The organism is Nonomuraea solani (assembly GCF_900108335.1).
Classification (GTDB): domain Bacteria; phylum Actinomycetota; class Actinomycetes; order Streptosporangiales; family Streptosporangiaceae; genus Nonomuraea; species Nonomuraea solani.
Genome location: NZ_FNVT01000021.1, coordinates 171,590 through 228,732 on the forward strand (window position 1 = coordinate 171,590; position 57,143 = coordinate 228,732).

The 57,143-nt window shown below is 69.6% G+C and carries 49 protein-coding genes, 2 rRNA genes and 1 riboswitch (1 of these 52 cut by a window edge); of the genes, 24 read left to right on the forward strand and 27 right to left on the reverse strand.

What is annotated here, in order from left to right:
• Together C4V41_RS48195 and C4V41_RS48200 are read right to left on the reverse strand one after the other, a co-directional pair.
• Positions 1-2,604: the 5' portion of a sacsin N-terminal ATP-binding-like domain-containing protein gene (locus tag C4V41_RS48195; protein WP_103962778.1), read on the reverse strand. The gene continues 474 nt to the left of window position 1, outside the view; the window shows 2,604 of its 3,078 coding nt (coding positions 1-2,604); the start codon lies at positions 2,602-2,604; its stop codon lies beyond the left edge, outside the window.
• 629 nt (positions 2,605-3,233) lie between these two features.
• Positions 3,234-4,034, reverse strand: a complete 801-nt coding sequence (locus C4V41_RS48200) for a DUF3027 domain-containing protein (protein ID WP_103962779.1) — start codon at positions 4,032-4,034, stop codon at positions 3,234-3,236.
• 126 nt (positions 4,035-4,160) lie between these two features.
• On the opposite strand from C4V41_RS48200, the gene C4V41_RS48205 reads away from it, so the two are divergent.
• Positions 4,161-5,972: an MFS transporter gene (locus C4V41_RS48205; RefSeq protein ID WP_200824750.1), complete on the forward strand. Its 1,812-nt coding sequence runs from the start codon at positions 4,161-4,163 to the stop codon at positions 5,970-5,972.
• 30 nt (positions 5,973-6,002) lie between these two features.
• On the opposite strand, the gene C4V41_RS48210 is transcribed toward C4V41_RS48205, so the two are convergent.
• Positions 6,003-6,398, reverse strand: coding sequence for a cold-shock protein (locus C4V41_RS48210; RefSeq protein ID WP_103962780.1), 396 nt, complete (start codon positions 6,396-6,398; stop codon positions 6,003-6,005).
• A gap of 93 nt (positions 6,399-6,491) precedes the next feature.
• The gene (locus tag C4V41_RS48215; protein WP_103962832.1) at positions 6,492-7,112 is read right to left on the reverse strand and encodes an HAD family hydrolase; all 621 of its coding nucleotides are present in this window, start codon (positions 7,110-7,112) and stop codon (positions 6,492-6,494) included.
• Between the two features lie 102 nt (positions 7,113-7,214).
• Between C4V41_RS48215 and C4V41_RS48220 the strand changes: the two genes are divergently transcribed.
• Both C4V41_RS48220 and C4V41_RS48225 read left to right on the forward strand, forming a co-directional pair.
• Complete coding sequence (locus C4V41_RS48220) at positions 7,215-7,610, forward strand: hypothetical protein (RefSeq protein ID WP_103962781.1); 396 nt, start codon at positions 7,215-7,217, stop codon at positions 7,608-7,610.
• 34 nt (positions 7,611-7,644) lie between these two features.
• Positions 7,645-8,262: a TetR/AcrR family transcriptional regulator gene (locus tag C4V41_RS48225; RefSeq protein WP_103962782.1), complete on the forward strand. Its 618-nt coding sequence runs from the start codon at positions 7,645-7,647 to the stop codon at positions 8,260-8,262.
• Here C4V41_RS48225 and C4V41_RS48230 read toward each other — a convergent pair.
• Positions 8,255-9,100 (reverse strand): hypothetical protein, encoded by an 846-nt coding sequence (locus C4V41_RS48230; protein WP_103962783.1) that lies wholly within the window; start codon positions 9,098-9,100, stop codon positions 8,255-8,257. The two genes, C4V41_RS48225 and C4V41_RS48230, sit on opposite strands and share 8 nt — an antisense overlap.
• Before the next feature lie 45 nt (positions 9,101-9,145).
• On the opposite strand from C4V41_RS48230, the gene C4V41_RS48235 reads away from it, so the two are divergent.
• On the forward strand, positions 9,146-11,479 hold the full coding sequence (locus C4V41_RS48235; protein WP_103962784.1) for a helicase-associated domain-containing protein: 2,334 nt from the start codon (positions 9,146-9,148) through the stop codon (positions 11,477-11,479).
• Positions 11,480-11,482: 3 nt separating this feature from the next.
• Here the strand turns inward: C4V41_RS48235 and C4V41_RS48240 are convergent, their stop codons facing one another.
• A complete protein-coding gene (locus C4V41_RS48240; RefSeq protein WP_103962785.1) occupies positions 11,483-12,835 on the reverse strand; it encodes a hypothetical protein in 1,353 nt (450 codons plus the stop codon).
• Positions 12,836-13,184: 349 nt separating this feature from the next.
• Between C4V41_RS48240 and C4V41_RS48245 the strand changes: the two genes are divergently transcribed.
• From C4V41_RS48245 to C4V41_RS48255, 3 genes are all read left to right on the forward strand, one after another.
• Entirely contained in the window at positions 13,185-14,663 is a 1,479-nt protein-coding gene (locus C4V41_RS48245; protein WP_235030851.1) for a class I adenylate-forming enzyme family protein, read from the forward strand.
• Positions 14,664-14,749: 86 nt separating this feature from the next.
• Positions 14,750-15,106, forward strand: a complete 357-nt coding sequence (locus tag C4V41_RS48250) for a hypothetical protein (protein ID WP_103962786.1) — start codon at positions 14,750-14,752, stop codon at positions 15,104-15,106.
• A 114-nt stretch (positions 15,107-15,220) separates the two neighbouring features.
• Positions 15,221-16,867: a DNA repair helicase XPB gene (locus tag C4V41_RS48255; protein ID WP_103962787.1), complete on the forward strand. Its 1,647-nt coding sequence runs from the start codon at positions 15,221-15,223 to the stop codon at positions 16,865-16,867.
• A 226-nt stretch (positions 16,868-17,093) separates the two neighbouring features.
• Here the strand turns inward: C4V41_RS48255 and C4V41_RS48260 are convergent, their stop codons facing one another.
• A complete protein-coding gene (locus C4V41_RS48260; RefSeq protein ID WP_146104057.1) occupies positions 17,094-17,420 on the reverse strand; it encodes a hypothetical protein in 327 nt (108 codons plus the stop codon).
• A 128-nt stretch (positions 17,421-17,548) separates the two neighbouring features.
• On the opposite strand from C4V41_RS48260, the gene C4V41_RS48265 reads away from it, so the two are divergent.
• Entirely contained in the window at positions 17,549-19,561 is a 2,013-nt protein-coding gene (locus C4V41_RS48265; protein WP_103962789.1) for a HelD family protein, read from the forward strand.
• Positions 19,562-19,624: 63 nt separating this feature from the next.
• Positions 19,625-20,155, forward strand: coding sequence for a YbhB/YbcL family Raf kinase inhibitor-like protein (locus C4V41_RS48270; RefSeq protein ID WP_103962790.1), 531 nt, complete (start codon positions 19,625-19,627; stop codon positions 20,153-20,155).
• A gap of 82 nt (positions 20,156-20,237) precedes the next feature.
• On the opposite strand, the gene C4V41_RS48275 is transcribed toward C4V41_RS48270, so the two are convergent.
• The 6 genes from C4V41_RS48275 to C4V41_RS48300 form a co-directional block, all read right to left on the reverse strand.
• Entirely contained in the window at positions 20,238-20,465 is a 228-nt protein-coding gene (locus C4V41_RS48275; RefSeq protein WP_103962791.1) for a hypothetical protein, read from the reverse strand.
• Positions 20,466-20,609: 144 nt separating this feature from the next.
• A complete protein-coding gene (gene groL, locus C4V41_RS48280) occupies positions 20,610-22,235 on the reverse strand; it encodes a chaperonin GroEL (RefSeq protein ID WP_103962792.1) in 1,626 nt (541 codons plus the stop codon).
• Positions 22,236-22,563: 328 nt separating this feature from the next.
• Positions 22,564-22,764, reverse strand: coding sequence for a cold-shock protein (locus C4V41_RS48285; RefSeq protein WP_068927743.1), 201 nt, complete (start codon positions 22,762-22,764; stop codon positions 22,564-22,566).
• Positions 22,765-23,011: 247 nt separating this feature from the next.
• Positions 23,012-23,287 carry a MoaD/ThiS family protein gene (locus C4V41_RS48290; protein ID WP_043633550.1) on the reverse strand — a complete coding sequence of 92 codons (276 nt, stop codon included), beginning with the start codon at positions 23,285-23,287 and terminating at the stop codon, positions 23,012-23,014.
• Between the two features lie 24 nt (positions 23,288-23,311).
• Positions 23,312-24,544: a threonine synthase gene (gene thrC / locus C4V41_RS48295; RefSeq protein WP_103962793.1), complete on the reverse strand. Its 1,233-nt coding sequence runs from the start codon at positions 24,542-24,544 to the stop codon at positions 23,312-23,314.
• Between the two features lie 13 nt (positions 24,545-24,557).
• Positions 24,558-24,697, reverse strand: a riboswitch (SAM riboswitch).
• A 79-nt stretch (positions 24,698-24,776) separates the two neighbouring features.
• Positions 24,777-25,331 carry an RNA polymerase sigma factor gene (locus C4V41_RS48300; RefSeq protein ID WP_103962794.1) on the reverse strand — a complete coding sequence of 185 codons (555 nt, stop codon included), beginning with the start codon at positions 25,329-25,331 and terminating at the stop codon, positions 24,777-24,779.
• A gap of 31 nt (positions 25,332-25,362) precedes the next feature.
• Between C4V41_RS48300 and C4V41_RS48305 the strand changes: the two genes are divergently transcribed.
• Positions 25,363-26,787, forward strand: a complete 1,425-nt coding sequence (locus C4V41_RS48305; RefSeq protein ID WP_103962795.1) for an alpha,alpha-trehalose-phosphate synthase (UDP-forming) — start codon at positions 25,363-25,365, stop codon at positions 26,785-26,787.
• Positions 26,788-26,796: 9 nt separating this feature from the next.
• Here the strand turns inward: C4V41_RS48305 and C4V41_RS48310 are convergent, their stop codons facing one another.
• The 3 genes from C4V41_RS48310 to C4V41_RS48320 are packed head-to-tail and all read right to left on the reverse strand — an operon-like array spanning position 26,797 to position 28,511.
• Positions 26,797-27,366, reverse strand: a complete 570-nt coding sequence (locus tag C4V41_RS48310; RefSeq protein ID WP_103962796.1) for a hypothetical protein — start codon at positions 27,364-27,366, stop codon at positions 26,797-26,799.
• 35 nt (positions 27,367-27,401) lie between these two features.
• Entirely contained in the window at positions 27,402-28,172 is a 771-nt protein-coding gene (otsB, locus tag C4V41_RS48315; RefSeq protein ID WP_103962797.1) for a trehalose-phosphatase, read from the reverse strand.
• 39 nt (positions 28,173-28,211) lie between these two features.
• Positions 28,212-28,511, reverse strand: a complete 300-nt coding sequence (locus C4V41_RS48320) for a DUF3263 domain-containing protein (protein WP_103962834.1) — start codon at positions 28,509-28,511, stop codon at positions 28,212-28,214.
• 117 nt (positions 28,512-28,628) lie between these two features.
• On the opposite strand from C4V41_RS48320, the gene C4V41_RS48325 reads away from it, so the two are divergent.
• From C4V41_RS48325 to C4V41_RS48345, 5 genes are all read left to right on the forward strand, one after another.
• Entirely contained in the window at positions 28,629-29,435 is an 807-nt protein-coding gene (locus C4V41_RS48325) for an SAM hydrolase/SAM-dependent halogenase family protein (RefSeq protein ID WP_235030852.1), read from the forward strand.
• Positions 29,436-29,583: 148 nt separating this feature from the next.
• Positions 29,584-30,129, forward strand: a complete 546-nt coding sequence (locus C4V41_RS48330; protein WP_146104058.1) for a hypothetical protein — start codon at positions 29,584-29,586, stop codon at positions 30,127-30,129.
• Entirely contained in the window at positions 30,126-31,313 is a 1,188-nt protein-coding gene (locus C4V41_RS48335; protein WP_103962800.1) for a S8 family serine peptidase, read from the forward strand. Before C4V41_RS48330 ends, C4V41_RS48335 begins: the two co-directional genes overlap by 4 nt.
• A gap of 26 nt (positions 31,314-31,339) precedes the next feature.
• The gene (locus C4V41_RS48340; RefSeq protein WP_103962801.1) at positions 31,340-31,744 is read left to right on the forward strand and encodes a Zn-ribbon domain-containing OB-fold protein; all 405 of its coding nucleotides are present in this window, start codon (positions 31,340-31,342) and stop codon (positions 31,742-31,744) included.
• Positions 31,741-32,925: a lipid-transfer protein gene (locus tag C4V41_RS48345; protein WP_103962835.1), complete on the forward strand. Its 1,185-nt coding sequence runs from the start codon at positions 31,741-31,743 to the stop codon at positions 32,923-32,925. The genes C4V41_RS48340 and C4V41_RS48345 overlap by 4 nt, the downstream gene beginning before the upstream one ends.
• 41 nt (positions 32,926-32,966) lie before the next feature.
• On the opposite strand, the gene C4V41_RS48350 is transcribed toward C4V41_RS48345, so the two are convergent.
• From C4V41_RS48350 to C4V41_RS48370, 5 genes are all read right to left on the reverse strand, one after another.
• On the reverse strand, positions 32,967-33,983 hold the full coding sequence (locus C4V41_RS48350) for an ABC transporter ATP-binding protein (RefSeq protein ID WP_103962802.1): 1,017 nt from the start codon (positions 33,981-33,983) through the stop codon (positions 32,967-32,969).
• On the reverse strand, positions 33,967-35,004 hold the full coding sequence (locus C4V41_RS48355) for an ABC transporter ATP-binding protein (protein ID WP_103962803.1): 1,038 nt from the start codon (positions 35,002-35,004) through the stop codon (positions 33,967-33,969). Before C4V41_RS48355 ends, C4V41_RS48350 begins: the two co-directional genes overlap by 17 nt.
• Positions 35,005-35,017: 13 nt before the next feature.
• Positions 35,018-35,992 carry an ABC transporter permease gene (locus tag C4V41_RS48360; protein ID WP_103962804.1) on the reverse strand — a complete coding sequence of 325 codons (975 nt, stop codon included), beginning with the start codon at positions 35,990-35,992 and terminating at the stop codon, positions 35,018-35,020.
• Positions 35,985-36,929, reverse strand: a complete 945-nt coding sequence (locus tag C4V41_RS48365) for an ABC transporter permease (RefSeq protein WP_103962805.1) — start codon at positions 36,927-36,929, stop codon at positions 35,985-35,987. Before C4V41_RS48365 ends, C4V41_RS48360 begins: the two co-directional genes overlap by 8 nt.
• A gap of 129 nt (positions 36,930-37,058) precedes the next feature.
• On the reverse strand, positions 37,059-38,696 hold the full coding sequence (locus C4V41_RS48370) for a peptide ABC transporter substrate-binding protein (protein WP_103962806.1): 1,638 nt from the start codon (positions 38,694-38,696) through the stop codon (positions 37,059-37,061).
• A gap of 471 nt (positions 38,697-39,167) precedes the next feature.
• Here C4V41_RS48370 and C4V41_RS48375 point away from each other — a divergent pair, with 471 nt between their 5' ends.
• The 3 genes from C4V41_RS48375 (at position 39,168) to C4V41_RS63530 (ending at position 41,371) form a co-directional block, all read left to right on the forward strand.
• Complete coding sequence (locus C4V41_RS48375; protein ID WP_103962807.1) at positions 39,168-40,103, forward strand: ABC transporter permease; 936 nt, start codon at positions 39,168-39,170, stop codon at positions 40,101-40,103.
• Positions 40,096-40,962 (forward strand): ABC transporter ATP-binding protein, encoded by an 867-nt coding sequence (locus C4V41_RS48380; RefSeq protein WP_235030853.1) that lies wholly within the window; start codon positions 40,096-40,098, stop codon positions 40,960-40,962. Before C4V41_RS48375 ends, C4V41_RS48380 begins: the two co-directional genes overlap by 8 nt.
• Positions 40,963-41,194: 232 nt before the next feature.
• On the forward strand, positions 41,195-41,371 hold the full coding sequence (locus C4V41_RS63530) for a hypothetical protein (protein ID WP_200824752.1): 177 nt from the start codon (positions 41,195-41,197) through the stop codon (positions 41,369-41,371).
• Between the two features lie 627 nt (positions 41,372-41,998).
• Here the strand turns inward: C4V41_RS63530 and C4V41_RS48385 are convergent.
• A complete protein-coding gene (locus tag C4V41_RS48385) occupies positions 41,999-42,976 on the reverse strand; it encodes a hypothetical protein (protein WP_146104059.1) in 978 nt (325 codons plus the stop codon).
• Positions 42,977-43,368: 392 nt separating this feature from the next.
• Positions 43,369-44,685, reverse strand: coding sequence for a KamA family radical SAM protein (locus tag C4V41_RS48390; RefSeq protein WP_103962809.1), 1,317 nt, complete (start codon positions 44,683-44,685; stop codon positions 43,369-43,371).
• A gap of 177 nt (positions 44,686-44,862) precedes the next feature.
• On the opposite strand from C4V41_RS48390, the gene C4V41_RS48395 reads away from it, so the two are divergent.
• From C4V41_RS48395 to C4V41_RS48415, 5 genes are all read left to right on the forward strand, one after another.
• Entirely contained in the window at positions 44,863-45,420 is a 558-nt protein-coding gene (locus C4V41_RS48395) for a DUF1707 domain-containing protein (protein WP_235030854.1), read from the forward strand.
• A gap of 150 nt (positions 45,421-45,570) precedes the next feature.
• Entirely contained in the window at positions 45,571-46,590 is a 1,020-nt protein-coding gene (gene plsX, locus C4V41_RS48400; RefSeq protein WP_268808851.1) for a phosphate acyltransferase PlsX, read from the forward strand.
• A gap of 41 nt (positions 46,591-46,631) precedes the next feature.
• Complete coding sequence (locus C4V41_RS48405) at positions 46,632-49,007, forward strand: HAD-IC family P-type ATPase (protein ID WP_103962811.1); 2,376 nt, start codon at positions 46,632-46,634, stop codon at positions 49,005-49,007.
• Entirely contained in the window at positions 49,004-50,731 is a 1,728-nt protein-coding gene (argS, locus tag C4V41_RS48410; protein ID WP_103962812.1) for an arginine--tRNA ligase, read from the forward strand. The genes C4V41_RS48405 and argS overlap by 4 nt, the downstream gene beginning before the upstream one ends.
• Positions 50,732-50,850: 119 nt before the next feature.
• Positions 50,851-52,182, forward strand: coding sequence for a hypothetical protein (locus C4V41_RS48415; protein ID WP_235030855.1), 1,332 nt, complete (start codon positions 50,851-50,853; stop codon positions 52,180-52,182).
• A 557-nt stretch (positions 52,183-52,739) separates the two neighbouring features.
• Here the strand turns inward: C4V41_RS48415 and C4V41_RS48420 are convergent.
• Positions 52,740-53,123 (reverse strand): cell division protein SepF, encoded by a 384-nt coding sequence (locus C4V41_RS48420; RefSeq protein WP_103962814.1) that lies wholly within the window; start codon positions 53,121-53,123, stop codon positions 52,740-52,742.
• A 168-nt stretch (positions 53,124-53,291) separates the two neighbouring features.
• Here C4V41_RS48420 and C4V41_RS48425 point away from each other — a divergent pair, with 168 nt between their 5' ends.
• Positions 53,292-54,056 (forward strand): PhzF family phenazine biosynthesis protein, encoded by a 765-nt coding sequence (locus tag C4V41_RS48425; RefSeq protein WP_103962815.1) that lies wholly within the window; start codon positions 53,292-53,294, stop codon positions 54,054-54,056.
• A 712-nt stretch (positions 54,057-54,768) separates the two neighbouring features.
• On the opposite strand, the gene C4V41_RS48430 is transcribed toward C4V41_RS48425, so the two are convergent.
• The 3 genes from C4V41_RS48430 to C4V41_RS48450 all read right to left on the reverse strand — a co-directional run.
• Positions 54,769-55,383: an MBL fold metallo-hydrolase gene (locus tag C4V41_RS48430; protein WP_103962816.1), complete on the reverse strand. Its 615-nt coding sequence runs from the start codon at positions 55,381-55,383 to the stop codon at positions 54,769-54,771.
• A gap of 1,445 nt (positions 55,384-56,828) precedes the next feature.
• A 5S ribosomal RNA gene (gene rrf, locus C4V41_RS48445) occupies positions 56,829-56,945 on the reverse strand.
• A gap of 71 nt (positions 56,946-57,016) precedes the next feature.
• Positions 57,017-57,143, reverse strand: a 23S ribosomal RNA gene (locus C4V41_RS48450); the annotation flags it as partial.

Below are 57,143 nucleotides of genomic sequence, written 5' to 3' on the forward strand. Positions count from 1 at the left end.
CGCCACCCGCGACGGGTCCACGGCCGCCAGGGCGATCCACAGGGCGCGCAACTGGGCCCGGTCCACCTCGATCGACTCGTCGGCCATCAGGTCGAGGAGCTCCTCGGGCCCGCCATGGGAGGCCAGCAGGTCGGCCAGCGTCGTGCGGACGCCGAGCATGGACAGGGCCGCCTCGTCGAGCCCGGCGGGGGCGTCGGCGTAGAGGCCCTGCAGCAGCGGGTCGGCCCCGAGGAGCCGCAGCTCCAGCGGCTTGCGCCCGCCCAGCACCGCGTGATTGGCCAGCCACCACGCCGTGTAGGACGGCACCTCCACGCCGTCGACCCGCAGCGGATGCAGGGCGGCCCGCAGCGGCGGCGTGGTGAGCAGCGCCAGCGCGGCCGGCCAGTCGGCCACCAGCTCCAGGTCGCGCACGGCCAGAAACTCGGGCACCAGCGGCGGCACGTCGAGGTCGGGCAGCAGGTCGAGGATGTGGTCGAGCCAGTCGGTCTCGCCGTCGAGGTCGTGGTCGCAGTCGTCGGGGTCGAGTAGCACGTCGGACTCGTGCACCACGCCGAATCCGTCGAGCACCCCCGCCGCCGCCAGCACGCGGGAGCCGTACGTCTCCTCCAGCTCGGACGCGGCCACCCCCAGATGGGTGCCGGACTCCAGCAGCTTCGCCAGCGCCCCGCCGGCCAGCATCAGCTCGCCGGCCGGATAGAGCTCGCCATCGGTGCCGCGCAGCGCCAGCTCGGCCAGCCACGGCGCCTCACCGGGCGCCAGCCCCGACGCCCCCACCAGGGACAGCACGGCCCGCGACACCGGCTCGGGATCGGCGCTGTCGAGCGACTCCGCGACCGCGGCCTTGGTCAGCGGGTCTTCCAGGATCGTCCTGGGCGTGGCCTCGGCGGCGCCCAGGCGCAGCAGCGCCGGGTGGGCCGCCTCGGGGTGCACGATGCGCAGCCCGAGCGGCGTCAGGTCGAGGTCGGCGCCCCCGTCGGTCAGGATGAGCGTGCCGCGCGGCCCGCGCACCACCCGGCCGTCGGTCAGCGGCACCGGCAGGGCGCCCAGCGACTCGGGGTCGTCGGCGGGCAGCACCGTGTAGAGCGAACGCCACCACGACGGCTCCCGCGTGTCCGTGGCCTCACCCGACAGCAGATCGACGATGTCGGCCAGCTCCACCCGGCGCACGCCGAGCGAGACCATGGCGGGGTGGCGAGCCGGCCAGCCCGCCGGCAGCAGCCCCGGCACGAAGCCCGCGACCGCCTCAAGCAACTCAGCCGAACCACCCGCCACCACGGCCGCATCCCGCCCAGCGACCACCCAGCCGGCCGCTCCGGACCCTTCGCCCTCGGGCCCGCCACCGGCCGAATCCCGGCCCGCGGCCGCCGAATGCTCACCCCGCCCCCACTCGGCATCGGGCTCATAGACCTTCGCATCGGCGAACGACGGCGTCTGTACGACCGGAGCGGGCGCCGACAGCGCCGGCAGCAGGGGCGTGCTCGGCAGGCGCTCCAGGATGGCCCGGCGCACACGGGCGTCGAGCTCGCCCTTCCCCATCAGCGAGGGCACGAGATCGAGCAGCTTGGAGGTGCGCGGCAGCTCGCGCAGCAGCCGGACATAGGCGTCGGCCGCCCGCTCCACCAGGAAGTCGGCCAGCGGACCCTTGGCGACGTGCCGCCGGTCGGTGGCCATCGGGAGCGACGCGATCAGCAGCGCGGGCAGGTCGATGGGCTCGTCGCTGGGCGTGGGCGCGTGCACCACGGGCGGCACGGTGGCCGGCAGCGGCCCGGGCTCGCCGGTGCCGGTGACGGGCACCGCCCAGCGCAGCGACCAGTAGGGCCGCGCGCGCTCCTCGGTGGGGCGGTCGGCGAAGAGCCTGCCCACCTCCTCGGGGGTGAACTCGCCGGACTCCGACACCACGTGCCAGCCGTCGGCCGGCACCTTGCGGATCTCGCCGTCGAGCTCGATCTCGATGACCTCGAGCGCGGGCAGGCCGATCAGCAGCGCGGGGCTGGTCTCGGCCAGCATCCGCCGCACGGCCTCGGCGCACGCCTGGTCGCGCAGCGGAAGGCGGACGAGCGTGTCGAAACCTTCGGGGATGTCGATGAGCGGCGGCTCGTCGAACGGCAGCCGCAGCAGCGGCACGTGCCCTGAGCGGTCGGCCAGCTCGCTCGCCAGCGCCGGGATCTCGGCGACAAGGGCCGCGGTCTCCGTACGGGACCAGCGCACGGCCCCGGCTCCCCGCGAGCCGATCGAGGGCGCGTCGCACACCGACACCACCGCCGCGAACCCGACACCGAACCGGCCCGCAGCGCCGGCCTCGGCCCGCTTGCCGGAGGCGCGCAGGGTGGACAGGCTCTCCACGCCGGTGGCGTCGAGCGGGGCGCCGGTGTTGGCGGCCGTCAGCACGTCGCCGCGCAACGTCAGCCGCAACACCCCGGGCACGCCCGCCCGCAACGCCGCGTCGGCGGCGTTCTGGGCCAGCTCGACGATCAGGCGATCGCGGTAACCGCCGAGCGCGAAGTCCTCTTCCGCGTTGGCGTCTTCGCGGAACCGGGCGGGCGAGGCCGTCCACGCCGAGAGAACGGCTGCTCGCATCCGGTCAGTGCCGTAGGTGTCGCTCATCGATCACGATCCTGGTTGAGGGTAGGGGGCCACCGTAGGTTAGCGGCCCTCGCCGACAGGAAACCCGCTATCGCCCGCTACCCAGCCGACCGCGCCCACGAACCGTACCGACCGCATCCGCGAACCACGCCCACCGACCGCATCGGCGAACCAACCGCCCGACCAGGCCCGCTCACCCTGCCGAACGAAACCAACCAAACCGACCAACCGGCCATTTCACATCCCACGCCCTGCGGCGGCACGCCCAAAAACCCGCCAAGCCACACCGCCGGCGAACAGCATGACCGACCCTGCCACCAAACGCACCGCCAAGCCCTGCCCGCCTCCGGCAACCGCCCCAGCGAAACGCATCCGCCCACCGGCCGTGCCCACGAACCCGCACCCGGTAACCGAGCCGTGCCCACGAGCCACGCCTGCCAACCGCCTCACCCACCAGTGAGACGCACCCGGAGGCCACCCCAGCGAGCCGACCCAGCGAGCCGACCCAGCGGACCGACCCAGCGAGGCGCACCCGCCGGCCGGCCCAACGAGCCTTGCCTGCCGACCGTGACAGTGAGACGCACCTGCCGTCAGCGCCCAGAGGCCGCGCCCATCGGCCGTACCAGGTGACCGTGGGCGGGGCGGTGGGGTCAGGAGTGGCCGAGTTCCTCCGAGGCGGATTCGTCGACCGAGCCCGACTCCTCCTCCATGAGGTCATACCCCAGGTCGTCGAGGATCGGGCTGGCCTGCTCCACCGGTGGCGGCAGCACCGCGGCCTCGGAGTGGGCCCCGCAGCCGTGGTCGGCGGTGACGACCTTGCCGTCGTCGGGCGCGTATTCGTTCGTGCAGACTCCGAACGACAGCCGCAACTCACCAGCGAGCAGCCAGTAGAAGCCGCAGGTGGAACATTGCGCGGGAGCGGCGTGTGCGATCGGCGTATGCGGCCCGTGCTCGCCCGCGTGCCAGCGTCTGGCAGCCCGGTCCTTGCCAATGGCCGAGAGCACACGTGCCCGGCCCAGGCCGTACTCGAAAATCGCCTGGTGGTCGGCGTCGTCGTCGATCTCGGTAAAACCCGGCGCGAGCCTGTCGTCGTCGTCCGCGGTCGGCAGTAGGTCGCCCACGCCGAGGTCACCCGGCCGCAGCCGCTCGCTCCACGGCAACCATTCGGGCGCCAGCAGCGCTCCGGAGCCGGGTAGCAGAACGGCCTCGCTGACCGTGACCTTCTTGGCGCGCGAGGCGCGGGTCACCGTGACGGCCCAGCGCCAGCCGCGATAGGCCCGGTCGAGGCAGGCGAAGTAGTGGGTGACGATCCGGTCGCCTTCGCTCTCGTAGCCGAGGTGCTCGCCGGGCTCGCCCGGCCGCGCGAGCTCCTCGGCCGCGGCGCGGGCCAGATCGACCGCGGCGACACAGGCCTGATCGGGAGCGGAGACGCGGGCCCTGGTGCGGCTCATCGGACCGCCTCCGCCGAAAGGTGCTGTTCGCTCACACTTCATTCTCACCCATCACGAGACCTCCGGGGGCCCACAACGGGGGATCCCGCACTGAGTTCTCGTACGAATCGGGTAAGACTGGTAAGCGTGGCGGGAGGCTGGGAGCGAGCGCGCGACATCTCGCGGCGGATGGCGCATGGCGCCGCCGGTGCGGGGCGTGCGACCGTGCGCGCGAGCAAGGCCACCGCGAGCGGCACGGCGCGGGCGAGCAAAGCGACCGCCAGCGGCGCCCGAAAAGTCGGCAAAGCCACGCGGCGGCTGACGAACGCCAACGGCGCCGATCGCACCGGGCTCGGCCGCCTGATCGAGCTGTCGGCCGGCAACAGCGCCACTGACGCGGCCGTCACGGTGGCGCTGGCCAGCACGGTGTTCTTCGGCGTGCCCGTGGGCGAGGCCCGCGGTTCGGTGGCCCTTTACCTGGTCATCACCATGCTGCCGTTCGCGCTGCTGGCGCCGTTCGTGGGGCCGATCCTCGACAAGTTCAGGTCGGGGCGCCGCTACGTGATGGCCGGGACGCTGTTCGGGCGAGGGCTGCTCTGCTTCGCGATGGCCGCCGCGGTGGGGCCCGGCGACCTGCCGACGCTGTTCATCGGGGCGCTGGGCGTGCTGGTGCTGTCGAAGGCGTACAACGTGTCGCGGGCGGCGATCATGCCGAGCGTGCTGCCCGCCGACATCTCGCTGGTGTCGGCGAACGCGCGGGTGGCGTTGTTCACGCTGGTCGCGGCCGGGGTGGCGGTGCCGGTCGGGGCGGGGCTGACCGCGTGGCTGGGCAGCGCGATGGTGTTGCGCGTCGCGATGGTGGCGTTCCTGCTGCTCGGCGTCGCCGCGGTACGCCTGCCGCGGCACATCGACTCGCCCGACCTGGAAGAGGAGGGCGCCCCGACCCGCTGGCGCACCCTGCTCAAGGTGGGGCCCGCGGTCGCCGAGGCCGTCTGGGCCAACGTGGCGCTGCGGATCTTCTCCGGGTTCCTGCTGTTCTTCCTGCTGTTCCTGGTGCAGGACAAGGCGGTGCCGTGGCTGGCGGCAGACCAGCCGTGGGCGCGTGACCCGTTCTTCGACATCCCGAAGACCATCGCGCTGCTCGCGGCGGCGGCCGGGCTGGGCGGCCTGCTGGGCGCCGCGGTCGCGAACTGGACGCGCAACCACGCGCCGCAGCTCATCGTGCTCGTCACGCTGGCCGTGGCCGCCGTGACCACCATCGTCACCGCGATCTTCTTCGGCCTGTGGGCGGCGCTGGCGGTCGGCCTGGTCACGGCCTTCGCTCAGGAGCTGGGCAAGCTGGCGCTCGACGCGATCGTGCAGCGGGAGATCGGCGAGGAGGTGCGCTCGTCGACGTTCGGGGTGGTCGAGGCGGTGCTGCAGCTCGCGTGGGTGTTCGGTGGCCTGTTCGGGCTGGTGCTCTCACTGTCGCAGAGCGGCGTGGCCGGGCTGGTGACGCTGGCGGTCGTCCTGACCGGCACGCTCGGCTGGCTGCTGATCGCCAGGCGCAAGCGCGTCCGCGCCACCAAGGCGAAGCTACGCCGGCAACGCGCCGAAGCGGCCGCCCACGCCGAAACGGCCAACCGCATGGAAGCCGCCGACCCTATGGAAGCCCCCGCCTACGCCGACGCCGCCGACCACAACGGAGCGGCTGAACGCAACGGAGCGGCTGAACGCAACGGAGCGGCTGACTTCAAGGGAACGGCTGATCGCAACGGAACGCCCGACCGCACCGAGGCCGCCGACCACACCGCGGCACCCGACCACACCGAGACCGTCGACTTCGCCGACCCTGCCGATCAGCGGGCCGACCAGCGGGCCGACCAGCGGGCCGATCGGCGAACCGACCACCAGGGCGAGAAGCAGCGGCGGGGCGACACCCTCGACTCGACGAAGCCCCTGACCAACCCGCACGGCTGACCGCCCCCGAAACGGCCGCCCCCGGTGGTGTTACGCGTCGAGGTCGTCCGCGACGGCCCTGAGGACCTGGGCGATCTTCTTGGCGTGCGCCGCGTCCGGATGCTTGCCACGCTGGTAAGAAGTCGAGACGTCATCGAGCAGCTTGATCAGGTCCTCGACGATGACCACCATCTCGTCCGGCTTCTTCCGCTTGGCCTTGGGCTTGACCTTGGCCAGCGTCGGCGGCTGATCCAGGATCCTGACGGACAGCGCCTGCTGGCCCCGCCGCCCCTCGGCCACGCCGAACTCGACCTTCTGGCCGGGCTTGAGCGGGGCCGCACCAGTGGGAAGCGCGGAGGAATGCACGAAGACCTCACCGCCGTCGTCGCGGGTGAGGAAGCCGAAACCCTTGTCGGCGTCGTACCACTTGACCTTGCCACTCGGCACAGGAGGACCTCGTTCAAACAGTCGAAAAGAAGGATGGATGGATGTAGGTTATGCCCCGCGCCGCGCCAGGGCGACCGGGTAAATGCGGGGCAATTATCCGGGTTCGTCATGCTCGCGCCATCCGGCGAACCACGCGGCGAATTCGGTCAGGTCGCCCAGTGCCACATCTGCTCCGTGATCACGCAGCTCTCCCACCGTGTAAGGGCCGGTCGCAACCGTCACACTGACGGCCCCACCGGCGCGGGCCGCCTCGATGTCCGCGACATGGTCACCAACATAAGCCGCCGCGCCGAAGCGCGCGAGTGCCGATCCCTTGGCGGCGCCGAAAAGCGATCCGACCACTTCGTCCACGGCGAGCCCGAGGGATTCGACGGTGCCACGGGCGTCCCGGACGTTCTTGCCGGTCACCACGATGACGCGGCCGCCGCCCCGGCGTACGACGTCGATCGCGTCGTGCGCGCCCCGCATGGCGGTGTGCACCGGAACTCCCATAGCCGGATATATCTCCCTATAGAGATCGGCAGCCGCCGCGACCTCTTCCGCGGGCAGCCAGTTCGCCAGTTCCATCTCCAGCGGCGGCCCCAGCCTGCGCACGATCGCCGCGCTGTCGAAAGGCACGCCCAATCGAACGGCCAGCTCGTCGTAAACGGCCGCGATCCCGGCTCTGGTGTCGGCCAAAGTCATGTCAAGGTCGAATCCCACTGAAGTCGTCACAGTCTGCAGGATGCCAAACAAGGCTCTACCCGCCGCAACGGGCCCTTGTTCTGGGACCGCTGGAATGGGAAGAAAGGAATTACTTATTGGAGAGGAGCGGCCGTGACCGACACCCCCCAGCCGCCGCACGCCGGAGACCGGCTCGTCGCCTCCTCCGCGCCGCCCCGCCCGCACAGGCCCGCCAGGCCGGGCGGACGCGTCGCGACCCCCTGGCAGCGCGTCGTGGGCTCCCTGGCCTACCTGGTGAAGCTGGCCTCCAGGGTGGCCGCGCTCATCGTGGTGCTCTACGCGGTCTTCACGGTGTTCAGGGCCAACCCGTTCAACGTCTGGTACCAGTTCGTCGAGTCGCTCGCCGCACCGCTCTCGCTGGGCCTGGCCAACCTGTTCCAGCTCGCCGACCCGCGCTGGACGGCCCTGGTCAACCATGGGCTCGCCGCCGTCGTCTGGCTGATCGCGGGCTCCGCTCTGGCGAGCCTGATCCGACGCGCCGCTCCGTAACTACTACTCTCCTTACGGAGGTATCAGGATAGATATGACCAGATCGACGCGTGAGCGGATCATCGATGAGGCCCTGCGGCTGTTCGCCGAGCGGGGCTACTCCGCCACGTCCGTGGCCGAGATCGAGGCCGCGTCAGGGCTCTCTCCCGGCGCGGGAGGGCTCTACAGGCACTTCAAGTCCAAGTACGAGGTGCTCGCCGCGGCGATCAACGAGCACGCCGCCCGTACCAGGAGCCAGGTGGCCGACAGCCTGGCCGAGCTGAGCGGCATGGAAGCCTCGGTGGCCCTGGAGGAACGCCTGTCGCACGTCTGCCGGGCCGGGCTGGCCAAGGTGCGCGAGGAGTCCGAGCTGACCCGGGTCTTCTTCCGCGACCTGAGCCAGTTCCCCGAACTCGTCTGCGTCGTACGGGACGGTCTGCTGCAGCCCATGTTCGACGCGATCGTCGTCTGGTTCCAGGCGCAGCCCGAATACCGCGACGCCAAGCTCGACTGGGCCGGCATCGCGACCGTGCTCGGCGGCTCGGTGGTGCACTATCGGCTGTTCCAGGAGACGGTGGGCGAGTTGCCGGGACACGCGGAGAAGGACCAGTTCGTCGCCGCCTGGGTACGCCTCGCGGTCGGCCTGCTTCCCAGCCCCGCCCCGGTCAGTTGAAGTCGAGCAACCGGTAGGCCAGCCACACCACGCCCAGCCCCGTACCGATCATGAACATCGTGCCGCTGACGTCGAAGAACTGCGTGATGAACGCCTGCAGCCCGGCCTCGGTCCCCACCCGCAGGCCGCCGATGAGCACCCCGCCCACCGAGTAGGCCAGCAGCGGCGCGCCGATCCCGATGATCTTGTCGCGCACGGTCCAGGTGTCGCTGAACAGCACCAGCGCGGCCCCTGCCGCCCACACCACCACCGGAACCTGGAAGATCGCCAGCGGCGGCAGATCGAACGGCACCAGCAGCGCCGCCACCACCAGAATCACCATCGCGGCCGTGTCGCGCGGATGTTCCTTGATGAGCGTCCTGGCGTCCCGGCCGCCGGTGGCCATCGGGTTGGCGCTGAACATGGCCGCCCTGCGCAGCCCCGCGAACGGCAGCCCCCGGCCCTCCTGCCGGCGGCTGACCCGCTCCTGGGCGATTCGCCGGTACGCCCGCACGCCGGGCGGCGCGCCGTGGTCGTCGACGATGGCGGGGAAGCTGAGCGTGGAGCCGGTGCCGCGCGGAGCCACCTCCGGCGGCGCGCCGGCCGCCTCGCGCCTGGTCGCCACCCCTGCCTCGGCCAGCCGGCGCACCTCGCGCTCGACCAGGGCGGCCGGATCGCCGAACCGGGCCAGCACCTTCGCCACCTCGCGGGCGTTCTGGCTGCCGTGCCGCTCGGCCTCGATCCTGGCCCGCAGCCGCTTGGCGAAGTCGAGCCGCTGGTCGGCCCTGAGCACGCCGTGGGCGGCGTCGGCCGCCTTGCTGACGTAGTTCAGGACGAGCTGGTCCGCGCGCTCTATCACGCCTAGCAATGCTGCCCCAATCAGGGGGGACATACCATGGCAACGATGGAGTTCACGGAGTGGATCAGGGGGCGCACCGACGGCCAGCTTCGGGCGCTCGTCTCCGCGCGGCCCGAGTTGATCACTCCGGTGCCCGCGCATCTGGAGGGCCTCGCCGCACGGGCGGGCAGCCCCTCGGCGATCGGCAGGGTGCTCGACCGGCTCGACCGGTTCACGCTGGCCGTCGTGGAGACGCTGGCGGCCCAGGACGGCCCTTTGTCGAAGGACGCGCTGCGCGACCTCATCGGCGCCGCCCTCGACGACTCATCGGCCCCTGAGCCCGCGCTGAAGGCCGCGCTCGGCAGACTGTACGAACTCGCGCTGGTCTACGGCCCCGACGAGGCGCTCGAACTGGGCCCTGGCGTGCGCAAACTGCTCGACGACCCGGCCGGGCTCGGCCCGCGGGCCCTGGACGCGTTCCGGCACCACGCTCCCGAGCAGTTGGAGGAGATGGCCGACGACATCGCCCCGGGCACCGAGGGCTCCGGCAAGGAGCGCCTGGCGGCCGCCCTGTCCGCGCCGGCCGCGCTCATCGAGTCCGTCTCCCCGGAGGCCAAGAACGCCCTCGACCAGCTCGTCTGGGGCCCGCCGACCGGCCGCGTGCCCAATGCCAGGCGCGAGGTGCGCGTCGGCTCCGCTCGCTCGCCCATCGAGGAGCTGCTGGCGCGCGGCCTGCTGGCGGCCACCGGCGAGGAGAGCGTGACGCTGCCCCGCGAGGTCGGCCTCCACCTGCGCGGCGGCCGGGTACACCGGGGCCTGCTGGCCGTGCCCCCGCCACTCGAAGGCGCCGCCCGCGACCGCAAGCTGGCCGACCGTACGGCGGCCGGGCAGGCGTTCTCGTTCGTCAGGTCCGTCGAGGAGCTGTGCGAGCGGTGGAGCATCGAGCCGCCCGGCGTCCTGCGTACCGGCGGGCTGGGCGTTCGTGACCTGAAGCGCACGGCGGGCGAGCTGGACCTGCCCGAGTGGGTGGCGGCGCTGGTCATCGAGGTGGCGCACGCGGCCGGGCTGATCGCGGCCGGTGGCGGCGTGGACGGCGAGTGGCTGCCGACCTCGGGCTACGACCTGTGGCGGGTCAGGGCGACCGAAGACCGGTGGGTGGCGCTGGCGGCCATGTGGCTGCAGATGGACCGGGTGCCCGGCCTCGTCGGCGACCGGGACGAACGCGACAGACCACTCAACGCCCTGCACACCGACCTGCGCAGGTCCGCCGCGCCGGCGGTCAGGGCGGCCACGCTCGGCGTGCTCGCCGCGGCGCCGGGGCTGGCGCCCAGCCGCGACTCCGTGCTCGAACGGCTGGCGTGGGAGCAGCCGCGCCGCCGGGGGCCGCTGCGCGAGCAGCTCACCGAGTTCGCGCTGCGGGAGGCCGAGCAGATCGGCGTGACCGGGCTCGGCGCGCTGTCCGGGCACGGGCGCGCGCTCGTCGAGGGCGGCGACGCGGCCAAGGTGCTGGCGCCGCTGCTGCCCGAACCCGTCGATCACGTGCTGCTGCAGGCCGACCTCACCGCCGTCGCGCCCGGGCCGCTCACCAGCGAGCTGAACCGCTGGATGACGCTCACCGCCGACGTCGAGTCGAAGGGCGGGGCCACGGTCTACCGGTTCAGCGAGACCTCGGTCCGGCGGGCGCTCGACGCGGGGCACGGTGGCGAGGAGCTGGTGTCGATGCTGGCCCGCCACTCGGCGACGCCGGTGCCGCAGGCGCTGTCCTACCTGGTGACCGATGTGGCCAGGCGGCACGGGCGGATCCGGGTGGGCACCGCGAGCGCGTACATCCGGTGTGACGATCCCGCGCTGCTCGACCAGATCACCGCCGACCGCCGCTCCGCCGCGCTGCGGCTGCGGCGGCTGGCCCCGACCGTCATCGCCTCCCGCTCGTCCAGGGCGGCGCTGGTCGACTCGCTGCGGGCCATGGGGTACGCGCCCGTCGCCGAATCGCTCGACGGCGACGTCATCGTCTCCCAGCTCGAGAGCCGCCGCACCGAGGGGCTGGCCCCGGCCCGTGTGGTGGCGTCGGCCAACGGCCTGGACCCCGAGGTCGCGACGGCGGCCGTGCGGGCGCTGCGGGCCGGCGACGCGGCTCACCTGGCGCGCCGCGAGCCCGTCGACGCCCCTGGCGGGCAGGTGCCGCGCGGGCCCGCCACGGCCACGATCTCGGCCCTGCAGGAGGCCATCAAGCAGGGCGTACGCGTGTGGATCGGCTATCTCGACTCGCAGGGCAACGCGACCTCACGCATCCTGGAGCCGGCCCGCATGGAGGGCGGCTACCTGACCGCCTACGACGAGACGAGAGCGGCCGTGCACCGCTTCGCCCTCCACCGCATCACGGGCGTGGCCGGCCTCTGAGCGTCACGCGTCTCTGAGCAGCAGCGTCAGCGATTGCTCCGCCACCGCCGCCGCGGGCCCGCCGTCGGCGGCGAGCCGGCGCAGGTGCCGCTCGGCGTCGGCCGGGTAGCGGACGGACAGGCCGCCGCTCAGCGCCGCCGCCGCGGCCGTGGCCGTGCCGGGGTCCGCGGCCCAGCCGAGCGCGAGCCCGAGGGCCTCGGAGGCGAGGACGTCGTCGGCGCTCATGTACGACAGCACGTTGGCCGCCGCCACCCGCTCCGCAGCGCTCCCCCGCGCCCAGACGTCCAGGAACTCCTGCCTGACCTCCTTGAGCGAGTGCCCGGCCAGCGCCGCCACGCCTTCGGCGGCCCGCACCTGGACCTCGCTCCCCTGCCCGGGCAGCGACCTGACCCATTCGCGCAGCGGCTGCCACAACGAGAACCCGTACCTGCCGACCAGCTCGGCCAGCACCTCACCGCGATGACGCGGCACGCGGAAGCCGGCGACCCCGTCGGCGACGGCGATCAGCGGTCCGCCTGGCGGCCGCCGCCCGATCTCGTGGGCGAGCCGCTCCAGCCGGCCGAGCTGCGCGTCGAACGCGGCCTCGCCCAGCCGGTCCGTGAACGCCAGCGCCGCCACGGCCAGCACCTCGCCCATGGGCGGCTTGGTGTCGAACCAGGCGGCGACCTCCTCGCCCGCCGGCTCGCCGTCGCGCGTCAGCCGCGTGGCCAGGCGCACGACCTCGGCGGGCGTCGCCAGCCCCAGCACCAGCTCTCTGGCCCGGGCCGGCTCCTCGGAGCCCAGCCCCGCGCGCCGGCCGAACGCGCTCAGGCACAGGTCGAACAGCCCGCCCGGGTCGGGCGCGGCCCACGCCTGCTCCACCTCGACCGCCTGCGAGGGCGTGCCGTTCCTGCTGATGACCAGGTACGAGCCCAGCTCCGCCAGCTTGCGGGCCAGGTTGACCAGCTCGGTCCTGTCGGTGCTGGCCGTGATCCAGTCGTGCAGCAGGTAGGCCCGGCCCGGCTCGTATTCGGTCCTGACGAGCAGTTCGTGCGCGGTGGCGGCCGGGGACAGCACGGTGATCGCGTCACCGTCCGACAGCGACATGCGCGACAGGAGAGCGATGGCCCCCAAGCGCTTGCCCATCTCCTCCTCGCCGACGAGGACGAGCAGGTGGCGCGCGGACAGCCGGCGCACCGCCTCGGAGAAGCAGGCCGGCTCCAGGTATGAGCGCAGCAGCCCGTCGGCCTCCCGCCGGTTGAGGTCGCGGGTGGCCGGACCGGCCACCGCCCTCACGTGTTCTCTGACGGCTATGAGGCTCCCGGTGAGCGTTATGTTGTCGAGGTCGATCTCGCCCGGTTCAGGCGTTTCGGTCACGAAGTCACCTCGGGATTAACTGGAAAGTTTTCTACAGGAAATATTCTTGGCCAACGAGATTCTTCGTTTTTATGCGAGAAGTCGCAGAGCGTCACCAAGCCACTCCGACCTGGCACTTTGCCGATGTGACATGTCGATCAGCCCTCCACGGCTCGTGCCGGGCCCGTGCGGCCCTTCAGATCTCCCACCATTACACGATCTAGGCCAACTGGAAAACTCGAATGAACATAGAGGGAGATTTATGGCTATTTACGGGCTACAAGAGCACCGTCCACAATGACTAGTCAAGATCAGATCGGCGGGCTGACGGGCTTGACTGAGCGTCCCGCCTCGCATCAGGTTGGGTCCTGTGACCGAGCAGACGCTGGGCCGGCTGGCCGAGGAGTCGTGGACCCGCTTCGACGACCACGACTCGATGTTCTACGAGGACGTCTGGCACCGCAGCCACGCGCTCGCCGAGCGGGCGCGCAGGATGTGCGGCGGGTTCGCCGAGGCCGGCATCCGGCCCGGCGACCGCGTGGTCGTGATGATGGCGAACTCGCCCGAGGTGCCGCTGATCTACCAGGCGCTGTGGGCGGCGGGCGCGGTGGTGACGCCGGTGGTGTTCCTGGTGGCGCCTGACGAGCTGCGCCACATCCTGCGCGACAGCGAGGCGACCGCGATCGTGACCTCGCCCGAGCTGGTCGAGAACGTACGGGCCGCCGACGTCAAGATCCCGATATATGTGGACACGGGCGAGCTTGAGCGGGCCGACGAGCGCGGCGCGGTGGCACGCGACCCCGGCGACCTCGCCGCCCTCATGTACACCGGCGGCACCACCGGCAAGGCCAAGGGCGTCATGCTGAGCCATCACGGCCTCTGGCACGTGGCCAAGGACGTGTTCGAGATGTCCCACCAGGAGGGGAAGAACCGGGCGCTGCTCCCCGTACCGCTGTCGCACGCGTACGGACTGATCGTCACGGTCGCCTCGCTGCACGCGACCGAGCCGCAGCAGGCGGTGCTGATGCGCTGGTTCGAGCCGAAGGCGTTCCTGAGGCTGGCCGCCGAGCAGCGCGTCCAGTACGGCACCGTCGTGCCCACCATGCTCCAGCTCCTGCTCGCCGAGCCGCTCGAAGAGCACCCGCTGCCCGACCTGGCCTTCCTCACCTGCGGCGCGGCCCCGCTGGGCAGAGACGTGCTGGAGGAGTTCGAGCGCAGGATGCCGGGCACGCAGATCCTCGAAGGCTACGGCCTGACCGAGACCAGCGTCGTCACCACCTTCAACCCGCCGGGCCGGCGCAAGGCCGGCAGCGTGGGACTGCCGCTGGGCGGCTACTCGATCACCGTTCGCGACAACGAGGGCGAGGCGATGGAGATCGGGGACGTCGGCGAGATCTGCGTGTCGGGCGACTCGCTGATGCTCGGCTACTGGGGCGAGCAGGAGGCCGACCCCGAGGGCACCGCGCTGGTCGGCAAGGAGCTGCGCACCGGCGACATCGGGTGCGTGGACGACGACGGCTACCTCTACATCGTCGACAGGAAGAAGGACCTGATCATCAGGGGCGGCTTCAACGTGTTCCCGCGCGACGTCGAGGACGCGCTCAACCGGCACCCCGAGGTCGTGCTGTCGGGCGTCGTGGGCCGGCCCGAGCCCAGAGTCGGGGAGGAGGTCGTGGCGTTCGTCCAGCTCAAGGAGGGGGCGGCGGTCACGGCCGAGGAGCTGATCGAGTGGGCCCGCGACCGGGTCGGGCGGGTGAAATATCCGCGGGAGGTGCGTTTCGTCGATTCCGTCCCCGTGACGAGTGTGCTCAAGCTCGACCGCAAGGCCCTGCGGACGATGCTGGACTGAGGCCCTCGTGGATCTAGGGTGATGTCGTACACCCGGTCAGGCGCATGTCATTTCCGTGATAAGTGTTGACGTGTCTGGAGGTGAACATGAGTCAGGAAGATCCGTCGGGCTATCCGTACCAGCCTTATGGCGCCCCCTACGGGCAGCAGCCGCCCCCGCAATATGGCTACGGCTACGGCGCTCCGCCACCTCCGCGTGACGAGGGTCCCACGGCGAACGCCATCGTCTCACTCGTGCTCAACCTTCTCGCCCTCGTCTCCTGCTGCAACATCCTGGGCCTGCCCGGCGCGATCCTCGCGGGTCTGGCGCTGAGCAAGGCGCGCACGGAGCCGCGGAGCGCCCGCTCGATGGTGATGTGGAGCTGGGTCCTGTTCGGGCTGGGCTTCGTGCTGACCATCGGCATCTTCCTGTTCCTGGGGCTCAACGGCTACCTCGACGACTGATCCGGACTATTCCTTGCCCGCTCGTTGTTGGAGAGTCGGAGCGGGGGAGCCGGGATCAGGAGACGATGGTCCTGTTGCGCAAGGCCCCCGTCCGGAACCCCACGGAGATAGCCAGTGAGCGATGGACCGCTGATCGTCCAGTCGGACAAGACACTGCTGCTCGAGGTCGACCACGAGCGGGCCGACGCATGCCGTAAGGCCATCGCGCCCTTCGCCGAGCTCGAACGCGCTCCAGAACACGTTCACACCTACCGTGTCACCCCGCTCGCGCTGTGGAACGCCCGCGCCGCGGGCCACGACGCCGAGCAGGTCATCGACGCGCTGATCGGCTTCAGCCGCTATCCGGTGCCACACGCGCTGCTCGTGGACATCGCCGAGACCATGGCCCGCTACGGCCGGCTGCGGCTGGAGAAAGACCCGGCCAACGGCCTGGTCCTGACCTCCACCGACCGCGCCGTGCTGGAAGAGGTGCTGCGCTCCAAGAAGATCCAGCCGATGCTGGGCGAGCGGCTCGGCCCCGACTCCGTCGTCGTGCACCCGAGCGACCGGGGCAACGTCAAGCAGGCCCTGCTCAAGCTGGGCTGGCCGGCCGAAGACCTCGCCGGCTACGTCGACGGCGAGCACCACCGCATCGAGCTGCTGCAGGACGGCTGGTCGCTGCGGCCCTACCAGCAGGAGGCGGCCGACGCCTTCTGGCACGGCGGCTCCGGCGTGGTCGTGCTCCCCTGTGGCGCGGGCAAGACGATCGTCGGCGCGGCGGCCATGGCCCACGCCCAGGCCACCACGCTCATCCTGGTCACGAACACGGTCTCGGCGCACCAGTGGAAGACCGAGCTGCTCAAGCGCACGTCACTGACCGAAGACGAGATCGGCGAATACTCCGGCTCGAAGAAGGAGATCCGCCCGGTCACCATCGCCACCTACCAGGTGATGACCACCAGGCGCAAAGGCGTCTACAGCCATCTGGAGCTGTTCGACGCCCGCGACTGGGGCCTGGTCGTCTACGACGAGGTGCACCTGCTGCCCGCGCCGATCTTCCGGATGACCGCCGACCTGCAGGCCCGCCGGCGGGTCGGGCTGACCGCGACGCTGGTGCGCGAGGACGGGCGCGAGGGCGACGTGTTCTCGCTCATCGGCCCGAAGCGCTACGACGCGCCCTGGAAGGAGATGGAGAACCAGGGCTGGATCGCGCCGGCCGACTGTGTCGAGGTGCGCGTGACGCTGACGGACGAGGAGCGGCTGGCGTACGCGATGGCCGAGTCGGAGGAGCGCTACCGCTTCTGCGCCACCACGCCGTCCAAGACCCACGTGACCGAGGCGCTGGTCCGCCGGCATCTGGGCGAGCAGGTGCTGGTCATCGGTCAATACATCGACCAGCTCGACGAGCTGGGCGAGCACCTCAACGCGCCGGTCATCAAGGGCGAGACCAGGGTCAAGGAGCGTGAGCGCCTCTACCAGGCCTTCCGCGACAAGGAGATCCAGGTCCTGGTGGTGTCGAAGGTGGCCAACTTCTCCATCGACCTGCCGGAGGCGGCGATCGCCATCCAGGTGTCGGGGACGTTCGGCTCACGTCAGGAGGAGGCCCAGCGGCTCGGGCGGGTGCTGCGGCCCAAGGCCGACGGCGGGGGCGCCCGGTTCTACACGGTGGTCAGCAGGGACACGGTGGACCAGGAGTTCGCGGCGCACCGGCAGCGGTTCCTGGCCGAGCAGGGCTACGCCTACCAGATCATCGACGCCGACGACGTGCACGGTGGCGTGTAACGGGTTGTAATGCCCGGCCGCTCGCCCGAGCGGCCAGGCATTCAGCGTGCTGTCACGTCCACGAGACTCCGCGGGCCGAAGACATTCGAACCACCCCCCTCACCTGCGTACTATCACGCCGCCTGCGACATACCCTCATGATCCGGCAAACCCACCTGATATGCCCGATTTTTTCGCTATTCCCAGGTTTGTTACCCGAGTGCGGTTCTGCCAGGCTCGTTACGGGTCACCGCACCAGCATGCCGCCGAGGAAGAGCACGCCCTCGGCGACGATCCAGAACACCACGCCGGCACCCATGAGCTGCGCGAACGTCCGCGGGTCGTGTCTGGACCAGGGCAGCAGCCAGGCGGCGGCGGTGCAGCAGGCGGCGAGCGCGGCGAAGAGCCCCGACACCGTGGAGACCGTGCCGAGGCGTTGCGAGCAGGTCGACGTGGACTCGCCGCCGGAGCAGAACGCCTCCAGCCCCCACCCCGCGAACACCGACAATCCCCACAGCGCCGCGAGCAGAAAGCTGGCGATGGTGGGGATGATCGGCGAGAAACGGAGCTGCACCCGCGCCACCTTCTCTCCCTACCCCGCCCGCCGGAGGTAAATACTTTGGAAGGCCGCGTGAGTCGCTACTAAACTGGTCGATTCGCTGCCTTGACCACCTCCGTAATCGACCAGGGAGGCACTTCCGCATGCCCGCACATCAACTGGCCCCCGACATACCCGACGACCGACCGACCGACGTCCTCGCCGCCGAGCAGGCCCACCTGGCGGAGTCGAGGGCCGCGCTCAAGGCCATGAGGGTCCACGCCCAGTCTCTGTCCGCGGACGCGGCGGGCGACTGGGTGTCGCAGCAGATTCTCCAGTCGCTGCTCGACAAGCGGGTGGCCGCGCTGGCCGACCACCCGGACACGCCGCTGTTCTTCGGGCGCCTCGACCGCGCCTCCGGCGATGACCTGCCCGGCACGATCTACGTCGGCCGCCGCCACGTGCACGACGGCCACAGCAAGCCGCTGGTCATCGACTGGCGGGCGCCGGTGTCGCAGGCGTTCTACCAGGCCAGTCCGGCCGATCCGATGAACATCGTACGGCGGCGCCGCTTCGGCTACCACGGCGGCGCGCTCACCGCGTTCGAGGACGAGCCGCTCGGCGAGGGCGGCGAGATCGGCCCGTCGAAGATCCTCACCGACGAGATCGAGCGCCCGCGCACCGGCCCCATGCGCGACATCGTCGCCACCATCCAGCCCGACCAGGACGACATCGTGCGATCGACGCTGGCCCAGACGGTCTGCGTGCAGGGCGCGCCCGGCACCGGGAAGACGGCCGTCGGCCTGCACCGGGCCGCCTATCTGCTGTTCACCCACCGCGAGCGGCTGGCCAGGTCGGGCGTCATGATCGTCGGCCCCAACCGGGCCTTCCTGTCCTACATCTCCTCGGTGCTGCCCGCGCTCGGCGAGGTCAAGGTCGACCAGACCACGGTGGCGGGCCTGCTCGGCGAACACGCCACCAGCGAGGACCCGCTCGTCTCGGCGCTGAAGGGCGACGCCAGGATGGCGGCGGTGCTCGAACGCGCGCTCTGGCTGCACATCGTCAAGCCGGAAGAGGGCGTGGTGTACACGAAGGGCGCCTACCGCTTCCGGGTCGCCGACTACGAAGTGCGCGAGGTCGTGGCCTCCCTGCGCGGCACCACCCGGTACAACCCGGGCCGCGCGGCGATGGCGCAGCGGCTGGCCCACCTGGTGCTGGTCAGGATGGAGCAGCGCGGCGATTCGCCCGACGACCGGGTGCAGGACGCGGTGGCCAGGTCGAAGCCGGTCAAGCAGATCGTGGACGCGGTCTGGCCGAAACTCACCCCCGAGCAGGTCCTTTTCAAGCTCCTTTCCAACCCAGAATTCCTGGCAAAAGCCTCTAAATCCGATTTGTCGCCAGAAGAGCAAGGAAAGCTGATCTGGCCGAAGCCGTACCGTGGCTGGAAGTCCGCGAAATGGTCCGCCGCGGACGCCGCGCTCCTCGACGAGCTGCGTGACCTGATGGAACGCACGCCGTCACTGGGCCACCTCGTGGTCGACGAGGCGCAGGACCTGTCCGAGATGCAGCTCAGGGCGCTCGGCCGCCGCTGCCGCAACGGCTCGGCCACCGTGCTCGGCGACCTCGCCCAGGGCACCACGCCGTGGTCCACCAGCTCGTGGGAGTCGGTGCTCGAACACCTGGGCCAGCGCGAGGGCGAGGTCACGGAGCTGACGCTCGGCTTCCGCGTGCCGCGCGAAGTCCTCGACTACGCGGCCCGCCTGCTCCCGTCGATCGCCCCCGGTCTGGCCGCCCCGCGGTCGCTGCGCCCTGGTCTCGGCTCGCTCACGGTACGCCAGGGCGGCACGATCGCTCAGGCCGCCGAGGAGGCCCTGGCCAAGGAGGGCTCCATCGGCGTCATCGTCCCCGACGCGCTGGTCCCCGAGGCCTCGAAGGCGCTGGCCGGCCTCCCCCACGCCGTCCTCGACCCCGACGCGGCCGAGGAGCACCGCCTCCTCATCGTCCCCGCCACGCTGGCCAAGGGCCTCGAATACGACCACGTCATCGTCGTGGAGCCCGCCGACATCGTCGAGGCCGAACCCCGCGGCCTGGCCCGGCTGTACGTCGTCCTGACCCGGGCGGTCACCTCCCTGACGGTCCTGCACGACAAGGCGCTGCCGGCCCAGCTGGCGGTGTGAGAGGCGCGGGCACGGCCGCTTCTAGGATGGCTGGGCAAGCAGCTCTCAACCTAGGAGGATGCCGTGCCCGCACCGCTTCCACATGAACACCTGCCGTCGGTCCCCGCGCTCGTGGTCGAGAGCGACGACATCCAGGACGGCGGACGGCTCAACGACCTCCACGTCTTCAACGACTGGGGCATGACCGGCCAGAACCAGTCGCCGCACCTGCGCTGGTCCGGCGCTCCCGAGGGCACCCGCGGCTACGCCGTCACCTGCTTCGACCCCGACGCCCCGACGGGCAGCGGCTTCTGGCACTGGGTGCTGTTCGACCTGCCGGCCTCCGTGACGGAGCTGCCCGCGGGCGCGGGCACCGCTCCCGACTTCAAGGGCCTGCCGGAGGGGGCGGCGCAGGCCCGCAACGACTACGGCACCAAGGCGTACGGCGGCGCGGCCCCGCCGCCCGGCGACCCGCACCGCTACGTCTTCACCGTGCACGCCCTCGGAGTCGACCGGCTCGGCGTGGACAGTGACGCCAGCCCGGCGGTCGTGGGCTTCAACATCACCGCCAACACCCTGGCCCGCGGCCACGTCATCGCCCTCTACGGCGTCTGACCCGTGCGAAAAGGCGCCCCGCCTCGTCAGGCGGGGCGCCTTTTCCGCGCCGGGCGAAATCAGCGCCGGGCGGCCACCGTGCTCAGCCGCTCACCTTGGCGGAGGCGCAGGCCATGAGCTGCGGCAGGATCGTGTCGATGATCGGGAGTCCGAGCTGCTGGGGAACGCAGAGCGGGCCCTGCAGCTCCTCCAGGAAGTTGAACTCGGTCACACGATCCTCGTCCGCGTGCGCGGGGGCGGCGGTGCCCATCGCGGCGGCGAGAGTCAGGGCGGCGATGCCGAAAATACGCTTGCTGCGGGAAAGCATCATCTACTCCTTCGTTGAGGTGGTGCGCCCACCACCTTTCCTCACTCGGAGTAGCGGATCAATTGTGAAACGTAATGGCAGATAAACAAAATAAAGAGCGGCCCGGAAAACCCGGACCGCTCTTCGTTACCGCGACGAGAAATGAACCTAGAAGTCCATGTCGCCGCCGCCCGGCATGGCCGGGGCAGCGGGGGTCTTCTCGGGCTTCTCGGCGATGACGGCCTCGGTGGTGAGGAAGAGCGCCGCGATGGAGGCGGCGTTCTGCAGCGCCGAACGCGTCACCTTGGCCGGGTCGAGGATGCCGACCGCGAACATGTCGACATATTCGCCGGTGGCCGCGTTGAGGCCCTGGCCCGGGGTGAGGTTGCGCACCTTCTCGACCACGACGCCGCCCTCAAGGCCGGCGTTGACCGCGATCTGCTTGAGGGGCTCCTCCAGCGCCTTGCGGACGATCGCGGCACCGGTGGCCTCGTCGCCGGACAGCTCCAGCTTGTCGAAAGCCTTGGCGCCGGCCTGCAGCAGCGCCACGCCGCCGCCGGGCACGATGCCCTCCTCGACGGCCGCCTTGGCGTTGCGCACGGCGTCCTCGATGCGGTGCTTGCGCTCCTTGAGCTCGACCTCGGTCGCCGCGCCGGCCTTGATGACGGCCACGCCGCCGGCCAGCTTGGCCAGCCGCTCCTGCAGCTTCTCGCGGTCGTAGTCGGAGTCGGTGCGCTCGATCTCGGCACGGATCTCGGTGACCCGGCCCGCGATCTGCTCGGCGTCACCGGCGCCGTCGACGATCGTGGTCTCGTCCTTGGTCACGACCACCTTGCGCGCGCGGCCGAGCAGGTCGAGGGTGGCGTTCTCGAGCTTGAGACCGACCTCCTCGGACACGACCTGGCCACCGGCCAGGATCGCGATGTCCTGCAGCATGGCCTTGCGGCGGTCGCCGAAGCCCGGGGCCTTGACGGCCACGGAGCGGAACAGGCCGCGGATCTTGTTGACGACCAGGGTGGCCAGAGCCTCGCCCTCGACGTCCTCAGCGATGATCAGCAGCGGCTTGCCCGACTGAACGACCTTGTCGAGCAGCGGCAGCAGGTCCTTGTTGGCCGAGACCTTGCCGTTGACGATCAGGATGTACGGGTCCTCGAGCACGGCCTCCATGCGGTCCGAGTCGGTGACGAAGTACATCGACGTCATGCCCTTGTCGAAGCGCATGCCCTCGGTGAGCTCAAGCTCCAGGCCGAAGGTGTTGCTCTCCTCGACGGTGATGACGCCTTCCTTGCCGACCTTGTCCATCGCCTCGGCGATGAGCTCGCCGATCTCGGGGTCGGCGGCGGAGATGGAGGCCGTGGAGGCGATCTGCTCCTTGGTCTCCACATCCTTGGCCAGCTTGGAGAGCTCCTCGCTGACCCGCTCGACCGCCGCCTCGATGCCCTTCTTCAAGGCCATCGGGTTGGCGCCGGCGGCGACGTTACGCAGGCCCTCGCGGACCAGCGCCTGGGCGAGCACGGTGGCGGTGGTCGTGCCGTCGCCCGCGACGTCGTCCGTCTTCTTGGCGACCTCCTTGACCAGCTCGGCCCCGATCTTCTCCCACGGGTCCTCGAGCTCGATCTCCTTGGCGATGGACACACCGTCGTTGGTGATCGTGGGGGCGCCCCACTTCTTCTCCAGCACGACGTTGCGGCCCTTGGGACCCAAGGTCACCTTGACGGCGTCGGCGAGCTGGTTCATACCGCGCTCGAGACCGCGCCGGGCGTCCTCGTCAAACGCGATCATCTTGGCTGCCATAAGGCTAGACCTCCCAGATACAGGGTGGCTTGTCGTGGACCGAGCCGACGCCCGCGACGGCAAGGGTCCGCATCTCCGTTCGGCAGACCCCATCGTCTCGATCCGAGGTTGGCACTCTGCTGCACAGAGTGCCAACGAACTGTTTAGCACTCTACCCTGCCGAGTGCAAGCGAGCACCACCCCGCCCGGCACTCCCGCCCTGGTCAGTCAGCCCGTACGGCGAGCCGCCCGGAGCAGCTCGCCGTACGTGAGTCGACGAATGGGAAGTGACGGTTCGCACGGACTGCGCTGCCGTGCGATCCCGCCCGGTGCATACCAGTGATGTCGCTCAGACCGCGCGGACGGACTCCGCCTGCGGCCCCTTCTGGCCCTGCGTGATCTCGAACTCGACGCGCTGCCCCTGTTCGAGAGATCGGTACCCGTCCATCATGATCGCTGAGTAATGGACGAATACATCTTTACCACCGTCTACCGCGATGAAGCCGTAGCCCTTGTCCGCGTTGAACCATTTGACGGTGCCCTGCGCCACTTCCGACTCCTCTTACTGGTCTCACAGATCTCGCCCATTCCTCCGCGAGGTCCGTAACCGTATGACTTAACGGGAAAAGTCAGCCAGACGATCGCCCTCGACCATACCTGTGGCACGGGGTTTGGCAACAGAGTCAATCCGCAAACTGCTCATTTCTTCGCATCGCAGGTCGTTCAACCTTGAATTGGCCGGGAAAAGGAGAAGGCGCCCACTAGGGGCGCCTTCAAGGACTACGGAGCTATGGCACTCAGCCGCCCGCAACGGCGGGGATGATGGAGATCTGAGTGCCCTCTGGTGCTGGAGTGTCGAGGCCCTCGGCGAAACGGACGTCCTCTTCCCCAACATAAACGTTGACGAAACGTCGAATCTTGCCCGATTCATCCAGAATTCTCGCGCCGATCCCCGGGTAGTCGGAGTCCAGCTTGGCGAGCACGTCACGAAGAGTCGCGCCCTCACCACTGACTTCCGCGTTACCCCCGGTGTACGTGCGCAGAATGGTGGGAATCCGCACAGAAACGCTCATGGTTAAAGTCGCCTTTCCTGGTTGTCAGACAGTCGCGCGGAACGCGTCGAGGGAGGGGCGGATGACGGCGGAGGGCTCGGCCTCGTCCGCGATCACGTCGAGGGTCTTGAGACCGTCGCCGGTGTTCAGCACCACGGTCTCGGCCTCCGGGTCGAGCCGCCCGTCCTCGAGGAGCTTCTTCAGCACGCCCACCGTCACGCCGCCCGCGGTCTCGGCGAAGATGCCCTCGGTCGCGGCCAGGAGCTTGATGGCGGCCACGATCTCGGGGTCGGTGACGTCTTCCACGCCGCCCCCGGTGCGCCGGGCGATGTCCAGCACGTAGGGCCCGTCGGCGGGGTTGCCGATGGCCAGCGACTTGGCGATGGTGTCGGGCTTGACCGGCTGCACGACGTCCCGCCCGGCCTTGTACGCGGTCGAGACCGGCGAGCACCCGGCCGCCTGCGCCCCGAAGATCTTGTAGGGCGTGTCCTCGACCAGCCCCAGCGTGACCAGCTCCTTGAAGCCCTTGTCGATCTTCGTGAGCTGCGAGCCGGAGGCGATGGGGATGATGATCTGCTCCGGCAGCCGCCAGCCGAGCTGCTCGGCGATCTCGTACGCGAGCGTCTTGGAGCCCTCGGCGTAGTAGGGCCGCAGGTTGATGTTCGTGAAGCCCCACTTGTCGCCCAGCGGGTCGCCGATCAGCTCGGAACAGAACCTGTTGACGTCGTCGTAGGTGCCGTCGATGCCGATCAGCTTGCCCCCGAACACCCGCGCCATGGCGATCTTGGGCTTTTCGAGGTTGGCCGGGATGAACACGCACGCGTCGAGCCCCGCCCGCGCCGCGGCGGCCGTGACCGCGCCCGCGAGGTTGCCCGTGGAGGAGCAGGAAAGGGTGTGGAAGCCGAAGTTGCGCGCCGCCTCGACGGCCATGGCGACCACCCGGTCCTTGAAGGAGTGGGTGGGATTGCCCGAGTCGTCCTTGACATGGAGGGACTTGATGCCGAGCGCACGGCCGAGATTTCCGGCCTTGACCAATTTGGTCCAGCCGGGGTTCATATTGGGCTTACTGGCCACATCGGCCGGCACGGGGAGCAACGAGCGGTAACGCCAGATGTTGGCGGGACCCGACTCGATGTCGGCGCGGGTGACGGTGCCGAAGTCGTAGGCCGCCTCAAGCGGCCCGAAACATTCCGGACACGCGAAGCTGGGACCCAGCGGGTAACGCGCGCCGCACTCGCGGCAGGACAGAGCGACGGCAGGACCAAAGTCGAGCGACATGAAGCGAGGCCTTCCCTCATCTTCGCCCGCGGCCACCTTGACCGCGAACCGGAATTGGCACCCTGTCCCGGTCGGCCTCGCAGGTCACGAGTACAAGCCGGGAGGGTTGCCGGGGTTTCTAAGGGCCGGTCCCTCCACCCCTCTGGATGAGCAATATGCAGTTGTTGAAATGGACTCTACCCGCTGAAGTAGCCGAAATTACCACTCGTCTCAGCAGGTGAGACATGCGGTCTCAGCGATAGTCCTCCCCCAGCACTCCCTGCACGTATTTGCGGGCCTGGTGGATGCGCGACTTGGCGGTGCCCAGCGGGATGCCGAGCTGTTCGGCCACCTCGTTGTAGTCGAGCTGGACGATGTCGCGCAGCACCAGCGCCTGCGCCAGGTCGGGCTTGTCGGCCTCCAGCGCCTCCATGGCGTCGAGCAGGTCGAGCCGCGACCCCGCGATCACGCTGACCCGGCCCACGTCGGGCTTCTGCATGGGCAGCTCTTCCGAGGTCTGCTCGGCCGCCCTGCGCTTGAGCGACCGGTATGTCGTCCGCGCGCAGTTGGCCGTCACGATGTGCAGCCAGGTGCTGAACCTGGCCCGTCCTTCGAACCGCCCGATATTGCGCGCGACCGCCAGCAACGTATCTTGCGAGGCCTCCTCCGCGTCCTGGTGATAAGGCAGGATCCGTGCGCAGTGCCGCATCACGTCAGGCTCTATGCGCGCCAGGAGCTCGCCAAGTGCGCGGTGGTCCCCGGCAGCGGCGGAGCGGGCGAGTTCCTCGGTTAGCTCATCAAGCGCCATAGCTGGGATCCTATGATCGAAGGGAGCCTAGATGAACAGCGTCCTGCTGGCCTCCAACAGAGGGCCGGTCTCCTTCACCGTCTCCGACGACGGCGAACTGACGATGAAACGCGGTGGTGGCGGCCTGGTGTCGGGGCTGTCGGGGGTGGCGAAGGACGACGGCGTGCTGTGGGTCTGCGCGGCCTTGTCCGACGGCGACCGGAGCGCCGTCCGGCTGGCCCCTGGGGGCCGGATAGACCACGCGGGCTACGACACGGGCCCGCTGCGCATGCTGGACATCGCGCCCGCGACCTTCCACCGCGCCTACAACGCGGTGGCCAACTCGACCCTGTGGTTCGTCAACCACCTGCTCTACGACATCCCCAACGCGCCCAACTTCGGTACGAGGTTCGCCCGCGAATGGGACTCCTACCGCGACTACAACGGCGCTTTCGCGCTGGCCCTGGCCGAGGAGGCCGGGCACGGCGCCCGCGTGATGGTGCAGGACTACCACCTGACGCTCACCCCGGCCATGCTCCGCGCCGAACGCCCCGACCTTCGCATCGCGCATTTCAGCCACACGCCGTGGGCGCCGCCCGAATACTTCTCGCTGCTGCCCGACGAAGTGGCCAGGGAGGTCCTGGAAGGCATTCTGGGGGCCGATCACGCCGGATTCCTCACCGACAGGTGGGCGCAGGCGTTCATGGACTGCTGTGAGGCCCTCCTGGGCGCGGAGGCCGATCGTGTCGGCCGCAGCGTCACCCATGAGGGCCGCACGACGCGCATCGGCGTGCACAGCCTCGGCGTTGACGGCGACGCGCTGTGGGAGCGGGCCTGCGAGCCCGACGTCGAGTCGCACATGGCCGCGCTGCGGGAGCAGGTCGGCGACCGCAAGCTGATCGTCCGCATCGACCGCACCGAACTGTCGAAGAACATCGTGCGCGGGCTGGTGTCCTACAGCGAGTTCCTGGCCGCGCATCCGGAGTGGCACGGGCGGGTGGTGCACCTGGCCTTCGCCTACCCGAGCCGGCACGATCTGCCCGAATACCGCGAATACACCGCGTCGGTGCAGCGCTGCGCCCAGCAGATCGAGGACGACTACGCCACCGAAGACTGGGACCCGCTGATCCTCAACGTCAACGACGACTATCCGCGTTCGCTGGCCGCCTACCGGATGGCCGACGTGCTGCTGGTCAACCCCATCCGCGACGGCATGAACCTGGTGGCCAAGGAGGGTCCTGTCCTGTCGCAGGACTGCGCGCTGGTGCTGTCGCGGGAGGCCGGCGCGGCCGCCGAGCTGGGGCCGCACGCGCTCATGGTCAACCCCTACGACGTCAGCGGCACCGCCGCCGCACTGCACGAGGCCCTGGTCATGCCCGCGGACGAGCGCCGCAGCCGCCGCGACAAACTGCACGCGGCGGCCACCGCGCTGCCGCCGCAGAAATGGCTCGCGGCCCAGCTCGAAGCCCTGGCCTGACCGGGGTGATCAGTTCCAGTCGGCGTTCTTGAGCGTGTCGGCCAGGCCCGGGGTGTTCCACTGGTCCACGACCACGAGCCTGGTCTTCGGGAGATACCACTCGCGCTGGGTGAAACGCGCCCGTACCGCGCCGGAGGAGTAAGTGACGCACGTGGACTTCCAGGCGTTGTAGGCGGCCTTGTGGCCCGGCCCGACCTGCCGCAGCCCCCGGCTCACCTTCGGTCCGACGACCTCGCCCCACTTCTTGTTGATCGGGCAGGGCTGCACGTCGCCGGCGGTGTAGAAGGGGTTCTTGCCGGTGTAGGCGCCGAACCCCTCGGCGCCGCGCCTGATGTGGCTCGGCCCGAGGATGTAGAAGGCGTCGCATTCGGGTGTGCCCCAGCCCTTGGGCTTGCCGCACTTGCCGGTGACCACCTGGACGCCGTCGCCGTGCCGGGAGACCTTCCACTCGATGGGAATGTAGAGCGTCAGCCCGCCCCTGAGCTTGAGTGCCTGAGCGGGGGCGGCGGTGGCGGGAAGGGAGACGGTGAGGAGGGTGCCCGCGGCGACGGCCGCGACGGCGAGGTGGCGCTTGATCATGTGCCCGAGCGTAGGGAGCGCGACTTGCAGACCAGTCACGAACGACTGAAAGCCGCCGCCGTTTCGGTGAGCAGTGCCACGACCCCTTCCGGTCCGTCCACGACGATGTCGGCCCGCTCGGCCAGCTCCTTCACCTCGGTGGAGCCGCTGCACACGGTCACGCCGGGCAGCCCCGAGGCGCGTACGGCCTCGAAGGCGCTCAGATCGCCCAGATCATCCCCGACGAACATGACCGACCGCGCGGCCCGCTCCGCCAGGAACAGGCTCAGCGCCTGCCCCTTGTCCATCCCCGGCGGCCGCAGCTCCAGGACCAGGCGCCCCGGCTCGATCACCAGCCCGTGCTCGCCGGCCAGCGCCGCCAGCGGCTCGCGCAGCCTGGCCAGCGCCCCCTCGGGGTCGGGGCTGCGCCTGGTGTGCACGGCCACGGCCCGGCCCTTGTCCTCGATGGTCACACCTTCCAGGCCGAGCGAGTCGAGCAGCAGCGGCAGCTCGGCCTCGGCCCGTGGGACGCCCGGTGGGGGCGGGGGTGCGGAGATCCGCCCGCCCTCCCAGCGCTCGAAGCCGTAGTGACCGAGCACGACCAGCCCGGGCACGTCGGCCAGGCCGGGCCCGAGCTCCAGAGCGGTGGCCGCCGGCCGGCCGGTCACGATGACCACCGCGAGGACGTGCGCGCCCAGGTCGGCGAGTATTCCGGGCGCCTTCGGGTGGATCACGGCCTTGGCGGGGTCGGGCACGATCGGCGCCAGGGTGCCGTCGAAGTCGAGCCCGATCACGGCGCCCGCCGGATCACTGAGGATCGCTTCCATTCCAGGGATGTTCGTCACGCGGCTGCCGTACCCAGCAGGTCAGGGGCGCATGCCAAGCCTTCTGGCCGCGCGGTCCCGCTGACGGGTGGACCTCAACCTGCGTAGTCGCTTGACCAGCATCGGGTCCTGTTCGAGGGCCTCCGGCCGATCGATCAACTCACCGAGTAGCTGGTAGTAGCGCGTGGCCGAGAACCCGAAAGCCTCCTTGATGGCCTGCTCCTTCGCGCCCGCGTAGCGCCACCATTGGCGCTCGAAGGCGAGGAGCTCGAGATCGCGTTCTGAGAGTGGTTGTCGGGACGGTTCCTGGGCAGCACTGTCACCGCTGAGCGGTGCTCCCATGGTGTCCTCCTCGAAAGGGGCGGCGACGATCACCGTCGCACGCACGCGGCCCGTGGCCATCGTAATGTGCGGAGTGCGGCTGTTCACGATGGAATGGGGGACGTACAGTCACGAAATGTGACCTCCGTAATCACCCTCCTCACCGACTATGGGCTTGAAGATGGATATGTGGCGGCCTGTCATGGAGTGATCGCCACGATCGCCCCTGAGGCCCGGGTGATCGACGTGTGCCACCTGATCCCCGCGGGCGATGTACGGCGGGGTGCGGCGGTTCTCGCTCAGACCATCCCGTATCTCCCCCAGGGCATCCATATCGGCGCGGTGGATCCCGGGGCGGGCGGCGCCCGCCGGGCGGTGGCCGTCGAGGCCGGCGGCCAGGTGTTCATCGGCCCGGACAACGGGCTGCTGTCCTGGGCGGTGGCCGCCAGCGGCGGCGTGCGGGCGGCCTACGAGATCAGCAACCAAGATTACTTCCTGCGGCCGGTGTCGCCGACCTTCCTCGGGCGCGACGTGTTCTCGCCGGTCGCGGGGCGGTTATGGGGCGGGGTGCGACCATCGGACCTGGGGCCCGAGATTCCGATCGGCCGGCTGGTGTCGCTGCCCGAGCCGACGTCGCTGCTGCGCGAGGGCTCGGTCGAGGGCGAGGTCGTCTCCGTCGACCGCTACGGCAACACGCAGCTCTCGATCGCGGCAGGGGACCTGCAGGCATTGGGTGTACGGGTGGGCGACACGCTGGGGGTGTGGCTGGGGCGGCGGCAGTTGGCGCTGCCGTACCGGGAGACGTACGCGGCGGTGCCGCCCGGGGAGCTGGTGGCGTTCGCGGACTCGGCGGGGCTGATCGCGATCGCGGTCAACTCCGGGGACGCGGCCCAGCGGCTGGGGCTCCCACCTGGGGCGCATGTCCGACTTTCACCGACTCCGTAGGCGGAAAGTGCTCAGATCTGGAGTTACTCCGCGTATCGGCCTGTTTACCGAACCGTCGGAATGGATGAGCACTCACGTGTCAGAATGCACGGGCAGATCGGGCGTCCCTCCCCTCCCGTTCGAGGTCGACGTGTACCAACTGTCGGTTGTGCTGTTATCCGTAATGTCCGCGGTCTGGCCCACCCCGGCGCCACCCGTGTCGGAGCGCTGGCGCGCCTGGCCGGTCGCGCGGGTCTTTCCCGACACCGTGACCGGTGTCAGCCCGTCGGGAGCCCGGGTCACCTACGTGCTGGCCGGGGTAGCCCCCGAGGCGCCGTGCCGGGTGGCGTTCCAGCCCGCCGCCGTACGGCCCGGGTGCCGGGTCGCCCTGCGCGCCACGTACGCCGACAGCACCCAGACGTTCGTCACCACCGTGGGCATCGCCGTGCTCGACGGGCCAGGACGCGGCCCGTGGGGGGCCGGGCGGCCCGCGACCGTGCGGCCCGTGGCCTTTCCCGGCGGTCCCGCCGAGCGGTTCGGGCCGCGCCAGTACTTCACCGGGGCGCTGATCGGGTCCGGTGAGCGGTATCTGGTGGCGACGGCCGCGGGATACGCGGACGGGCGGTCGTACCAGCCGGGCGACCGCGTCACGCGGCGGCTGCGCGACGCGGCGCGGCAGGTCGCGACCACCCTGCACCGGGCGCTGACGCGATGAGGCGGCTCATCGTCCCACCCCTGGTGGCCGTCGAGATCGCCCTGATCGGCGCCCCGGCCGCGCCGGCCCTCGCGACCGCTCAAGCCGGCGCGGCCGCGCGCGCCTCTGGTGACGACGTCGGTGAGGTGGCGCGGGCCGGGCAGTGGCAGCTCGGCGCGTTGCGGCTGCCCGAGGCGTGGCGGTCGAGCAGGGGCGACGGCGTGCTGGTGGCCGTGCTCGACACCGGCGTGAACGGCCGCCACCCCGACCTGCACGACACCGTGGTCGAGGGCCCCGACCTGACCGGGGCGGTGGCCAAGGGCCTGTGGGGTCAGCACGGGACCGCCATGGCCAGCCTGATCGCCGGACGCGGCCACGGCGAGCGCCGCAGGGCCGGCGTCATCGGCGTGGCGCCCGAGGCCAAGGTGCTGTCCGTCAGGGTCACGCTGGACAACGGCGACCCGCTGCGCGGCAAGCGGCGCCCCGGCGGCGACGACGCGCTGGCCAAGGGCATCAGGTACGCCGCCGACGCCGGCGCCGACGTGATCAGCATGTCGCTCGGAGGCGGCAGCGGCTCGTGGGAGGGCTCGGCGTCGGAGGAGGAGGCCGTCCAGTACGCGATCGGCAAGGGCGCCGTCCTGGTGGCCTCGTCGGGCAACGACGGCGACTCGGCCAACAGGAAGAACTTCCCGGCCGCCTACCCGGGCGTCATCGCGGTGGGCGCGGTGGACCGGCGGCTCAAGGTGGCCGGGTTCTCCAACCGGCAGGACTATGTCTCGGTGGTGGCGCCGGGCACGGAGATCGTCACGGCGGACGGCGTCGACTCGTACGTGGTCGGCGACGGCACCAGCTCGGCCGCGGCCATGGTCGCGGGCATCGCGGCCCTGATCAAGTCGGCCCACCCCGGCATGTCGCCCTACCACGTGCGGCTGGCCATCGAGCAGGGCACCAAGCGGCGGCCCGAGGACGGCTACAGCCCCGCCTACGGGCACGGCGTGGCCAACGCCATGCTCGCGCTGCAGGAGGCCGGCCGGCTGGACGTGCCGGCGTCGGGGCTGCCCCGCCCGGGGCCCTATTTCGGCGGTGGCCCGGCCGGGCTGACGCCCGCGTCCAGGACGCCGGTGGTGACGGGCATGCTGCTGCTGGCGGTGATCATGTCCCTGCGGGTGATCGTGGGGCGCAGGCGCGAGAGGGATTCAACCTAGCAAGCGCTTGTGTGATACTCCGAGCTATGACGTACGCGATCGAGGGCTGGTTCGCCATCGAGGGGGACGCCGTCCGGCTGCTGGGCGCCAGGTGCGCGGCCTGCGGCACGGTGTGCTTCCCGCCCCGGCGCGGGCTCTGCCCCAATCCGCGCTGTGCGGGCGAGGACCTGGAGGTGGTCCCGCTGCCGCGGCGCGGGCGCGTCTGGTCGTACACGAACGCCTGCTACCCGCCCCCGGCCCCCTACGTGGCGGCGCGGCCGTACGTGCCGGTGACGCTGGCCGCGGTCGAGCTCGACGAGGTGGGCATCGTGGTGCTCGGGCAGGTCAAAGGGCTGACGGTGGAGGAGCTCCAGGTGGGCATGGAGCTGGAGCTGACCTCGGGACCGCTGGCCGACGGGCCGCTGGTGTGGATGTGGGGGCGGGCCTCATGAGCGTCGTCGTGCTGGGTGTCGGAATGCATCCGTGGGGCAAGTGGGGGCGGCCGTTCCTGGAGTACGGAGTGACGGCCGCCAAGGAGGCCCTGCTGGACGCCGGGGTGGCGTGGCCCGACGTCGAGTACGTGGTCGGGGCCGACACGATCAGGAACGGCTACCCGGGCTTCGTGGCCGGCGCCTCCTACGCGCGGGCGCTGGGCTGGACGGGCGCCAGGGTGGCCTCCTGCTACGCCGCCTGCGCGTCGGGGGCCCAGGCGCTGGACATCGCGCGTACCCGGATCCTGGCCGGGCTGTGCGACGTGGCGCTCGTGGTCGGGGCGGACACCACGCCGAAGGGCTTCTTCAAACCCGTCGGCGGCGACCGCCCCGACGACCCCGACTGGCTGCGCTTCCGCCTCCTGGGGGCCAGTAACCCGGCGTACTTCGCCCTCTACGCCCGCAGGCGCATGGCCCTGTACGGCACGACCCCGGCCGACTTCGCCGCCGTCAAGGTCAAGAACGCGCTGGCCGGCTCGCTCAACCCGATGGCCCGCTACCGCAAGCCGGTCACGGCAGAGGAGGTGCTGGCCTCGCCCATGGTGGCCGACCCGCTGCGCCTGATGGACATCTGCGCAACCTCGGACGGGGGCGCGGCGGTGGTGCTGGCCTCGGAGGAGTACGCCAGGCGGCACGGGCGGAGCGGCCAGGTCCGGCTGGCGGCGGTGTCGACGGTGACGCCGGTCTTCCCGAACACGGTCCTGGAGCTGCCGGACTTCGCCACGGACTCGTGCGCCGCCGTACCCGCGCCTGAGAGGCCGTTCAGAGCGGCGATCGCGCACGCGGCGTACGAGGAGGCCGGGACGGGTCCGGAGGACGTGTCACTGGCCGAACTGTACGACCTGTCCACGGCGCTGGAGCTGGACTGGATGGAGGACGTCGGCCTCTGCCCGCCCGGGGAGGCCGGCAAGCTGCTGCGCGCCGGCGAGACCGCGCTGGGCGGCCGCCTGCCGGTCAACCCCTCGGGCGGCCTGGCCTCGTTCGGCGAGGCGATCCCGGCCCAGGCCATCGCCCAGCTCTGCGAGCTGACCACGCAGTTGCGGGGCCGCGCGGGCGAGCGCCAGGTCGCGGACGCCCGGGTGGGCCTGGCCGCCAACCAGGGCCTGTTCGGCCACGGCTCCGCGATCATCGTCACGACGTGAGAAGGCCCCCCGGGAAACTCCCGGGGGGCCTTCTCAGCGGGTCAGCCCGCGTGCACCACGTCGTGCGTCTCGGCGAAGTGGCAGGCGCTCTCGTGCGACGTGCCCGGCCTGATCTGCAGCAGTGGCTCCTCCTGGGCGCAGATCTCCTGCGCCTTCCAGCACCGCGTACGGAACCGGCACCCCGACGGCGGGTTGGCCGGCGACGGCGGGTCACCCTGCAGGATGATCCGCTCGCGGTTCTCCCGGCCCTCGGGATCGGGCACCGGCACCGCCGACAGCAGCGCCTGCGTGTACGGGTGCGCGGGCCGGTCGTAGATCTCCGTGTCCTTGCCCAGCTCCACGAACTTGCCCAGGTACATCACGCCCACCCGGTCGGAGATGTGGCGCACCACCGACAGGTCGTGGGCGATGAAGACGTACGCCACGTTGAACTCGTTCTGCAGGTGCTCCAGCAGGTTGATGACCTGCGCCTGGATGGACACGTCGAGCGCGGACACCGGCTCGTCGCAGACGATGATCTCCGGCTGCAGCGCCAGGCCCCTGGCGATGCCGATGCGCTGCCGCTGGCCGCCGGAGAACTGGTGCGGGTAGCGGTTGATGTGGTCGGGGTTGAGACCGACCACATCCAGCAGCTCCTGCACCTTCCGGCGGCGGTCACCCTTCGGCGCGACGTCCGTGTGGATCTCGTACGGCTCGCCGATGATGTCGCCGACGGTCATCCGGGGGTTCAGCGAGGTGTACGGGTCCTGCATCACCATCTGGATGTTGCGGCGCATGCGCTTGAGCTCGCCGCCCTTGGCCTTGGAGATGTCCCGGCCGTTGATCTTGACCGAGCCCGAGGTGGGCCGCTCCAGCGCCATCAGCACCTTGGCGAGCGTGGACTTACCGCAGCCCGACTCGCCCACGATGCCCAGCGTCTCGCCCTTGTGCAGGTCGAACGACACGCCGTCGACGGCCTTGATCGCGCCGATCTGCCGCTTGAAGACGATGCCCTGGGTCAGCGGATAGTGCTTGACCAGGTCGCGCACCTCAAGGATGGGCTCACTGCCGCTCGCCATCGAGGACCTCCCTCCAGTAGTGGCAGGCGCTGCCTCGCGTGCCGCTGATCTGATGAAGCGGGGGGACGTCGGTCACGCAGTCGTCCTGCCGGAGCGGGCACCGTGGATGGAACGAGCAACCGGTCGGCAGGTCGAGCAGGTTGGGCGGCAGGCCCTTGATCGCGTACAGGTCCTGGCCCTTCTGGTCGACCCGGGGGATCGACTCCAGCAGGCCCTTCGTGTACGGGTGCGCGGGCGCCTGGTAGATGTCGTGCACGGGGGCGTGCTCCACGATGCGGCCCGCGTACATGACCGCGATCTTGTCGGCCACGTCGGCCACCACGCCCAGGTCGTGCGTGATGAGGATCATGCCCATCTGGCTCTCGCGCTGCAGCTCGGCCAGCAGTTCCATGATCTGCGCCTGGACGGTCACGTCCAGCGCCGTGGTCGGCTCGTCCGCGATCAGCACCTCGGGGTCCAGCGCGATCGACATCGCGATCATGATGCGCTGCCGCATACCGCCGGAGAACTGGTGCGGATAGTCGTGCACCCGCTGCCTGGCGGCCGGGATGCGGACCCTGTCCATCAGCTCGACGGCCTTCTTCAGGGCGTCGGCCTTGGACATGCCCCGGTGCACCCGGAACATCTCGCTGATCTGCCAGCCCACGGTGAACACCGGGTTGAGCGAGGAGAGCGCGTCCTGGAAGATCATCGCGATCCGCTGGCCGCGCACCTGGGTGCGGGCCTCCTCCGACAGCTTGAGCAGGTCGGTGCCCTTGAAGCGGATCTCCCCCTTGGGGACGACCGCCGGTGGCACGTCCAGGATGCCCATGATGGCCTGCGCCGTCACCGACTTGCCCGAACCCGACTCGCCCAGCACCGCGAGCGTCTCGCCGGGGCTGACCGTGTAGCTCACGCCGTTGACCGCCCGGACGATGCCGGCACGCGTTCGGAACTCCACGTGCAGGTTGTCGACCGCCAGCAGCGGCTCGTCGCCCAGCCCTCCCTCGGCGGGCAACACATCCGTCGACGTCTTCTTCACTTGATCCCCCCTTCTACCTGAGCTTCGGGTCGAGCGCGTCGCGTACGGCGTCGCCCATCATGATGAACGCGAGCACGGTGATGCACAGGAACACGGCGGGGAACACCAGCGGCAGCGGCGCCTCCAGGAACCTGTTCCGCGCGTCGGCGATCATCAGGCCCCAGGAGATGTCCGGCGACACCACGCCGACTCCCAGGAACGACAGCGCCGCCTCGGCCGCGATGAAGCCGCCCAGGTTGATCGTGGCCACGACGATGACCGGGGCCAGCGAGTTGGGCAGCAGGTGACGGAACATGATCCGCCCCGCTCCCGCCCCGAGGGCCCTGGCCGCGATCACGAAGTCCTGGCTCTTCGCGGTGATCACGGCCGCTCTCATGATGCGGAACGTCATCGGCCAGCCGAGCACCGCCAGCGCGACGATGACCAGCAGGATGCTGTTCGCCTTGCCACGGAACGTCGCCGCGATCAGCAGCGCGCCCAGGATCGGCGGGATGGCGAAGAAGATCTCGGTGACGCGCGAGGACACGGTGTCCACCAGACCGCTCCGGTAACCGGCGATGATGCCGAGCATGCCGCCGACCAGGGAGGTGATGATCGTGGTGAACACGCCGATCACGATGGAGTTGCGGGCTCCGTAGATGGTCCTGGCGTAGACGTCACAACCGAGGTTGTCCTTGCCGAACAGGTGGCCCGCGCTGGGCCCCTGCCGCGCGGTGGACAGGTCGCAGGTCCTGGCGTTGCTCGGGTCGATCGCCGTGAACAGCGACGGCCAGAACGACATGACGAGCAGGATCAGGATGATGATCACCGACAGGATGAACATCGGCCGGCGTCTGAGGTCGTACCAGGCGTCGGTCCACAGGCTCGCGGGCTTGGCACCCTTGGCCCGCTTGCCCGGCCGCTCCGGTGCCTGAGTGGTCACCGAGTCCGGGATCAGGGTCTGCGTTTCCGGGAGTCCCGGCCCGCCCGGCGGGATGGGGTTACTCATAGCGGATCCTCGGGTCGAGCACGGCGTACAACAGGTCGACGACCAGGTTGGCCACGATGTAGATCAGCACCAGCACCGTCACGATACCGACGACGATCGGCTGCTCTCGCAGGTAGACCGACTGGAAGAGCTGGTATCCGATTCCCTGGAGATTGAAGATCGTCTCCGTGATGACCGCACCGCCCATCAGGTTGCCGAGGTCGGCGCCGAGGAAGGTGACCAGCGGGATCAGCGCGTTGCGCAGTCCGTGCCTGCCGATGACGCGCCGTCTGTTCAGGCCCTTGGCCGTGGCCGTGCGGATGTAGTCCGCCCGGAGCGTCTCCGCGAGGCTGGTCCTGGTCAGCCTGGTCAGATAGGCGATCGAGGTGCCGGCGAGCACGAAGCCGGGCAGCAGGTAGCTGCGCCAGCCCGCGAACGTGCCCGCGACCGGGAAGATGTCCATCCCGGTCCACTGCTTGACCTTCACGCCCAGGATGAGCTGCAGGACGAAGCCGGTCACCAGCGTGGGGACCGAGATCAGCAGCAGGGTCGAGGCGAGGATCATGGTGTCGGTGGCCTTGCCGCGGCGCAGCGCCGCCCACAGGCCGAGGCCGACGCCGATGACGGCCTCCATGACCAGGGCGGTCAGGGCGAGGTTCAGCGTGATCTGGAACTTGCCCGCCATGATCTCCGAGACCGGGATGTCGGCGAAGTTCACGCCGAAGTCGCCGCGGAAGAGCACGCCGCTGATGTAATACCAGTACTGCAGGAGCAGCGGGTCATTGAGGTGATACTGCTCGCGCAGCACCTCGGCCACGGCGGGGTCCGGGCGCTTGTCACCGAACAGTCCCGCGATGGGGTCTCCGGGCAGTGCGAAGACGATGACGAAGATGAGTAGTGTTGCGCCGAACAGGACGGGTATCGCCTGGATCAGACGCTTTATGACATAACGGCCCATTCAAGCCCTCCATTACATGCTTGAAGGCAGCCTCTCCGAGTCCGCGGGTTCACCCGGCCCGAATCGCTGCCTCCAAGCTCAGCCCTCCGACGGGTGGACGGCAAGCACCGTCCACCCAGCGAATGAAGGTCAGGCCTTCTCGACGTCAGCCCAGTTGATCTGGTTGAGCAAGTTGAGCTTGACGTTCTTGACCTTGGTGGAGTGCCCGAAGTTGCTGCGGTAGAAGTAGATCGGGATGTACGGCAGTTCCTTGATCAGGATGTCCGTGGCCTGCTGGTAGAACTTCTGGCCCTCGGCGGCGTCGGTGGCCTGGTCGCCCTTGGCGAGCAGCCCGTCGAACTCCTTGTTGGAGTAGCCGCCGTAGTTCGAACCGGTGCCGATGGCGCCGGTGGCGAAGATCGGGGTCAGGTAGTTCTCGGCCGCCGGGTAGTCGATGGCCCAGCCCATGCGGAACAGGCCCTTGTACTCCTTGGCGTCCAGGGCGTCCAGGATGCCCTGGAACTTCTCGAACGGCTTCGGCGTCACCTCGATGCCCAGGTTGGCGCGGAGGTTGTTGGCGACGGCCTCGATCCACTCCTTGTGACCACCGTCGGCGTTGTAGCCGAGCTCGATGGTCTTGGGGCCGTTCGCGGACTCGTACAGCTTCTTGGCCTCGGCCGGGTTGTACGTGCACGCGGTGCAGGCGCCCTGGCGGTAGCCGGGGATGGCGGGGTTGATGAAGTCGTCCGCGGGAGCGCGGGTGCCCGAGAAGACCGTGTCCGTGATGGTCTTCCGGTCGATGGCCATCGAGATGGCCTTGCGCACGTCGACGTTCTCGAAGTCCTTGTTGTACTTCAGCGGGACACCGATGTAGCCGATGGAGGCGTCGGGCTCGTCGAAGTAACGGTCGCCCAGCGTCGACTTGGCACTGGCGATCGTGGACGGCGGCAGCGAGTCGTGGATGTCGAGGTTCTCGGCCTGCAGGTCGTTGTAGGCCGTCTCGGAGCTGGTGTAGACCTTGAACTGGAGCTTGGTCCAGCCGGTCGGCTTCTTGCCGGGGTACTTGTCGTACACCGACAGCTCGATCGTCGGGTCGGTGCCCTTCTTGTAGGGCTTGTCCAGCTTGAACAGGCCCTGGCCGATCGGCTGCTCGCCGTAGGCCTGGGTCACCTTGCCGTCGGCGCCGATGGCGGCCTTGGGCATCGGGTAGAAGGCGGTGTAGCCCAGCATGGTCTTGAACTGCGAGAACGGCGCCCCCAGCGTGACCTCGAGCGTGGTGTCGTCGACGGCCTTGAGACCCTTCATCTCCTTGGCCGTCGGCGTCTTGCCCTCACCCGGGTGCACGTCGGCGTAGCCGTCGACGCGTCCGAAGAAGTAGGACGAGCCCATGGCGTTGTCCTGCAGAGCGGCGTAGTTCCACGCGCGCGCGTAGTCCGCCGCGGTCACGGGGGTGCCATCGTGCCACGTGTAGCCGGACTTCAGCTTGATCGTCCAGACCTTGCTGTCCGTGGTGGTGATGGACTCGGCGGCCTCTTCGACGGGCTGCTTGTTCTCGTCGTAACGCACGAGCGGCGAGAAGACCGCGGCGAGGACCTCAGAGCCCTCGGTCTCCGTCGTGTTCTGTGCGTTCAGGAGCTCCTGGGGCTCACCGATTTCCATGCGGACCGGCGTCTCTCCGCCGCCCGCGGCAGTGCCGCCGGTTTCCGAGGCACCGCCGCCACACGCGGCAACCGCGAGGGCGAGCAGCGCGGTACCGGCGACGATCTGTGCGCCCTTAGTAACACGCATGGTGAAAGAATTCCTCCCTCTACAGGTGGGCGTAAGCGCTGAGCTGCGGTGATCGTGAGCAGCCTGACGGGGGGTTCCTGGTATCCCCCGGATTTGGCTGACATGGTCAAACCAGCCGACGCCCTGCCAGTCGATCGCGACTATCCCTCATCACTTGCCACCAGGGAGTCTCTGGCGCGTTGCAGTTCGGTCACACGTGTGCCTATCCCGCGTCACAGACAATTCGCCCATTGTGGATGGAACCGTACGAACGATCCACAACCGGTAGTCCCTGGACGTGAACAGTCGATGAAAAATACCCCCTACAGGAGAGTGGTCCCGCCTCCGCCACCACGCCCCGCCGCGCTGGGCTACGGTTGGGCAGGTCTTGGTGACGCCTTGGAACCCGGCGTCCAAAGACTCCGTCCAATCGTCTGTGGCCAACCACCGTGACAGGCACCCCACCGACCGGGATCCAATAGAGTCCTTGCCATGAGCCAGCCGGAATCCGCTGTCGCGGACGCCCAGGCGGGCGGCCGAAGCGGGCAGGAGCCGCTGGCCAAGCTCGCCAAGAGATACGGACTTCGCCGTGCCATCGCGCGGCCGAGGTTCCCTGTCTACCTGCGCCAGCTCTGGGAGCGGCGACACTTCATCCTGACGTACGCGACCTCGCGCAACGTCACGAAATACTCCAACTCGGCGCTCGGCCAGCTGTGGCAGGTGCTGACCCCGCTGCTCAACGCCGGCATCTACTTCCTGATGTTCGGCCTCATCCTGGGCGGCGGCAAGGGCATCGAGAACTACACGGCGTTCCTGCTGACGGGGATGTTCGTCTTCACCTACACGCAGCGGACGGTCACCGCGGGCGCCAAGTCGATCTCGGGCAACCTGTCGATGATCCGGGCGCTGCACTTCCCCAGGGCGTCGCTACCGCTGGCCTACACGATCCAGGAGCTCCAGCAGCTCGCCATCTCCATGGGCGTGCTCCTCACCCTCGTGGTCGCCACCCAGGAGTGGCCCACCTGGTACTGGCTCATGATCCCCGTCGTGCTCGCGCTGCAGACGATGTTCAACATCGGCGCCGGCCTGGTGGTCGCCAGGCTCGGGGCCACGATGCGCGACCTCAACCAGTTGCTGCCGTTCATCACCCGCACCTGGCTCTACGCCTCCGGCGTCTTCTTCGCGATCCAGGCCAAGGTGGTGGGCTCCGCCGGGCTGCCCCAGTGGGTGGCCGACGCGATGTACCTCAACCCGGCGGCGTCCTACATCGAGTGGATGCGCGAGATCCTGATCGGTAGCTACAACAGAGGCTACGGCCACCACCCGCCGACAATGGTGTGGGTGTCTTGCGTATTCTGGGCGGTGTTCGCACTCGGCTTCGGCTTCTGGTTCTTCTGGCGGTCCGAGGAGAGGTACGGGCGTGGCTGAACTGACCAAGGAGCTGTCACAGGTGAAGGGCGACAGGCCCGCCGACCCCGGCAAGGATGTCCGAGTGCATCCCAACCCGGATCCCCCGGGCAAGCAGCCCCTCGACGTCCCCACGGGCACTCCGACCGTCATCGTCGACGATCTGCACATCGTCTACCGCGTCTACGGGGCTGCCTCGGACTCCGAGAAGGGCAACGCGGTCAACGCCCTCACGCGGCTTCTGAAGCGCCAGGGGCGCCCGCAGATGAAAGAGGTCCACGCGGTCAAGGGCGTGACCTTCGTGGCCTATCACGGCGACGCCATCGGCATCGTGGGCCGCAACGGCTCGGGCAAGTCCACGCTGCTGCGCGCCATCGCGGGCCTGCTGCCCCCGCACGCGGGCGCCGTCTACACCGACGGCCAGCCGTCGCTGCTCGGCGTCAACGCGGCGCTCATGCGCGAGCTGACCGGTGAGCGCAACATCGTCCTCGGCTGTTATGCCATGGGCATGACGCCCACCGAGGTCAAGGAGAAATACCAGGAGATCGTCGACTTCTCGGGCATCGACGAGTTCGTCCAGTTGCCCATGTCGACCTACTCCTCCGGCATGGGCGCCCGGCTGCGCTTCGCCATCTCCTCGGCCAAGACGCACGACGTGCTGCTCATCGACGAGGCGCTGGCGACCGGCGACCGCGAGTTCCGCAAGAAGAGCGAGGGCCGCATCCGCCAGATCCGCGAGTCGGCGGGCACGGTGTTCCTGGTCGCCCACGATCTCAGGGTGATCGAGGAGACCTGCAACCGGGTCATCTGGCTGCACAAGGGCAAGATCAAGATGGACGGCGATCCCAAGGAAGTCATCGCCGCCTACAACAAGGGCTGACCCCTTCATCCTTTACGCGGTGCCGTGGCCTGCCACCCACCGCACTCCGGCTGAGGGCCCTCCAGGAAACGGCCGCTGACCCTTCAGCGGCCGTTCGCCGTTACGCGAGCCCACGCTGTCCGGCTTCATTCGATCTTGTGTGCGAAACGGTAGCGACGCGCGGTACGAATGACTGACAGCGAGCCTGCCGTTCCGATAGGATTCGAACGTCATTTCGATCCGAGGAACGGTGATGGAGTGGGGGCGCGCGATGGCAGAACTCTCAATTGCGATTGACCACCTGGCCACCGAGGACGTGTCCGAGATCCCGAGAATGCAGCTCGCCGAGCAACTCCTCGAGCTGCACTGGCAGATGGCCAGACTGCAGGCCCAGATAGCCCGCCGCACGGGCGTTCGCATCATCCCCTGAGCCGCAGTCGCGATGAGGAGGGCATCTTCCCCTGCCCGGCCTCTCGGTCGACCGCAAGCCACGTAGTGGGTCAAGAGAGCGCGCGCGTAACGGCGCCCGGCCGTGTGCGGGTCAGAGGCCGTTTCCCTGGAGGCCCTCGACCATGTACGGCGGGTGGCGGGCCACGGCACCGCGTAAAAGATGGGCCATGGCACCGCGTAAAAGATATGGCCGCCGACCCCTGATCGGGGCCGGCGGCGGGGGGCTCGCGCGGCCACTGCCCTGCAGTAGTGGCGGATGCGCGAGCACGCCCCGGGCGAGGGCGCGTCCGCCCAGGCCCGTCATGAGACCTCCCGCTTGCGCGGGGCCTCGCAACCCACGCGCGCCAGTGCCTCGGGCGCTCGGCACCTGTGAGCGCCCCGATGCGGCCTGCCGCGTCAGTGCGACGGCGTCCCGGTGAAAGAGAGCCTTTCGATCAAAGACGGCTCCCGATCGAAAGGGGGGACCTTGCCGCCGGGGAACTTCTGTGGCGCGAACGGGCGGCCATGCCGCCGGCACGGCCGGCACCCGGGCGTCGGCACCTGAGACGCCCGCGAACCGTCGTACCGGCCCCTCGGCCGGCCACGCTCATCAGCGCCTCTCTCGCGCCTAGTCGCGCGCCCAGGAGTTCCGCACCGAGCTCGTCAGCGCGTCGGTGCTCCAGCCGAGGGCGGTGATGACGTCGCTGTAACGGCCGGTGGCCTTCTTCCCGCTGACCGCGACGAAGCCCGAGGCTTGGTCGATGACCGGGGCGAGCTCGTCCATGGAGGCGGCCTGGGAGGTGCCCGGCAGCGCCTCGGCGACCGGCGCCATCTCAGCGGGCGCGACCTGCCCGATCACCGGGGACAGCTCGCCGCTCGTGGCGCCCGGCAGCGCGCGCCTGGTGGCCTGGGTGACGCCGAAGATGGCGGTGTCGGCCGACAGAGTCTCGACGCCCCTGGTGGTGGCGTTCATGGTCTTGGCCGTCGCGCTGCTGGTGTCGGTGACGCTGGTGCCGGTGCCCGGCAGCAGGTTGGTGGTGCTCAGCGTGCCCATCGCGCCGCCGACGGACGACTCCAACATGCCGGTCGCGCCGCCGAAGGTGTTCATGCCGATGGCCTTGGGCTGGGTCTCGCTCTGCTTGCCCGCCTTGACGGAGGGCGTCGCCGGCTGGGCCATGCGCGCCGCGCCGCCCAGGATGGGCAGGGACTCGGTCAGGCCGCCCCCGCCGAGCGGCATGCCGCCGATGATGGGCGACAGCTCGGGCAGCGGCCCACCCTGACGGGTGACGTCCTCGGCCGCGTTGGCCGAGCCGACCTGCTCTTCCTGGTTCTCGACCGCGGCGTCACGCTCTGCCTCGGTCATTCCCGGGTGGGCGCCGGCCTTCGGCTTGCTGGCCCCGAGCACACCGTTCAGCAGGCCGCCGCCGACCAAGCCACCCAGCAGGCCGCCGAGCGGGCTGCTCGCGGCGGTGGTGCCGGCCGGGCCGTCGATGGGAGCGTACCTGGCGGTGTTGTTCCGGACTTCCGCTTGTGCCGGCACGGCCAGAGCCGCCGCCGCCAAGCCGAATGCTGTGACGGCTACCGCCGTCTTGACTACTCGATTCATGATTGCCTTCCCGGCTCGTGATCGATCGCTCTCGAATGCGGTGGAAATGCGAATCGATAACCCCCGAATGCCGTGGCGTGCGCGCTATGGGCACCACACGAAGCGTGCCGTCACGGCTGAGCTACTGAAGCAGTTCTATCACTCGCTGTGATCGGCCGCAGGCGCATGAATCCCCATGTAGCAGGGGTTTGCAGCCAGGTTACCGAGTAAAGGGGGAGCGTTGAGCGGCAAGACAAAACAGGAAATAAATGGGTCTTGTTTCCGATATTCGCGCACGGCGAGTGCGCGGCGGAGAGTAGCACCCCAGCGGCCCGCGAACAAAGAGTCGCGTAAAACAATGTCACGGGCCGGGGGCACGATTTTTCCGGTCGCGGTGGACGCGCGCGGCCGGATCAGACGGGTAGCAGCGCTTCCGCCGGTTCGAACGGAAAACGATCGGCGAAGGCCGGTCGCAGATCCGTCAGCCATACCGCGCTCGGGTCGTAGCGCGCGAAGAAGGGGCGCCCGACGAGCGACGGGTCGCGCGCCTGGATGAAGTGGAGCATGAAGACCTGCTCCCCCGCGATCTCCATGACGCCGTCGACGCACACCTTGCCGGGTGTGGCCGACATCGACGGCCCGCGCACCGTGCGGCACAGACCCGAGACGCTGGAGTAGGCGTCCCTGAAGATCTCGTACGCGCGCGCCAGCGGGACCGCGAAGTAGTCCTGTGGCCCGGTGTCGCGCTCGACGAACATGTAGTAGGGGATCATCCCCATCCGTAGCTGCCGGCGCCACATGTCCGACCACACGGCCGGGTCGTCGTTGATCGACCTGATCACCGGCGCCTGGGTCCTGATCGTGGCCCCGCTGCCGAGGATGCGTCTGACGGCCGACTCGACCAGGGGCGACTCCAGCTCACGCGGATGCGTGAAGTGGGCCATGAAAGCGAGGTTCTTGCCGGAGTTGACCACCTCCTCGAACAGGCCGAGCGTGGCGTCGGCGTCAGGGTCGGTGGTGAAACGCTGCGGCCAGTAGGCCAGCGCCTTGGTGCCGATCCTGATGGATTCCAGTTGCTCCAGCCCGAGCAACGGCTCGATATATCGCCTGATGACGGGCTCGCCCATGATCATCGCATCGCCGCCGGTGATCAGGACACTGGTCACCTCGGGATGCTGGCGGATGTAGCTCACCATCTGGCCGATGTCGTCGGAGGCGAACTTCAGGTCCGCGTCGCCGACGAACTGGGCCCAGCGGAAGCAATAGGTGCAGTAGGCGTGACAGGTCTGCCCTTGCTTGGGGAAGAACAGCACGGTCTCCGCATATTTGTGCTGCATGCCAGGCACCGGCTCGTCGCCCATCTTCGGGACGTTGAGCTCTTTCTGGCCTGCGGGGTGCGGGTTGAGCTGTGCGCGGACGCGGTTGGCCTCCGCCTGGATCTCGGCGTTCGGCGCCTCGGCCTTCAGCAGGTCCGCCAGCCGCGCGACGTCGGCCGCCGGAAGCATGTCCGCCTGTGGGAAGACCAGGCGGTATATGGGGTCGTCGGGTGCGGCCGACCAATCTATGAGTTCATCCACGACGTAGGCGTTCGTCCGGAAGGGCAGCACCGTGGCGACCGCGCGGACCTTCAACCGCTCGTCGTCCCCCAGCCCCGCACGCTGCAGTAGCTGGTCAAGGTGCTTGGACGTGTACGCCCGGAAGCGCCGCGTGCCTGCCTGGTTCAAGATCACTAGGCCGTTCCCATCTTTTTTGTTCGATCGGGTGTAAACCTCACGACCCCGTCGCGCGTCTACGGTTCTTAATACCCGGACGCGTGCACCGTGTTCCCGGTTCCGCTGGGCTCCAAGTTTTCCTTGAGGTTTGCCGACACTCGCGACATATCGTGAATGCGGCTAGAATCCCGTCTTGTGACCGATGCTCCGGATCTGCGCGCCTCAGACGCCGACCGCGACCGCGTGGCCGCGGCGCTGGGCGAGGCACTCGCGACAGGACGACTCACCAGCGTCGAGCACGCCGACCGCCTGGACGTCGCCTACACGGCCACGACGGTCGGCGAACTCGTCCCCCTCACCCGGGATCTGCCCGAGGTGTCCGGCTCCGGCGTGCCCTCCACGCTCGAACGTCAGGCCATCAACTCCGCGTTCAGCAAGATCGTCCGGAAGGGCCGCTGGGTGGCCTCCCGTCACCTCAGGCTGGGCGCCCGGTTCGGCGCGCTCATCATCGACCTGTCGGACGCCGTGCTGCCCGGCCGCGAGATCACCATCGAGACGAACGCCCGGTTCAGCAAGATGATCGTCCGGGTCCCCGACAACGCCAACGTGATCGACGAGGGCGGTTCGATCTTCGGCAAGCGCAACGTGACGGGCGGCTCCCAGGCCGACGGCCCGCTGATCAGGGTGACGGGGACGTCGATGTTCTCCAAGGTGATCGTCTGCCGGGCCAAGGACGACTGGAACCTGCACTAGGCCTGGCCAGGACTGGAACCGGCCATCAGGGGAACCAACAGGGCCTACCCGCCGGTTAACCTGACACCTGCCTTTCCTGCGATGCGGACATACCGAGCCCGCGTTCCGGTTAAGCCGTGACGGCGGGCTCGATGCCGTACGAGGTGATCATTGTCCGAGAGCAGGCCCATCGCGCTCGACGCCATGGGTGGCGACCACGCCCCGCACGAGATCGTCGCGGGAGCGGTGCACGCGGTACGCGAGCGCGGCCTGTCCATCGTGCTCGTGGGCTCACCGCGCGTGCTCTACGAGGCGCTCGCCGACCACGACGCCACCAAGGAGATCCCGATCGTCCGCGCCGAGGAGGCCCTGGCCATGGACGAAGGCGCCCTGGCCAGCCTGCGCCGGCCGCGCTCCAGCATCGCGGTCGCCTGCCACCTCGTACGCCGCGGCGACGCCGGCGCCGTCGTGTCCGCGGGCTCGACGGCCGGGATCGTGGCCACCGGCCGGCTCCGGCTCAAGGGCCAGCCGGGCGTGCTCCGACCGGCCATCGCCGTTGAACTCCCCACGCTCCCCACGCCCACCGTGCTCCTGGACGCGGGCGCCAACGCCGAGGTCAAGCCGGAGATGCTGGTGCAGTTCGCGCACTTGGGAGCCACGTACGCCGAACTCGCCCACGGCGTCGAGGCCCCCAAGATCGGCCTGCTCACGATCGGCAGCGAGGCCGAGAAGGGCAACAAGCTCGTCAAACGCGCCCACGAGTTGCTGCAGGGCTCCACCGGCCTCCACTTCGCCGGCAACGTCGAGGGCCACGACCTGCTGACCGGCAAGGTGAACGTGATCACCACCGACGGGTTCACCGGCAACGTGGCGCTGAAGACCATGGAGGGCGCCGTCCGCTACGCGTTCGCCGAGCTCAGGGAGAGCATCGAGGAGAGCAGGCTGGCCCGGCTCGGCGCCGTCATGCAGCGCTCGCGCATCCGCGAGCTGCGCCGCCGCCTCGACGCCGAGGCGCACGGCGGAGCCCTGCTGCTCGGCCTGAACGGCACCGTCGTCATCGCCCACGGCGCCTCCAGGGCCCAGGGCATCAGCGCCGCCTGCCGGCTCGCCGCCGACCTGTCGGAGGCCGGGATCGTGAACGCGATCGGCGACCGACTGGCCGCCTCAAGCCGCTCACATCGGCTGTGGTGACACCGTAGGGTGAGACCCGATCCACACAAACGGGGGGTTATGTGGACGGGGTCACCTCTTTAGCGCGGGGGCTCACTTCGGCCCAGGTGGTGGGGGCGAAGACCAACGACGTGCCGCGCCGCTCCAGCCGGTCGCTGAGCGCGATCGTCAGGGCGAACGTCTTCACCCTGTTCAACCTGGTCATCGGCGTGCTCTGGGCGCTGATCCTGATCTTCGGCGAGTGGCAGGACAGCCTGTTCGGGCTGGTCATCGTGGCCAACATGCTGATCGGCATCGTCCAGGAGCTGCGCGCCAAGCGCACGCTCGACAAGCTCGCGGTCATCAACGAGGCCCCCGTACGCGTTCGGCGCGACGGCGCGGAACGCCAGGTGCCGCCCCGCCAGGTGGTGCTCGGCGACCTCATCCTGCTCGGCCCCGGCGACCGCCTGCTGGTCGACGGCGAGGTCGCCGAATCCGACGGGCTGGAGGTGGACGAGTCCCTGCTGACCGGCGAGGCCGACCCCGTCCACAAGCGGCCCGGCGACGAGGTGCTGTCGGGCAGCTTCGCGGTGGCGGGCACGGGCTCGTTCGTGGCCACGAAGGTCGGCACCGACGCGTACGCCGTGAAACTGGCCGAGGAGGCCAGCAAGTTCCACCTCGCCCACTCGGAGCTGCGCACCGGCGTGGCCGACTTCATCAAGTACATCACCTGGCTCGTCATCCCGATCGGCGCCCTGCTGATCCACAGCCAGCTCAGCAACTCCATCGACCTCCGCACCGCCATCACCGGCGCGGTCGCGGGCATCGTCACCATGATCCCCGAGGGCCTGGTGCTGATGACCTCGATCGCGTTCGCCGTCGGCGTCGTACGCCTGGGGCGGCGCAAGTGCCTGGTCCAGGAGTTACCCGCGATCGAGGGGCTGGCGCGGGTGGACGTGCTCTGCCTGGACAAGACGGGCACGCTGACCGCCGGCGGCATGGACCTCGACGAAGTGCTGCCCGTACGCGACGACCTGCCGGTCGATGCCGCCCTGGCCGCGCTGGCCCACCTCGACGGCCGCCCGAACGCCACCGCCCAGGCCATCCAGGTGCGCTACCCGGCCGCTCATGACGGGTGGAAGGCCGGTGACACCGTGCCGTTCTCCTCGGCGCGCAAGTGGAGCGGGGCCGACTTCGGTGAGCGCGGCGTCTGGGTGCTGGGCGCGCCCGACGTACTGCTCCAGGACGGCGACGCCTACGACAGGGCCGCCGAGCTGGCCGCCACCGGAACCCGCGTACTGGTCCTCGGCCGGACCGCCGGCTTGGCGGACGGCCTGGCGGGCGAGCCGGGCGACCGGACCGGCGGCGAGGTCGGCGTCGCGCCCGTCGAGGCCGTCGCGCCCGTCGCACCTGTCGAGGCGGTCGCGCTCGTCACGTTCAAGCAGCGCGTCAGGCCCGACGCCCACGAGACCCTGCGCTACTTCGCCGAGCAGGGCGTGACGGTCAAGATCATCTCGGGCGACAGCCCGGTGGCGGTCTCGGCGATCGCGACCGGCCTGGGCGTCCCCGGCGGCGACCGCGCGCTCGACGCCAGGACGCTGCCGCACGACGACCCCGCCAAGCTCGGCGAGCTGCTCGACGGCCACACGGTCTTCGGCCGGGTCACCCCACGCCAGAAGCGGGAGTTCGTCCGCGCGCTGCAGGCCCGCGGACACACCGTGGCCATGACCGGCGACGGGGTCAACGACGTACTGGCGCTGAAGGAAGCCGACCTGGGCATCGCGATGGGCGCGGGCAGCCCGGCCACCAAGGCGGTCGCGCAGGTGGTCCTGCTGGACGACAGGTTCGCCACGCTGCCGCACGTCGTGGGCGAGGGCCGGCGGGTGCTGGCCAACATCGAACGCGTCGCCAACCTGTTCCTCACCAAGACCTTCTACGCGATCGTGCTGTCACTGCTCGTGGGGGTGGCCGGGGTCATGTTCCCGTTCGCGCCGCGCCACTCGACCCTGGTGAACGCGCTGACCATCGGGGTGCCCGCGCTCTTCCTCGCGCTCGCTCCCACCCTCGAACGAGCGAAGCCGGGGTTCGTGCCCCGGGTGCTGCGCTTCGCCGTACCGGCTGGAGTGTTGTGCGCGGCGGCGGTGCTGCTGTCATTCTGGGCCGCGCACAGCGACACCTCTACCCTCCTGGAGGACCAGACCTCCGCCGTGATCGCGCTCTTCCTCACCACCTGGTGGGTGCTGGTGCTGATCGCCAGGCCGCTCAACTGGTGGCGGGTCGTGCTGGTCGGCGCCATGGCGGTGACGTTCGCGATCGGGCTGACGCTGCCCTTCGTCAGGGAGTTCTTCGCCCTCGAACCGGGCGACCTCGGCAAGGATCTGACGGCCGTCGGCATTTCGATCTTGGCGGCCGTAATGATAAGCGTCGCGGTCAAGGTCGCCGGTACCCTTAGGACATGACCGACCCGCAGCTTGTGCTCACCGAGCGCGTCCAGCAGGCGCTGGCCCGCGCGTTCGGCTCCGAGCACGCCGACGCAGATCCGCTGATCCGGCCCTCCCAGTTCGCCGACTTCCAGGCGAACGTCGCGATGAGCCTGGCCAAGCGACTGCGACGGGCGCCGCGCGAGGTCGCGGAGGCCATCAAGACGGAGCTGTCCGACTTTCCCGGCACGGTCGAGGTCAGCGGCCCCGGCTTCCTCAACATCACCCTCGACGACTCGTGGATCGAGTCCGAGGCCCAGCGCATGCTGGCCGACCCGAGGCTCGGCGTCGGCACGATCACGCCGGCGCAGACCGTGGTGATCGACTACTCCGCGCCCAACGCGGCCAAGGAGATGCACGTCGGCCACCTGCGCACCACGATCGTGGGCGACTCGCTGGCGCGCCTGCACGAGCACCTCGGCAACACCGTCATCAGGCAAAACCACCTGGGCGACTGGGGCACGCCGTTCGGCATGCTGATCGAGCACCTGCTCGACATCGGCGAGGAGGCCGCGGTCGCGCAGCTCGAGGCCGGCATGGGCACCGAGTTCTACCAGGCGGCGCGGGTCAAGTTCGACGGCGACGAGGCGTTCAAGCAGCGCGCGCGCGTGCGGGTGACCACGCTGCAGTCGGGCGACGCCGAGACGCTGCGCCTGTGGCACGTGTTCATGGACGCCACCGTGCGTTACTTCAACAAGGTCTACAAACTGCTCGGCGTCACGCTGACCGACGCCGACATCGCCGGCGAGAGCATGTACAACCCCATGCTCGAAAAGACGTGCGACGACCTGGAGACCTCGGGCACCGCCGTGCTCAGCGAGGGCGCGCTCTGCGTGTTCCCGCCGGGCTTCACCGGCTCCGACGACAAGCCCCTGCCGCTCATCATCAGGAAGAGCGACGGGGGTTACGGTTACGCCACCACCGACATGGCGGCCATCCGCTACCGCGTCCACGACCTCAAGACCGACCGCATCCTCTACGTGGTGGGCTCCGAGCAGGCGCTGCACTTCCGGATGGTGTTCGCGGGGGCGCGGCTGGCGGGCTGGCTGCCCGACACCGTATCGGCCGAGCACGTCCAGATCGGCATGATGCTGGGCAAGGACGGGCGCCGGTTCAAGACGCGCTCCGGCGAGTCCACCAAGCTGACCGACCTGCTCCACGAGGCCATCGACCGGGCCACGGCGGCGATCGCCGACCGGGGCTACGACGAGGCCACCACGAAGGAGATCGCGCAGGCCGTCGGCATGGGCGCGGTGAAATACGCCGACTTGTCGGTCAGCCACGACAGCGAGTACATCCTCGACTTCGACCGCATGCTGGCCTTCACCGGCAACACCGGCCCCTACATGCAGTACGCGACGGCGCGAATCCGCTCGATCTTCCGCAAGGCGGGCATCACCCCCGCCGAGGCGACCGGCCCCATCGCGCTGGGCGAGCCCGCCGAGCGCGCGCTGGGCCTGCACGTGCTGGGCTTCGGCGAGCTCCTCGCGCAGGTGGCCACCGAGTCCGAGCCGCACCGGCTGTGCGCCTTCCTCTTCCAGACCGCGAGCCTGTTCAGCACGTTCTACGAGGAGTGCCCGGTCATCAAGGACGGCGTAGACCCGGCGGTCAGGCAGCAGCGGCTGTCGCTGTGCGCGCTGACCCTGCGGGTGCTGGAGACCGGGCTCGACCTTCTGGGCGTCCCTGTCCCCGAGCGCATGTAACAGGCAGTCGTCTCAAAGTGTCCCGTTCCGTCGTGGCGCGCCTCCACCGGGTTGGCGCGCCCTTCCGGTTAGGCTTTACGCGGTCATGAATTGAGGCCGAAATGGGGGAGTTCTCTGCCTTGAGCACGGACCTGACTGCGAGCCCCCAGGCAGCGACGGAGTTGCACCGCTACGCCGAGGCGCTGCTCGCGCACCTGGCCGCCAACGGCACCGCGCCTCCCGCCGCACCGGGCTTTCGCGACGTACCCGGCTACTGGCTGCCTCCGGCCGTCGAAGCCCTGGTCGCCCTTCTCGGTGGCGACGACCCACTCGAACCGCTGAGCAAGGCCGCCGGGCGCGACCAGCAGCAGACCGCGCTCTTCCTCTGCCTGGCACTCGCCGTGTCCGGGCAGGGCAGCCGCATCCACGCCTCCTGGCTCGGCACCGCCTTCGGCGAACTGTCGCTCGAACGCCCGGTCTCCCACGGCCAGCGCTCCCTCTGGCTGGCCGCCGCCCGAGGCGCCTACGGCCCCGCCGGCAAGATCTTCGTCCTGCGCAAGCTCGACGCCGCAGCCATACCCGAGCACGCCGACCCCGAGCAGTGGGTGCAGGCGCTGGCCCCGGGCGAGCCCGCGGTCGTCATACCCCCTTCGCTGGCCGACTTCCCGGAGATGGCGGAGATCCCCGAGCTGGCCAGGCCCGCCGTGGCGGCTGCCCGGCTGGCCAGGCTGCGCGGGCGATGCGCCGAGATCACCTCCGCCCGCCAGGCCGACCACGACTCCTCCGCGCCGCTCGACAACAGCTCGGCCGCCCCGGCCGCCGCCTGGGCCGAGGACGAGCCGCTCGCCGTGCTGCGCACGCTCATCGGCCAGGGCGGCCCCTCAGGGCCGATGGCCTCGCTCAGCTCCTACCTGCTCGACGACCTGCGCCCCGGCGCAGACCCGCACCTGGCGGCCATCGCGCTGCACGTGGCGGGCCCGATCCTGCGCGGCGTCGCCGAGGAACTCGAAGCCGACAGCAGCCTGGCGCCACCGGCGACGCTGACGGTGCCACTGCTCGGCCACCGCATCCACCTGCAACCCGAAGGCCCCGACCCGGTGTCGCTGGCCGCCGCCGAGGAGTCGATCGTCACCGAGGGCGTCGTGCCCCGCGGCCGCCCGTGGGCCGCCGTGGTGCTGATCGTCGTGGGCGTGGCCTGCCTGATCGGCGCGGCCTTCGCCAGCACCCTGCTCGCCGCCGCCGGAGTCGCCATGGCGGGCCTGGCCGGCTGGCAACTCTGGCAGCGCCGCAAACTCGCCGAGGCCGACGCCCAATACGTGGCTGGCCAGGTCAACGAACTGAAGGAGCTGGCGGAGGGGGCGGTGTGGGCCCTGCACGCGTACGCCCGCGAATCAGACGCCCGCGCCGAACAGGCCACCGAAGACGCAACCGAACTGACCCGCCTGATCCGCCGCGGCCCCCGCGCCGCCTGACCGGACGAACACGGCAACCCCACACCACTCACCCGGCCGACCACCGCAGCCACATGCCGCCTGAGCCGGCCGATAGCCAGACGCTGCCCAACCCCAGCCGACCGCCACAGGCGCAGTCACACGCTGCCTGGCCGCATCCGAACACCGCAGCCACACGCTGCCTGAACCTCACCGGAACACCGCAGCTCGCAGAAGGCCGTCCAGGCCTCACCTGGACAGATACAGCCGACTCGACGTCTAGCCGCTTCTTCCTTCCCGGCCCGAACACTGCTGGAGCCCTGCCCTGGGCACCCACCGCAGACCTGACCCTGACCTGACCGGTAGTTCACGGCCCACGCGCTGCTCGAAACCTGCCCGACCGGACACAGCCGACCCAACTTGGCTGCTTCTCCACGGCCCGAGTGCTCAGTGACCCACGACCTGCGCGTTCCCTGAGCCCGGCCGGGAACCTGAACTCCAGAACCCTGAAAGTCCGGAAGCTGGTCGCCAGACTGCCGCCCTTCCGGCCGAGGGTGCCAGAGACGGCGGGTCGCGCTGCGCAGACTTCCTACCTGCCGCTACTGGACCTCGATCTCCACGTGAGCCGGCGCGAGCAGGAAGACGCGCTCAGCGATGCGCTCGATCCGCCCCTCGCAACCAAAGGCCAGACCGGCCGCGAAGTCGACCATCCTCGTCGCCTCGGACAACGGCATGCCGGTAACATCCATGATCACCGTCTGTCCGTCACGGAAATGCTGACCGATCAACGGTGCGTCGTTGTACTTGAGCGGCTGGACCATCACGATCCGCGACGAGTCGACGTTCGCGCGCCACCGCCTGGCGGCCCGCTCGGTCGCGGGGACGTACTCGTCCTCGTAGTGCTCGTCGTCGTCGTAGCTCTCGTCGTAGTGATCGACCCCGCTCAGGCCAAGGTAGCTCACCACCTTGCGCACTGCCCCCATCGGCTTGTCCTTTCCTCAGGAACAGACCGTAATCGGCACGTCCCTACACATTGGACGGTAACCGACGATTCCGCATTCGCCACGCGACACGCCCAGCGCTAATTCCATTTTGTACGGCTTGCAGCCTGCTTGCAGCTGGATATCCGACCCCCGTATACCATCGGCCACATGCGCCTCTTCACCGTGGACGCCTTCACCGACACAGCTTTCAAGGGTAATCCCGCGGCGGTCTGCCTGCTGGACTCTCCAGTTACTGACCGGTGGATGCAGAGCGTAGCCACCGAGCTGAACCTGTCCGAGACCGCCTACCTGCAAGGCGATTCGCTACGTTGGTTCACTCCCGCCGTGGAGGTCACTCTCTGTGGCCACGCGACCTTGGCGACCGCGCACGTGCTCTATTCGACCGGCGCCGCGACGGGGCAGCTCGAATTCTCGACGGCCAGCGGCACGCTCACGGTGAATCGCCGTCCCGATGGCATGATCACAATGGATTTCCCGGCCAAGCAGACGACCTCTGCCCCGGTTCCCGACGGCTTGGAGAAAGCGCTCGGCACGACCCCGGTGAGCGTCCAGAAAAGCGCCCTTGACCTGGTAGTGGAGCTGGAGTCGGAGGAATCCGTCCGAACCCTGACCCCCGACATCCCGGCCCTGGCCGCCGTGGACGCGAGGGGCGTCATCGTGACCGCGCGCGGCACGGAGACGGACTTCGTCTCCCGCTTCTTCGCCCCGAACGTGGGCGTCCCGGAGGATCCGGTTACGGGCTCGGCGCACTGCGCGCTGGCGCCGTACTGGTCGGCCCGCCTGGGCCGCACCTCGCTCGTCGGCGCCCAGCTCTCGAAGAGGGGCGGCATCGTCCATGTACGTCACGCGGGGGATCGCGTCCACCTCGCGGGTCATGCGGTCACGGTCATGTCGGGCACGCTCCACCTCTGATCCTCACTCCAGCCACGCCTCTACCTAAGGTCCTCTGCCGCGAGAGCCGCAAAGTAGTCATCAAAGATCAGAAGAAGACACCAAAACCCCCACCCTCCCTTTACTCCCCCTTGCCCATCCCTCTCACCCTCAACCCTGCCATCGGGCGATCCTCGGATCCTTCGTAGCAAGGGGCCCGACGCAACGCCGCCGCCATGAGCGCGAGGGTGATGGCATCCCGTGGGGTGATGTGCAGCCAGGTGATCAACAGCCGGGCTCCTGCTTACGTGATGTGCTCACCTTTCGGAGGTGACACATACGGGCATGCCCCGCGCGGAGTTCCCTGGCGGCGCATACGGGGATGCCCCGCGCGAAGTTCCCACCTGGAGATCCCCACGCAGGTAGCAGCGGACGGCCGACAACCAATGGCCGCCGAAAGCCGGCCACCAGCGGCCGTCGGACCGCCGACGGTCCAACGGCCGATAGCTGACGATGAGATCGCCGGATGTCGGCGTACGAGCTGACGTGCACAGCCAAGGACGAGTGAACGGGACGTGCACAGCGATATCGGGCGCGTCAGATCGAGCCACCGAAGAGGGCTTGCTCAGGAGAGGTCTATGGTCAGACCGGCGGTGGCGATGCCGATCGGGCCGTCGTATTCGGCCCCGGCGGCGACTTGGGCGGCGGTGACGTCCGTACCTGGCTGCAGGTGCGTCAGCAGCAGCCGCCGGACCTACGCTTGCTCGGCTTGCCGGCCTGCCTGGTAGGCGCTCGACAGGTGGCCGCGGGAGTCCTGCGGGACCTGGTCCACGAAAGTGGACTCGGCCAGCAGCAGGTCAGCGCCGCGCGCCAGGTCCACCAGAGCAGGGCTCGGGCCGCTGTCACCGGTGTAGGCCAGCACCCGCTCCCCGGCCGCCAGCTGCACGCCGGCATTGGGCACCGAGTGCGGCAGCCGGCAGGTGCGCGCCCGGAACGGGCCGAGGTCCAACCGGTCCCCGGCAGTGAACTCATGCAGAACGTAGGCGCCGGCCAGCATCTGCGGACGATCCAGCGCCAGTACCGCATCCAGGGCGCCGGGCAGCGCGTACACCGGCAACGGCGCCGGTGGATAATCACGCAACGTACGTGCCCGCAGCAGCGGGTTCAGGTCGGCGCAGTGATCGGGATGTCCGTGGCTGACGAACACCGCGTCGACCTGATCGGTGCCGATGCGTTCCAGCAGCCGCGGCACCGTCGCATATCCGGGGTCGACGAGCAGCCTGAATCCGTCATGCTCGACGAGGTAACCGCTGCAGGCCTGACCCGCCCCTGGCCACGCACCACATCCGCCCAGGATTGTCAGCAGCATCCATGGACTGTAACGGCTGGCCTTATGAGTGGCGCCGAGTGGTACACATTCGCTCGAACCTGGTTGTGTACGTCAGCCCGCACGCCGACACCGGTAGCCGGATGGCCAACGAGCGGACAACTGGCAGGCCGGTAGCCACGGGAGGTGGCCGGATAGGCGGATGGCCAGCGGCCGATGGGCGGTCGCCGGTCGGCTGGCGGGCAGGCGGCTGGCGGCTGGCGGCTGGCGGGCGGTAGCCGGGCGGTCGGTAGCCGGATGGTCAACGGCCGCCGGGCGGTTGGCTGGCGGGTGGTGGCCGGTAGCCATGGGCGGTGGCCGGATGGCGGATGGCCGGCGGTCGGCTGGCGGCGGTCGGCTGGCGGGCGGTGGCCGGTGGTCATGGGCGGGCGACTGCCGGACGGTTGCCGGTAGCCGGAACACCGGTAGCAGCGGGCGGCCGGCAACCCAACGGTGGACGAGAGCCAGCCATCAGCGGCCGTTGGACCGCCGATGGCCCAACCAACGGTCCAACGGCCGATAGCAGACGGTGAGATCGTCGGCGAGCGGTGGCCGGATGGCTGACGAGCGGACAACTGGCGGGCGGTAGCGGAGTGGCCGGTGACCGTGGGCGATAGTCGGCGGGCGATGGGCAGCGGGCGGTAGCCGACGGATCGCCGGGCGGATGGCAGATGGTGAGATGGTCAGCGGTGAGATCGCCGGTGGCCGGATGGGCGGACGACAGATGACCGGCGGGCGTGGCCGGATGGCCGACGGCCGATGGGCGGCTAGCTGGGGGCGATAGCCGGATGGTCGATGGCCATGTGCGGTGCCCGCGTGCGGTGGCCAAGGGGTACGACTGGCGGGCGATGGCTGGCGAGCCGGTGGCCATGGGCGGTCGCCGGATGGGCGGACGGCGGACGAGCGGACGGCGGATGGGCCAGCGGACAGTAGCCGGATGGCCAGTGGCCGATGGGCGGTTGGCTAGCGGGCGGAGGCCGGTGGCCGGCGGCCGGCGGCCGGCGGGCGGCGGCCGGCGGCGGGCGGGCGGCGGCCGGCGGCGGGCGGCGGCGGGCGGCGGCGGGCGGCGGGCGGCGGGGAAATGGTTGGGAGGATGGCGGAAAATCGGACGGCCGACGGTCGACTGCGGATTCGGGGGCTTCAGATGGCCAACGGCAGGCGGCGCGTTTCCGGTGGTCGGTTTTGGAAAGTCCGGGCACTTCAGCGTGTCTGTGCGGGCGGCCGGTTGCCCATATCCATCGGTGTGGGCATCGGGACCGCGTGTCTCAGGAGCACCAGCAGCCACTCGCGCGTGCGAACTGTAAGGTCTTCCCCACTCCCCGGAGCCGAGGCGCTGTGCGACGCCCTCCAGAGCCTTCCAGGGCCGTTCCGATGTGGGTTGAGGACCAGCGCATCGTCTGGGAACGCAAAAAGGCCCCGACCGAAGTCGGGGCCTTTTCAAAAAGATTGTCCGGCGGTGACCTACTCTCCCACACCCTCCCGAGTGCAGTACCATCGGCGCAGAGAAGCTTAACTTCCGGGTTCGGAATGTAACCGGGTGTTTCCTTCCCGCCATAACCGCCGTAACCCTATGAAACTGACAAGCAGATCTGCTTGTTGTTTCAGAATTGCCTAGTGGACGCGAGCAAGATGCTTTGTGGTCAAGTCCTCGGCCTATTAGTACCGGTCAGCTCCACACGTTACCATGCTTCCACCTCCGGCCTATCAACCCCATCGTCTATAGGGAGCCTTACCCACTCTCGTGGTGGGAGACCTCATCTCAA

Coding starts and splice junctions, on each gene's coding strand:
- C4V41_RS48200 (WP_103962779.1), bottom strand. CDS start 4,034: ATGAGCCGCACCAGGGCCCGCGTCTCCGCTCCCGATCAGGCCTGTGTC.
- C4V41_RS48225 (WP_103962782.1), top strand. CDS start 7,645: ATGACCAGATCGACGCGTGAGCGGATCATCGATGAGGCCCTGCGGCTG.
- C4V41_RS48235 (WP_103962784.1), top strand. CDS start 9,146: ATGGAGTTCACGGAGTGGATCAGGGGGCGCACCGACGGCCAGCTTCGG.
- C4V41_RS48250 (WP_103962786.1), top strand. CDS start 14,750: ATGAGTCAGGAAGATCCGTCGGGCTATCCGTACCAGCCTTATGGCGCC.
- C4V41_RS48265 (WP_103962789.1), top strand. CDS start 17,549: ATGCCCGCACATCAACTGGCCCCCGACATACCCGACGACCGACCGACC.
- C4V41_RS48275 (WP_103962791.1), bottom strand. CDS start 20,465: ATGATGCTTTCCCGCAGCAAGCGTATTTTCGGCATCGCCGCCCTGACT.
- groL (WP_103962792.1), bottom strand. CDS start 22,235: ATGGCAGCCAAGATGATCGCGTTTGACGAGGACGCCCGGCGCGGTCTC.
- C4V41_RS48290 (WP_043633550.1), bottom strand. CDS start 23,287: ATGAGCGTTTCTGTGCGGATTCCCACCATTCTGCGCACGTACACCGGG.
- thrC (WP_103962793.1), bottom strand. CDS start 24,544: ATGTCGCTCGACTTTGGTCCTGCCGTCGCTCTGTCCTGCCGCGAGTGC.
- C4V41_RS48300 (WP_103962794.1), bottom strand. CDS start 25,331: ATGGCGCTTGATGAGCTAACCGAGGAACTCGCCCGCTCCGCCGCTGCC.
- C4V41_RS48305 (WP_103962795.1), top strand. CDS start 25,363: ATGAACAGCGTCCTGCTGGCCTCCAACAGAGGGCCGGTCTCCTTCACC.
- C4V41_RS48310 (WP_103962796.1), bottom strand. CDS start 27,366: ATGATCAAGCGCCACCTCGCCGTCGCGGCCGTCGCCGCGGGCACCCTC.
- otsB (WP_103962797.1), bottom strand. CDS start 28,172: ATGGAAGCGATCCTCAGTGATCCGGCGGGCGCCGTGATCGGGCTCGAC.
- C4V41_RS48320 (WP_103962834.1), bottom strand. CDS start 28,511: ATGGGAGCACCGCTCAGCGGTGACAGTGCTGCCCAGGAACCGTCCCGA.
- C4V41_RS48335 (WP_103962800.1), top strand. CDS start 30,126: ATGAGGCGGCTCATCGTCCCACCCCTGGTGGCCGTCGAGATCGCCCTG.
- C4V41_RS48340 (WP_103962801.1), top strand. CDS start 31,340: ATGACGTACGCGATCGAGGGCTGGTTCGCCATCGAGGGGGACGCCGTC.
- C4V41_RS48345 (WP_103962835.1), top strand. CDS start 31,741: ATGAGCGTCGTCGTGCTGGGTGTCGGAATGCATCCGTGGGGCAAGTGG.
- C4V41_RS48350 (WP_103962802.1), bottom strand. CDS start 33,983: ATGGCGAGCGGCAGTGAGCCCATCCTTGAGGTGCGCGACCTGGTCAAG.
- C4V41_RS48360 (WP_103962804.1), bottom strand. CDS start 35,992: ATGAGTAACCCCATCCCGCCGGGCGGGCCGGGACTCCCGGAAACGCAG.
- C4V41_RS48365 (WP_103962805.1), bottom strand. CDS start 36,929: ATGGGCCGTTATGTCATAAAGCGTCTGATCCAGGCGATACCCGTCCTG.
- C4V41_RS48370 (WP_103962806.1), bottom strand. CDS start 38,696: ATGCGTGTTACTAAGGGCGCACAGATCGTCGCCGGTACCGCGCTGCTC.
- C4V41_RS48375 (WP_103962807.1), top strand. CDS start 39,168: ATGAGCCAGCCGGAATCCGCTGTCGCGGACGCCCAGGCGGGCGGCCGA.
- C4V41_RS63530 (WP_200824752.1), top strand. CDS start 41,195: ATGGAGTGGGGGCGCGCGATGGCAGAACTCTCAATTGCGATTGACCAC.
- C4V41_RS48385 (WP_146104059.1), bottom strand. CDS start 42,976: ATGAATCGAGTAGTCAAGACGGCGGTAGCCGTCACAGCATTCGGCTTG.
- argS (WP_103962812.1), top strand. CDS start 49,004: ATGACCGACCCGCAGCTTGTGCTCACCGAGCGCGTCCAGCAGGCGCTG.
- C4V41_RS48420 (WP_103962814.1), bottom strand. CDS start 53,123: ATGGGGGCAGTGCGCAAGGTGGTGAGCTACCTTGGCCTGAGCGGGGTC.
- C4V41_RS48425 (WP_103962815.1), top strand. CDS start 53,292: ATGCGCCTCTTCACCGTGGACGCCTTCACCGACACAGCTTTCAAGGGT.
- C4V41_RS48430 (WP_103962816.1), bottom strand. CDS start 55,383: ATGCTGCTGACAATCCTGGGCGGATGTGGTGCGTGGCCAGGGGCGGGT.